Origin of the sequence: Winogradskyella litoriviva (assembly GCF_013249065.1) — a bacterium.
Classification (GTDB): domain Bacteria; phylum Bacteroidota; class Bacteroidia; order Flavobacteriales; family Flavobacteriaceae; genus Winogradskyella; species Winogradskyella litoriviva.
In genome coordinates, this window is record NZ_JABRWQ010000002.1 from 1 (window position 1) to 57671 (window position 57671).

The 57671-nt window shown below is 31.3% G+C and carries 50 protein-coding genes and 2 tRNA genes (1 of these 52 running past the window's edge); 27 read left to right on the forward strand and 25 right to left on the reverse strand.

Translation table 11 applies throughout. From position 1 onward, the window contains the following. Nucleotides 1–414 precede the first annotated feature (414 nt). The 5 genes from thrS to HNV10_RS03980 all read left to right on the forward strand — a co-directional run bounded on the left by thrS (nt 415) and on the right by HNV10_RS03980 (nt 4554). Nucleotides 415–2355, forward strand: coding sequence for a threonine--tRNA ligase (gene thrS / locus HNV10_RS03960; RefSeq protein ID WP_173300064.1), 1941 nt, complete (start codon nt 415–417; stop codon nt 2353–2355). 34 nt (nt 2356–2389) lie between these two features. Next, nucleotides 2390–2938 (forward strand): translation initiation factor IF-3, encoded by a 549-nt coding sequence (gene infC, locus HNV10_RS03965; RefSeq protein WP_173300545.1) that lies wholly within the window; start codon nt 2390–2392, stop codon nt 2936–2938. 61 nt (nt 2939–2999) lie between these two features. After that, nucleotides 3000–3197 (forward strand): 50S ribosomal protein L35, encoded by a 198-nt coding sequence (rpmI, locus tag HNV10_RS03970; protein WP_157364806.1) that lies wholly within the window; start codon nt 3000–3002, stop codon nt 3195–3197. 105 nt (nt 3198–3302) lie between these two features. After that, nucleotides 3303–3647 (forward strand): 50S ribosomal protein L20, encoded by a 345-nt coding sequence (gene rplT, locus HNV10_RS03975; RefSeq protein ID WP_114309713.1) that lies wholly within the window; start codon nt 3303–3305, stop codon nt 3645–3647. A 103-nt stretch (nt 3648–3750) separates the two neighbouring features. After that, nucleotides 3751–4554 carry an HAD family hydrolase gene (locus HNV10_RS03980; RefSeq protein ID WP_173300065.1) on the forward strand — a complete coding sequence of 268 codons (804 nt, stop codon included), beginning with the start codon at nt 3751–3753 and terminating at the stop codon, nt 4552–4554. Here HNV10_RS03980 and HNV10_RS03985 read toward each other — a convergent pair. Then, nucleotides 4528–4950: a secondary thiamine-phosphate synthase enzyme YjbQ gene (locus HNV10_RS03985; RefSeq protein ID WP_173300066.1), complete on the reverse strand. Its 423-nt coding sequence runs from the start codon at nt 4948–4950 to the stop codon at nt 4528–4530. The genes HNV10_RS03980 and HNV10_RS03985 overlap by 27 nt on opposite strands. 300 nt (nt 4951–5250) lie before the next feature. Here HNV10_RS03985 and HNV10_RS03990 point away from each other — a divergent pair, with 300 nt between their 5' ends. Continuing rightward, nucleotides 5251–6378, forward strand: coding sequence for a hypothetical protein (locus HNV10_RS03990; RefSeq protein ID WP_173300067.1), 1128 nt, complete (start codon nt 5251–5253; stop codon nt 6376–6378). Nucleotides 6379–6463: 85 nt separating this feature from the next. Here the strand turns inward: HNV10_RS03990 and HNV10_RS03995 are convergent, their stop codons facing one another. The 7 genes from HNV10_RS03995 to tgt all read right to left on the reverse strand — a co-directional run bounded on the left by HNV10_RS03995 (nt 6464) and on the right by tgt (nt 15229). After that, nucleotides 6464–7648: an asparagine synthetase B gene (locus HNV10_RS03995; RefSeq protein ID WP_173300546.1), complete on the reverse strand. Its 1185-nt coding sequence runs from the start codon at nt 7646–7648 to the stop codon at nt 6464–6466. Nucleotides 7649–7838: 190 nt separating this feature from the next. Then, the gene (locus HNV10_RS04000; RefSeq protein ID WP_173300068.1) at nt 7839–8873 is read right to left on the reverse strand and encodes an AI-2E family transporter; all 1035 of its coding nucleotides are present in this window, start codon (nt 8871–8873) and stop codon (nt 7839–7841) included. Nucleotides 8874–9206: 333 nt separating this feature from the next. Then, a complete protein-coding gene (gene dnaB / locus HNV10_RS04005) occupies nt 9207–10742 on the reverse strand; it encodes a replicative DNA helicase (RefSeq protein ID WP_173300069.1) in 1536 nt (511 codons plus the stop codon). A gap of 168 nt (nt 10743–10910) precedes the next feature. After that, complete coding sequence (locus HNV10_RS04010; protein WP_173300070.1) at nt 10911–11864, reverse strand: acetyl-CoA carboxylase carboxyltransferase subunit alpha; 954 nt, start codon at nt 11862–11864, stop codon at nt 10911–10913. Nucleotides 11865–12025: 161 nt separating this feature from the next. Then, nucleotides 12026–12913, reverse strand: coding sequence for a DMT family transporter (locus tag HNV10_RS04015; protein WP_173300071.1), 888 nt, complete (start codon nt 12911–12913; stop codon nt 12026–12028). Beyond that, on the reverse strand, nt 12900–13976 hold the full coding sequence (locus HNV10_RS04020) for an LptF/LptG family permease (RefSeq protein ID WP_173300072.1): 1077 nt from the start codon (nt 13974–13976) through the stop codon (nt 12900–12902). The genes HNV10_RS04015 and HNV10_RS04020 overlap by 14 nt, the downstream gene beginning before the upstream one ends. A gap of 122 nt (nt 13977–14098) precedes the next feature. Then, nucleotides 14099–15229: a tRNA guanosine(34) transglycosylase Tgt gene (gene tgt / locus HNV10_RS04025; RefSeq protein WP_173300073.1), complete on the reverse strand. Its 1131-nt coding sequence runs from the start codon at nt 15227–15229 to the stop codon at nt 14099–14101. A 303-nt stretch (nt 15230–15532) separates the two neighbouring features. On the opposite strand from tgt, the gene HNV10_RS04030 reads away from it, so the two are divergent. Genes HNV10_RS04030 through HNV10_RS04040 form a run of 3 tightly spaced genes read left to right on the forward strand, consistent with a single transcriptional unit; the run spans nt 15533 to nt 18013 of the window. Further along, complete coding sequence (locus tag HNV10_RS04030; protein ID WP_173300074.1) at nt 15533–16378, forward strand: transketolase; 846 nt, start codon at nt 15533–15535, stop codon at nt 16376–16378. Nucleotides 16379–16397: 19 nt separating this feature from the next. Then, a complete protein-coding gene (locus HNV10_RS04035) occupies nt 16398–17351 on the forward strand; it encodes a transketolase family protein (RefSeq protein ID WP_173300075.1) in 954 nt (317 codons plus the stop codon). A 56-nt stretch (nt 17352–17407) separates the two neighbouring features. Beyond that, nucleotides 17408–18013: an outer membrane beta-barrel protein gene (locus tag HNV10_RS04040; protein ID WP_173300076.1), complete on the forward strand. Its 606-nt coding sequence runs from the start codon at nt 17408–17410 to the stop codon at nt 18011–18013. 78 nt (nt 18014–18091) lie between these two features. Here HNV10_RS04040 and HNV10_RS04045 read toward each other — a convergent pair whose 3' ends face one another. Then, on the reverse strand, nt 18092–19165 hold the full coding sequence (locus HNV10_RS04045; protein WP_173300077.1) for an FKBP-type peptidyl-prolyl cis-trans isomerase: 1074 nt from the start codon (nt 19163–19165) through the stop codon (nt 18092–18094). A gap of 135 nt (nt 19166–19300) precedes the next feature. On the opposite strand from HNV10_RS04045, the gene HNV10_RS04050 reads away from it, so the two are divergent. Genes HNV10_RS04050 through HNV10_RS04060 form a run of 3 tightly spaced genes read left to right on the forward strand, consistent with a single transcriptional unit; the run spans nt 19301 to nt 20755 of the window. After that, nucleotides 19301–19672, forward strand: coding sequence for an RNA-binding S4 domain-containing protein (locus HNV10_RS04050; RefSeq protein WP_173300078.1), 372 nt, complete (start codon nt 19301–19303; stop codon nt 19670–19672). Further along, nucleotides 19662–20252, forward strand: a complete 591-nt coding sequence (locus HNV10_RS04055) for a methyltransferase domain-containing protein (protein WP_241695454.1) — start codon at nt 19662–19664, stop codon at nt 20250–20252. The genes HNV10_RS04050 and HNV10_RS04055 overlap by 11 nt, the downstream gene beginning before the upstream one ends. Beyond that, nucleotides 20252–20755, forward strand: coding sequence for a phosphoribosyltransferase family protein (locus HNV10_RS04060; RefSeq protein WP_173300079.1), 504 nt, complete (start codon nt 20252–20254; stop codon nt 20753–20755). Before HNV10_RS04055 ends, HNV10_RS04060 begins: the two co-directional genes overlap by 1 nt. Here the strand turns inward: HNV10_RS04060 and HNV10_RS04065 are convergent. Next, nucleotides 20747–21268 carry a shikimate kinase gene (locus tag HNV10_RS04065; protein ID WP_173300080.1) on the reverse strand — a complete coding sequence of 174 codons (522 nt, stop codon included), beginning with the start codon at nt 21266–21268 and terminating at the stop codon, nt 20747–20749. The two genes, HNV10_RS04060 and HNV10_RS04065, sit on opposite strands and share 9 nt — an antisense overlap. Nucleotides 21269–21398: 130 nt before the next feature. Between HNV10_RS04065 and HNV10_RS04070 the strand changes: the two genes are divergently transcribed. The 6 genes from HNV10_RS04070 to HNV10_RS04095 all read left to right on the forward strand — a co-directional run bounded on the left by HNV10_RS04070 (nt 21399) and on the right by HNV10_RS04095 (nt 25542). Continuing rightward, nucleotides 21399–21471 (forward strand) — tRNA-Lys (locus HNV10_RS04070). A gap of 55 nt (nt 21472–21526) precedes the next feature. Further along, nucleotides 21527–21610: transfer RNA gene (locus tag HNV10_RS04075), tRNA-Leu, on the forward strand. Nucleotides 21611–21846: 236 nt separating this feature from the next. After that, nucleotides 21847–22746 carry a MerR family transcriptional regulator gene (locus HNV10_RS04080; RefSeq protein ID WP_173300081.1) on the forward strand — a complete coding sequence of 300 codons (900 nt, stop codon included), beginning with the start codon at nt 21847–21849 and terminating at the stop codon, nt 22744–22746. 5 nt (nt 22747–22751) lie between these two features. After that, on the forward strand, nt 22752–24212 hold the full coding sequence (locus HNV10_RS04085; RefSeq protein ID WP_173300082.1) for a phytoene desaturase family protein: 1461 nt from the start codon (nt 22752–22754) through the stop codon (nt 24210–24212). Between the two features lie 26 nt (nt 24213–24238). Next, a complete protein-coding gene (locus tag HNV10_RS04090; protein ID WP_173300083.1) occupies nt 24239–25078 on the forward strand; it encodes a phytoene/squalene synthase family protein in 840 nt (279 codons plus the stop codon). 17 nt (nt 25079–25095) lie between these two features. Further along, on the forward strand, nt 25096–25542 hold the full coding sequence (locus tag HNV10_RS04095) for a sterol desaturase family protein (protein ID WP_173300084.1): 447 nt from the start codon (nt 25096–25098) through the stop codon (nt 25540–25542). Here the strand turns inward: HNV10_RS04095 and HNV10_RS04100 are convergent, their stop codons facing one another. The 9 genes from HNV10_RS04100 to HNV10_RS04140 form a co-directional block, all read right to left on the reverse strand. Further along, nucleotides 25543–26112, reverse strand: coding sequence for a TlpA family protein disulfide reductase (locus HNV10_RS04100; RefSeq protein WP_173300085.1), 570 nt, complete (start codon nt 26110–26112; stop codon nt 25543–25545). Nucleotides 26113–26190: 78 nt separating this feature from the next. Continuing rightward, nucleotides 26191–27069 (reverse strand): anti-sigma factor, encoded by an 879-nt coding sequence (locus HNV10_RS04105; RefSeq protein WP_173300086.1) that lies wholly within the window; start codon nt 27067–27069, stop codon nt 26191–26193. A 70-nt stretch (nt 27070–27139) separates the two neighbouring features. After that, nucleotides 27140–27811, reverse strand: a complete 672-nt coding sequence (locus HNV10_RS04110; protein WP_173300087.1) for a Crp/Fnr family transcriptional regulator — start codon at nt 27809–27811, stop codon at nt 27140–27142. A gap of 114 nt (nt 27812–27925) precedes the next feature. Further along, nucleotides 27926–30193: an aconitate hydratase gene (locus HNV10_RS04115; protein WP_173300088.1), complete on the reverse strand. Its 2268-nt coding sequence runs from the start codon at nt 30191–30193 to the stop codon at nt 27926–27928. A gap of 208 nt (nt 30194–30401) precedes the next feature. Beyond that, complete coding sequence (locus tag HNV10_RS04120) at nt 30402–33176, reverse strand: bifunctional aconitate hydratase 2/2-methylisocitrate dehydratase (protein ID WP_173300089.1); 2775 nt, start codon at nt 33174–33176, stop codon at nt 30402–30404. Between the two features lie 497 nt (nt 33177–33673). Further along, a complete protein-coding gene (locus tag HNV10_RS04125; protein ID WP_173300090.1) occupies nt 33674–34627 on the reverse strand; it encodes an AAA family ATPase in 954 nt (317 codons plus the stop codon). Between the two features lie 6 nt (nt 34628–34633). Next, entirely contained in the window at nt 34634–36088 is a 1455-nt protein-coding gene (locus HNV10_RS04130) for a peptidylprolyl isomerase (RefSeq protein ID WP_173300091.1), read from the reverse strand. Continuing rightward, nucleotides 36036–36887, reverse strand: a complete 852-nt coding sequence (locus HNV10_RS04135) for a peptidyl-prolyl cis-trans isomerase (protein WP_194241019.1) — start codon at nt 36885–36887, stop codon at nt 36036–36038. The genes HNV10_RS04130 and HNV10_RS04135 overlap by 53 nt, the downstream gene beginning before the upstream one ends. Nucleotides 36888–36894: 7 nt before the next feature. Continuing rightward, nucleotides 36895–38844 (reverse strand): peptidylprolyl isomerase, encoded by a 1950-nt coding sequence (locus HNV10_RS04140; protein ID WP_173300092.1) that lies wholly within the window; start codon nt 38842–38844, stop codon nt 36895–36897. 256 nt (nt 38845–39100) lie between these two features. Between HNV10_RS04140 and HNV10_RS04145 the strand changes: the two genes are divergently transcribed. Further along, nucleotides 39101–39559 carry an SRPBCC family protein gene (locus HNV10_RS04145; RefSeq protein ID WP_173300093.1) on the forward strand — a complete coding sequence of 153 codons (459 nt, stop codon included), beginning with the start codon at nt 39101–39103 and terminating at the stop codon, nt 39557–39559. Between the two features lie 8 nt (nt 39560–39567). Continuing rightward, nucleotides 39568–39807: a hypothetical protein gene (locus HNV10_RS04150; RefSeq protein ID WP_173300094.1), complete on the forward strand. Its 240-nt coding sequence runs from the start codon at nt 39568–39570 to the stop codon at nt 39805–39807. Between the two features lie 35 nt (nt 39808–39842). Here the strand turns inward: HNV10_RS04150 and HNV10_RS04155 are convergent, their stop codons facing one another. Beyond that, nucleotides 39843–40982, reverse strand: a complete 1140-nt coding sequence (locus tag HNV10_RS04155; RefSeq protein ID WP_173300095.1) for a lycopene cyclase family protein — start codon at nt 40980–40982, stop codon at nt 39843–39845. A gap of 69 nt (nt 40983–41051) precedes the next feature. On the opposite strand from HNV10_RS04155, the gene HNV10_RS04160 reads away from it, so the two are divergent. Then, nucleotides 41052–41816 (forward strand): SOS response-associated peptidase, encoded by a 765-nt coding sequence (locus tag HNV10_RS04160; RefSeq protein ID WP_173300096.1) that lies wholly within the window; start codon nt 41052–41054, stop codon nt 41814–41816. 27 nt (nt 41817–41843) lie between these two features. On the opposite strand, the gene hutH is transcribed toward HNV10_RS04160, so the two are convergent. Beyond that, nucleotides 41844–43373 (reverse strand): histidine ammonia-lyase, encoded by a 1530-nt coding sequence (hutH, locus tag HNV10_RS04165; protein ID WP_173300097.1) that lies wholly within the window; start codon nt 43371–43373, stop codon nt 41844–41846. Nucleotides 43374–43497: 124 nt separating this feature from the next. Between hutH and HNV10_RS04170 the strand changes: the two genes are divergently transcribed. Further along, nucleotides 43498–44532, forward strand: a complete 1035-nt coding sequence (locus HNV10_RS04170) for a TlpA family protein disulfide reductase (protein ID WP_173300098.1) — start codon at nt 43498–43500, stop codon at nt 44530–44532. A gap of 78 nt (nt 44533–44610) precedes the next feature. Here HNV10_RS04170 and HNV10_RS04175 read toward each other — a convergent pair whose 3' ends face one another. After that, on the reverse strand, nt 44611–46173 hold the full coding sequence (locus tag HNV10_RS04175; protein WP_173300099.1) for an NAD(P)H-hydrate dehydratase: 1563 nt from the start codon (nt 46171–46173) through the stop codon (nt 44611–44613). Between the two features lie 397 nt (nt 46174–46570). On the opposite strand from HNV10_RS04175, the gene thrA reads away from it, so the two are divergent. From thrA to HNV10_RS04200, 5 genes are all read left to right on the forward strand, one after another. Next, nucleotides 46571–49045, forward strand: a complete 2475-nt coding sequence (gene thrA, locus HNV10_RS04180) for a bifunctional aspartate kinase/homoserine dehydrogenase I (RefSeq protein WP_173300100.1) — start codon at nt 46571–46573, stop codon at nt 49043–49045. Between the two features lie 2 nt (nt 49046–49047). Continuing rightward, nucleotides 49048–49971: a homoserine kinase gene (locus tag HNV10_RS04185; RefSeq protein ID WP_173300101.1), complete on the forward strand. Its 924-nt coding sequence runs from the start codon at nt 49048–49050 to the stop codon at nt 49969–49971. Further along, on the forward strand, nt 49971–51263 hold the full coding sequence (gene thrC / locus HNV10_RS04190) for a threonine synthase (protein WP_173300102.1): 1293 nt from the start codon (nt 49971–49973) through the stop codon (nt 51261–51263). Before HNV10_RS04185 ends, thrC begins: the two co-directional genes overlap by 1 nt. A gap of 133 nt (nt 51264–51396) precedes the next feature. Continuing rightward, nucleotides 51397–51729, forward strand: coding sequence for a hypothetical protein (locus HNV10_RS04195; protein WP_173300103.1), 333 nt, complete (start codon nt 51397–51399; stop codon nt 51727–51729). A 57-nt stretch (nt 51730–51786) separates the two neighbouring features. Next, a complete protein-coding gene (locus tag HNV10_RS04200) occupies nt 51787–52137 on the forward strand; it encodes a ribose-5-phosphate isomerase (protein WP_173300104.1) in 351 nt (116 codons plus the stop codon). On the opposite strand, the gene bshA is transcribed toward HNV10_RS04200, so the two are convergent. The 3 genes from bshA to HNV10_RS04215 form a co-directional block, all read right to left on the reverse strand. Continuing rightward, complete coding sequence (gene bshA / locus HNV10_RS04205) at nt 52134–53270, reverse strand: N-acetyl-alpha-D-glucosaminyl L-malate synthase BshA (RefSeq protein ID WP_173300105.1); 1137 nt, start codon at nt 53268–53270, stop codon at nt 52134–52136. The two genes, HNV10_RS04200 and bshA, sit on opposite strands and share 4 nt — an antisense overlap. A gap of 156 nt (nt 53271–53426) precedes the next feature. After that, on the reverse strand, nt 53427–56384 hold the full coding sequence (locus HNV10_RS04210; RefSeq protein WP_173300106.1) for a glycoside hydrolase family 3 N-terminal domain-containing protein: 2958 nt from the start codon (nt 56382–56384) through the stop codon (nt 53427–53429). A gap of 109 nt (nt 56385–56493) precedes the next feature. After that, a protein-coding gene (locus tag HNV10_RS04215) for a DUF3570 domain-containing protein (protein WP_173300107.1) crosses the window boundary here: on the reverse strand, nt 56494–57671 show its 3' portion. The gene runs 208 nt beyond the window's last position; only the last 1178 of its 1386 coding nucleotides appear in the window; its start codon lies off the right edge, out of view; it ends in the stop codon at nt 56494–56496.

The window sequence follows — 57671 nt, forward strand, 5'->3', positions numbered from 1 at the left end:
GACTCGTTGTCTTTGTTTCGGGGTGCAAATATAAAACCCTTTTTTAATCCCACAACTACTTTTTTAATTTTATTTCTGCCTTTTTTTTAATACCCTTGAAACCACATACATATGAATGCGTTTTTTTTAAAAAGAAACAACTACCCTTTGTGTAATTTACAGAAAATTACAGAAAACAACTTAATAACGCTCTAAATCCAACCGATTATCTTTCTAAATATAATTTTCTACTATAAAGGTAAAATCTATAATTTTAATTCTTCGTATTAATATTCCTTATATAAAGGCAATAAACTCATCGGATTTTTAAGACTTTTTTGTTCAAATTATAAATCAATAATTATTTTATAGAAACATCACTTTGTCTATTATATATATAGAACTATCTTTGTAAGCTAATATTTATACTATATAATGATTAAAATTACTCTACCTGATGGTTCGATTAGGTCTTTTGAGAAAGATGTGACACCGTTTGAAGTGGCTAAAGATATAAGCGAAGGATTTGCTCGTAACGTAATCTCTGCAAAATTCAATGATAAAATTATTGAAATTACTACTCCAATAACTACTAATGGTAGCCTAACTTTATATACATTTAAAGACGATGCTGGTAAAAAAGCATTTTGGCACTCATCTGCGCATGTATTAGCCCAAGCTTTAGAAGAATTATATCCGAATATAAAATTATGGGTTGGTCCAGCCATTGAGAATGGTTTTTATTATGATGTAGATTTAGCCGAAGGCTCAATCTCCGAAAAAGACTTTAAGACTATTGAAAATAAAATAATTGAAATAGCTAGAGGTAAACACGATTTCAAAATGCGTAATGTTTCTAAGTCAGAGGCATTATCTTATTATAAAGATAAAAACGATTATAAAGTTGAACTAATTGAAAACCTCGAAGACGGTACAATTAGTTTCTGTGATCATTCAACGTTCACAGATTTGTGTCGTGGTGGTCATATTCCAAATACCGGAATTATAAAGGCTGTAAAAATATTGAGTGTTGCTGGAGCTTATTATAAAGGAGATGAAAAAAACAAACAACTCACTAGAGTATATGGTATTTCATTCCCAAAACAAAAAGAGTTAACTGAATATCTTAATTTATTAGAAGAAGCAAAAAAAAGAGATCACAGAAAACTTGGCAAAGAATTAGAGCTATTCACATTTTCCCAAAAAGTAGGTCAAGGATTACCTTTATGGTTACCTAAAGGAGCTGCGCTTCGCGAACGTCTAGAAAACTTCTTAAAAGCAGCGCAAAAGAAAGCAGGCTATGAAATGGTCGTTACACCTCATATTGGCCAAAAGGAATTATATGTTACTTCTGGACATTATGCTAAATATGGAGAAGACAGTTTTCAACCTATTACAACACCAGCTGAAGGAGAAGAGTTTTTATTAAAACCAATGAACTGCCCTCATCACTGCGAAATTTATAATAGCAAGCCGTTTTCATATAAAGAATTGCCAAAACGTTTTGCAGAATTTGGTACAGTATACAGATACGAACAAAGTGGTGAATTACATGGATTAACTAGAGTAAGGGGCTTTACTCAAGACGATGCTCACATTTTCTGTACACCTGATCAATTAGACAAAGAATTCAAGGATGTAATAGACTTAGTTCTTTATGTTTTTGGTTCTTTAGGTTTTGAAAACTTTACTGCACAAGTATCCTTAAGAGACCCAGAAAATCCGGATAAGTATATAGGTAGTGATGAAAACTGGGAGAAAGCTGAAAAAGCAATTTTAAATGCAGCTATAGATAAAGGTTTAAATTATGTTGTAGAAACTGGCGAAGCTGCTTTTTATGGTCCTAAATTAGACTTTATGGTTAAAGATGCATTAGGAAGACAATGGCAATTAGGAACTATACAGGTAGATTATAACCTGCCTGAGCGTTTTGATCTTACTTACAAAGGAAGTGATAACGAAATGCACAGACCTGTTATGATTCATCGAGCACCATTCGGTAGTATGGAACGCTTTGTGGCTATTTTATTAGAACATACAGGTGGCAATTTCCCTTTATGGTTAATGCCAGAGCAAGTAATTATTCTCTCAATAAGTGAGAAATATGAAAAATACGCCGAAAAAGTTTTAAATGTGCTAGAAAATGACGAAATTCGCGCCCTCACAGACAACAGGAATGAAACTGTAGGTAAGAAAATTCGCGAAGCTGAAATGCAAAAGTTTCCGTATATGATTATTGTCGGTGAACAAGAAGAAAAAGACAATACAATAACTGTGCGTCAACATGGTGGTGAAGACCTTGGCACAATTACTGTAGAAGACTTTGTGAAAATAGTAAATGATAGAGTTAATAAAAGTTTAAAGACTTTTAAATAATATAAGTTTAATTTAAATTACAGAAGCCATAGCAATACGTAGAAACAGAAAGAATTATACAAGACGTGTATCTCAAGAAGATAAACACCGTATAAATTCTAAAATCAGATCTGAAGAAGTAAGACTAGTCGGAGATAATGTCGAAATAGGTGTATACCCTGTTAAAAAGGCTTTATTAATTGCCGATGAACAAGGGTTAGATCTTGTTGAGATATCGCCAAATGCGACGCCTCCTGTTTGTAAAGTTATGGATTATAAAAAATTCCTTTACGAACAGAAGAAAAGAGAAAAAGCGCTAAAATCTAAAGCAACCAAAGTTGTTGTGAAAGAAATTCGTTTTGGTCCTCAAACTGACGACCATGATTATGAATTTAAAAGAAAACATGCTGAAAAATTCTTAAAGGATGGCGCAAAGTTAAAAGCCTTTGTGTTTTTTAAAGGACGATCCATTGTATTTAAAGAGCAAGGGCAAATTTTATTATTAAAATTAGCTCAAGATCTTGAAGAATTTGGTAAGGTAGAACAAATGCCTAAATTAGAAGGAAAGCGAATGATTATGTTCATTTCGCCAAAGAAAAAGTAAAAAATGCTGAGTTACTCAGCAATATGATAATAAGCGAAACGTAAATTTAAAAGAGGACAAAATGCCTAAAATGAAAACAAAATCGAGTGCTAAGAAACGTTTTAAACTAACTGGCACTGGTAAAATCAAAAGAAAGCACGCTTTTAAGAGTCACATATTGACAAAAAAATCTAAAAAGCGTAAGCTAGCGTTAACTCATGATGCTTTAGTAGATAAAGCAGATGAGAACAATATTAAAACAATGTTACGTTTAAAGTAATATCGTTTTAATCGGTTAAAACAATTTATAAACCCTGGAGTTAGGCAAAAATATTTAGCAAGTGTCATTTAAATTGACCGCCTACTACAAAAAACAATTAAAGAAATGCCAAGATCAGTAAATTCAGTAGCGAAAAGAGCCAGAAGAAAAAAGGTTCTTAAGCAAGCAAAAGGTTACTTTGGAAGACGTAAAAACGTTTGGACAGTAGCAAAAAATGCGGTTGATAAAGCGATGCAATATTCGTACAGAGACCGTAGAAACAAAAAAAGAACATTCCGTTCGTTATGGATTATGCGTATAAACGCAGGTGCAAGACAACATGGAATGAGCTATTCAAAATTTATGGGAGGATTAAAAGCTAATAATATTGACTTGAACCGTAAGGTACTTGCTGATTTAGCAATGAATCACCCAGAAGCTTTTGAAGCAATTATAAACAAAGTTAAGTAAGGCTTTTAGCCAAATTAATAACAACATTTCGCTTATAAAAATCCGGTTCATTCGTTTGAATCGGATTTTTTATTTCTCAAATTCGAAAAACTAAACAAAGCATATGAATACAATTAAAATGGTTGTCACTGACATGGATGGTACATTACTTAATTCAAACCATAATGTTAGTAATAGATTCTTTAATGTATTTAAGGAATTGAAACAAAATAATATTTTATTTGTTGCTGCAAGTGGAAGACCTTATTATAGCATCGTTGAAAAACTTCATACTATAAAAGATGACATAATTATAGTTGCTGAAAATGGAGGGCTAATTATTCAGAATGAAGCTGTACTACTATCCAACTCATTAGATTCAGAAAAACTAGATGAATTATATAATTTAGTTACACCTATAGAAAACACCTACCCTATCTTCTGTACTAGACATAAAGCATATATAAAAAGAGCACCAAATAAAATAGTAACAATTCTAGCTGAATATTATTCTAATTATAGCCTCATAGATTCTATAAATGAAATAGAAGATGATGTTATTAAGATTGCATTATATCATAGTATCAATTCTGAAGAACATATTTATCCACATCTAAAACATTTAAAGCCTAAACTTAGTGTTGTAGTTTCTGGAAATCATTGGGTAGATATTTCTGAGGCCATTAATAATAAGGGAAATGCAATTACAATTCTTCAAAAACACCACAATATTTTACCTTCCGAAACTATGGCCTTTGGAGACTATAATAATGATATAGAATTATTAAAATGTGCCAAATATAGTTACGCTATGGCTAATGCACATTCAAATGTAAAAGCAATTGCTAAATTTGAAACAAAATCTAACGATAATTTTGGTGTAGAACTCATTTTAGAAAAATTAATTGCCGAAAAGCGTAAGTACTAAATTTCTTCCTTCTCCTCTATTTCTATGTTCGCAGAGATAAATACCTTGCCATATTCCAAGATTTAACTTACCATTAGTAACGGGAATTTGTACAGAAGCTCCCAATAAAGATGCTTTAATATGAGCAGGCATATCGTCTGCTCCTTCATAAATGTGCCTATAATAATTCTGATTTTCTGGCACCATTTCATTAATATGGCTTTCAAAATCTATTCTTACTGTTGGGTCTGCATTTTCATTTATAGTTAAGCTTGCGGAAGTATGTTTAATAAACACTTGTAATTGGCCGATTTTTATTTGACTTATTTCTGGAACAGCATTTATTATTTCCGATGTTATAAGGTGAAAGCCTCTAGAAAATTGTCTTAGTTTAATTTCTCGCTGAAAAAATTGCATTTATATTTTGAATTATAAGAATACCGAATTATTTAAAACTTGAGTATGCTCTTATTGTTAACATATTAATTACTAATATATAATACTAAAACTTCCCCTTTAATAATAAATAAAATTATTCTAATGTGCTAATTCTCATAATTTTAAAATCAATTTAACGGATATTTAAGTAAATCATCACAGATAATAAATAAATGAAAATTTATTTACTAAATTATAAAACTATTCTTTATTTAACTAAAATAAAGATTCGACGATTAATAGTATCAATGTTAAAATTAATCTAATTATTGTAAAATTATGAAACAAATAAAAATTAAAAAATTCACTCTTATACTTCTAGGGATGTTATTAATTGGAGCATATAGTTGTGACTATGAATCTATCGATTCCTCTGACATAACTGCCGATAAAAAAGGAAATAAAGGCAATAAAGGAAATTCAAATAGAACTAATCTTAATTTATTACAAGCATGTAGTATCATCTCCTCTACAAACTTATATGCAGGTCAAAATATTTTAGTAGGAGAAGTTACTGTAGACATTGAGGGAGATAACTATATTATTACTTATAATATAACAAATAATGAATATTGTCTATCTGAATCTCATTTATCTGTGGTTAACACTCCGGAAGATTTTCCAATGTCAGGAGGTGGAAATCCAAAAAATGGACATTTTGAATTTAGCGAATCTCACGGATGTGTTTCTTCTTTTTCATATGAAGTTCCTATATCGAAAGGCACATATATAGCAGCTCACGGTGTTGTTAATTGTGTAGATTCTTATGATGATATACAATTTGATACTTCTTTGCCAGAAACTCTTGATTTTTGTTTAAGAACTGGTCGTGAAGTAGAAAATGCAAAAGGATATTTTAAGTTAGTTGTTGAAGAGGGAGATTTGGCAGGAACATATTGGGCTTGGTGTGCAGACGTAAGCTTAGCAATCAATGCTTCTGGCCAAGATATTTGTTATGAAGATTTTGATGTGCTTTCGTTAAGTGACGATTTATCTTCAATCATTTCGGAATCCGATAATATAGATAATGCCCTTTGGTTGATTAATAATGTTGATACTCTTTTAGAAAGCAATGAATATTTATATGGACATGTTCAATGGGCTTTTTGGAAATTATTAAACAATCAAGATTGTGTTGGGTGTAATTCTAACCTAAATTTACCTATTGGTGATTATACGGTTAAAGGAATGGAAATTGTTGATTTAGCTTTAACAAATGGAGATAATTATATACCTGAGTGTTCTGAAAATAGAATAATTGTTCTTAATGATGGTGTTAATCAACCTCTTATTGTTCCTGTAACAATAAATTGCGAAAGTTCAGGTGATTGTGAGGAAACAGCTTGGGCTGATGGTTGTGACTTTCCAGGTAACAATTGGGCAACCTATTTTCACTATTCTAATTGAGACAAAACAAATTTTATAATTTCTTAACTCGGTTTCTGTTGGAACCGAGTTTTTTATTTAGATACAATCACTCAAAAAAATCGTTTTAAGTCTTCTGTTTCTTCTTTTTAGCTGCAGGAAACAAAACATTATTTAAAATTAATCGATAACCTGGTGAGGTTGGATGTAAATCTAATTCAGTTTTTGGATCGCCTACCCTATGTGTATAATCTTCTGGATCGTGACCTCCATAGAACGTAAAAAATCCTTTTCCTTTTATTCCATGAATGTATTTTGCTTCACCATTGGTTCTATTTTCTCCCATCACCAAAACATTAGATTTTATTTGTTCTCTTGTAAATGAAGTGGTTTGTCCCATAAATCCTTTTACTAATGCTGTATGATTTTGGGTTAACATTGTAGGTATTGGATCCCATTTAGCAGAATATTCCATTAATGAAAAATAATCTGTGGTTTTAGGGATTTTACGTTTTTGAGTCATGTCTATACTAGAAAACTCATATACATTTGGACTTCGTTCTAGGATGAAATCTTTAAACGCAAAAGTAGCTTTATAATCAATTTTACTTTGATAACTTGGATCACTAGCATCACCATCGAACATTGGTTCGCAAATGTCAACACCTTCTGCAGATAATGCAATATCAAAACTATCTGTTGCAGAACACATAGCAAACATAAATCCACCACCTACAACGTAATCTCTTATTTTTAGTGCAACAGCTAACTTCTCTTCAGAAACTTTAGAATAACCTAATTTTTCAGCTAATGCCTCTGCATTTTTCTTTTCTTCAATATACCAAGAAGCAGATCTATAAGTTCTATAAAACTTTCCATATTGACCTGTAAAATCTTCATGATGTAAGTGTAACCAATCATAAAGTAATAATTCATCATTTAAGACTTCCTCATCATATATAGTTTCATATGGGATTTCAGCATAAGTCAATACCATCGTTACTGCATCATCCCATGGTTGTTTACCATAAGGTGTATATACCGCAATTTTTGGTGCTTTTTCTAATATTACTGCTTCTTGATTTACAGCAGGACTCGCAATATCTTCTAAAATTTTAGCTGCTTTAGTATTAGAAATAACTTCAAATGAAACCCCTCTAATTTGACATTCGCGCTGAATAATTTCTGCATCAGGTAATAAGAACGATCCACCTCTATAATTTAACAACCACTTTACTTTTAGTTCTCTTTCTAGCGTCCAATAGGTAACACCATAGGCTTTAAGGTGGTTTTGCTGTGTTTCTGCATCCATAGGAATTAAAATATAAGATGCATAAGCCTTTACACTTAAAAATAGTACTAAACAGAATATAAAATATTTTTTCAAGTCCATTAATATTTTAACGAAATATAAGGATATTTTAGTCTATTAAGACTGGTTTTATCATTCTTTTAAGACCTTAAAAGGCAATAACTAATTATATCAATTAAGCTATAGAATTCTAACCTAAGTCAGATTCATTACCAGATAACATACTTGCAATTAGTTTTGTACTTTCAAATTGCTCTAAAATAATTTTAATAAATACAGTAATCGGGATTGCCATAATTAAACCAGGTATTCCCCAAAGAAAACCCCAAAACATTAGCATCACTAATACTGCAATTACATTTATAGAAAAAGATTTCCCCATAAAGATAGGTTCTAAAATAGCTCCAAAAGTTACCTGAACCATAGTTATTGAAAATATAAAGAAAAATAGTGTGCTCGTAGGATCTAATTCTACAAAAGCAAAAATTGACAATAATATAACCGAAACAAACGAGCCTACCATCTGAACAAAGTTGATGGCAAAAGCAAATAATCCCCAAAATATTGGAAAACTTACATCAAAAAACACACACATTAATCCGGTAAACAAACCAGTTAAAGCACTGACCAAAAACTTAACTTTAATAAATTTAATTAAATCATTTTCAATCTTCATAAAGGTTTTAATCGAGGTATGTTTTCGTTTTAAAATTGTATTATTTAATAATTTATGAACGTTGATAGATTCTGCTAACCACAGAACTACAAAAAAAACAGTCATTAATAAACCTGTTAAAAATGAATTTAAAAATCCTAATGTTGAACCTAAGTTTTCTTTCTGAAAAAATTGACCAATAAAACTATGTTCTTGTTCAAAGGCAATTCCGAAATTATCAAACAAATAAACTTTAAGATCCGCTAGCTTTAACTCAGCTTTAGATAAAAATTCTGTGTTATTTGCTAAAATTTGTCTGCTCGATAATTGAATTAACTCAATTCCTATTTTAAGTCCTATAGTTACTAATAATAATATAATAACAATACTAACAATTTTAGGTATTTTACGTCTACCCATCCACCTCATTATTGGTAAAAACAATAAGGCAATAAACATTGAAAAGATTAAAGGAATAAATATAAATGAGAGTATCTTTAATAAGTAAAATACTAATGGTACTACTATAATTAACAACAAAATGTTAGTTGTACGTCTTTGCTCTAACATGGGGCAGATTTGGATTTATTTAAATGACTACAAATGTAAATGAAAAATAATTTTTTGTTTGATTAAAGTATTGTTAAAAAACAACTTTTGAAACCGTTCTTAAACTTAAACAACACGATAAAACGTCAAAAATATCGCTAAAACGTTTGTTAAGCAAACTTATCATCATAAATAATTACCAATATTATTTTAAATTTAATATTAATAAATATTTGCTTTTCATAAGCGTACATCTTAACAAAAAAACCAGAAAAGTTTAATTTTCTGGCTTGCTTATTTATTAATACTAAAATACATCAATATTTTAGAGTTACTCTTTCATTTTTAAACTAATTAGAATGGCACTCCATCATCCTCTGGATCTCCAAAGGCATCAGAAGGTGAAGGGAAACTATCTGGTGTAAATGTATTATCATTAGCTGCTGCATTCATTTTAGAATGAAATTCACCTCCAAAAGGCGTATCAAAATCATCTAGGTTATCAAATTTACCTAAGTGACCAATAAACTTTAATCTAATATTTTCTAATCCACCATTTCTATGTTTAGCAACAATAAATTCACCTTGTCCTGCAGTTGGCGAGCGTTCTTCATCATCCCATTCGTCAATTTTATAGTATTCAGGTCTATAGATAAATGATACAATATCTGCATCTTGTTCAATTGCTCCAGATTCACGTAAATCTGATAATAACGGGCGCTTACTTCCTCCACGAGTTTCAACAGCACGAGATAATTGAGATAATGCAATAACAGGTATACTTAATTCCTTAGCTAATGCCTTAAGGTTTCTAGAAATCATAGAAATTTCTTGTTCTCTATTTCCACCTTTTTGGCTTCCTCCTGCTGTCATTAATTGCAAATAATCGATCATAATCATCTTAATACCATATTGAGATGCCAAACGACGTGCTTTTGCTCTTAAATCGAAAATTGAAAGTGATGGTGTATCATCAATAAATAAGGGTGCTTTTTCTAATGTTTTTACTTTAACGTTAAGCTGTTCCCACTCGTGTTTTTCAAGCTTTCCGGTTCTAAGTTTTTCTGAAGACAGACCTGTTTCACTAGAAATTAAACGTGTTATTAATTGTACAGAGGACATTTCTAAAGAAAAGAAAGCCACAGGAACATTACTATTTACTGCAACATTACGAGCCATAGTTAATGTAAATGCTGTTTTACCCATACCAGGACGAGCCGCTACAATAACTAAATCTGAAGGTTGCCAACCAGAGGTTAATTTATCTAATTTATCAAAACCAGAAGGAATTCCACTCATACCTTCTTTATTAGAAATCTCTTCAATCTTCTTTTTTGCCTGAATTACTAAACTCTGCGCAGATTCTGTAGATTTCTTAACATTACCTTGGGTAACTTCATACAATTTGGCTTCTGCTGTATCTAATAAATCAAAAACATCTTTAGTTTCGTCATAAGCCTCTTCAATTATTTCGTTTGAAATTTTAATTAAACTTCTCTGAATATACTTTTGAAGAATAATACGAGCATGAAACTCAATATGTGCCGAAGATGATACACGTTGAGTTAAAGAAATGAGGTAAAAATCACCTCCAACTAAATCTAATTTTTCATCTTTCTTTAATTGACTAGAAACGGTTAATAAGTCAACAGGCTCACTATTTTCAAACAACTTAAAAATAGATTCAAATATGTATTTGTGTGCTTCTTTATAAAAAGCATCAGGACTTAAAATATCAATAACTTCATCAACACCTTTTTTATCAATCATCATAGCACCAAGAACAACCTCTTCTAAATCAGGTGCTTGAGGCGGTATTTTACCTTTTTCTAAGCTAATGATAGTGCTTTTATCTACTTTATAACCAGTTACTGGATTGGGTTGTTTCATAAGTAACAAAAATAATGAAATAGTGAAGACAAAATGCTAAAGCTGAATTTACAATCTTAACATGTCATCAACAATCTAACTGTTAATAACTCAAATATATTGTTAATAGCGCCAAAAAAAACCGAAGCCTAAACTTCAGTTTTTTATAGTTGCCTATGTTTAGTACAATTAGTCTTTATAGACTCCCATTGCATCGTATTTTTCCATACGTTGTTTCACTAAATCTTTTGGTGATAAGTTTTTAAGTTCTTCATAAGACTTAACAATTGCATCACTTACAGACTTAAATGTTGCAGCTCTATCAGTATGAGCTCCACCAAGTGGCTCCTTTATAATTTGATCCACAAGTTTCATTCGCTTCATATCCTTTGCCGTAAGTTTTAGAGCTTCTGCAGCTTGTTCCTTAAACTCCCAACTTCTCCATAAAATTGAAGAACAAGATTCTGGAGATATTACAGAATACCAGGTATTCTCTAACATCATTACACGATCACCTACACCTATCCCTAAAGCTCCTCCTGAAGCACCTTCACCAATAATTATGGTAATAATTGGTACTTTAAGCCTTGACATTTCTAGTATGTTTCTTGCAATTGCTTCTCCTTGTCCACGCTCTTCTGCTTCTAAACCAGGATATGCGCCAGGAGTATCAATTAAAGTCACCACCGGAATTCCAAATTTCTCTGCAGATTTCATTAATCGTAATGCTTTACGATAACCTTCAGGATTAGACATTCCAAAATTACGATATTGTCTTGTTTTAGTGTTAAATCCTTTTTGTTGACCAATAAACATATAAGATTGATCACCTATTTTACCCAAACCACCAATCATAGCTTTATCATCCTTTACATTTCTGTCGCCATGTAATTCTAAAAACGTATCTCCACACAGTGCTTTAATATGATCTAATGTATAAGGTCTGTTTGGGTGTCTAGACAGCTGAACACGTTGCCAAGCAGTTAGATTTTTATAGATATTTTTTTTAGTCTCAGCCAGTTTTTTTTCTATTTGCTTACAGGTTTCAGTAACATCTACTTCACTTTCTTTTCCTATAATCTCACATTTATCTAGCTGTTCTTCTAGTTCTTTTATTGGTAATTCAAACTCTAAGTATTCCATACAATTTGAAGTTAGTTATTTTTTAGTTAGTTGGATACAAACCTACGTATTCTAATTCACTTTATAGAAATAATAATCTAAAAGTAGGTTCATTTTGTCTTAATATCAAAAGTAGTATAATCACAGAAACTATAAAAACTTTAATAGCCAATTTCTTTAGTTTAAGTTTTGCGTTGTTTATAATTTTTAAAAACGGCATCAAATAATACAGTTATTAAAATCAAAATTGCCCCAAGATAAAATTGAGGTGACATAGTTTCTGTTTCGGGATATAGCAATAAAGCGATTGCTATACCATAAATGGGTTCTAAATTATAACTTAAAATTACAGTAAACGGACTTATATAACGCATAACATCTACCGACCCGATAAAGGCATAAGCTGTACAAACCGATGCTAGAATAAATAAATATATCCAATCCTCATTAGAGAGTGAAAAGAATTCTGCATTAAAAGTTTTACCTGTGCATAGAATAAAAATAGTTAAAAAAACAACGCCACTACTAAACTCATAAAATGAAATTACTGTTGCCCTGTGTTGTTGAATAAACATTCCATTAATTACAGCAAATAGAGTAGAAAACAAAGCTGAAAACAAACCAAGAATTATACCGTTTATATAACCCATTTCACTACTAGTTATTAACAGAACGCCAAGAATTACAATAATACCAAAGATAATCTCGTAAGTAAGAATACGTCTTTTAAAAAAAAGAGGTTCAATAAAAGAGGCAAAAAATGCTCCTGAAGAAAACATCGCTAATGCAATTGAAACATTGGCTTGATTAATTGCTTCAAAAAAAGTAATCCAATGTAATGCAATTATAACACCTGCAATAGAAAATTGTAGAAGTGTTCTATTAGAAATTTTAATGTTTAGTTTTATAATTTTAATATAAATGAACATTAAGACGCCAGCAATTGCCATTCTATACCAAACGAGCTCTAATGCACCTATAGTAATTTCCTTGCCCAAAATAGCTGTAAAACCAGCAATTATAACCAGAAAGTGAAGGTGTAAATAATGCCTTAATTTAACGTTTCGCATTTTGTAGAAGGTATATTGCTAAAATACCAAATATTACATTAGGAAACCACACAGCAATAATTGCAGGAAAATTAGATTGTTCTGCCATAACACCAAATACCTTATCAAAAAAGACATAAATCATTGCAATAGCAATACCAAAGGCAAGATTTACTCCCATTCCTCCTCTTCGCTTTACGGAAGAGACAGCCACAGCTATAATGGTAAGAATATATATTGAAACAGGTAAACTCCATTTTTTTAACTTAACAACTTCATAACGACCAATATTAGGAGAGCCACGTCGTTTTTCTGCGGCAATAAAGTCTAATAGCTCACCGTATGATTTTGTTTCTGCTGCATATTCAACTGGTGTTAAATCCTCTAATTCAAAAGGGAAACTCATATCTTTTCTATGTTCTTTCTCTATAGTTTCAATTCCATTTTCAAATGTACGCTTAACATATTTACTCAGTCTATATGTACTATCTTTTACATTATAGCGAATATTATCAGCAAATATTTTGTATTTAAGTTCATTCCCTTCAAAATGCTCGTAAGTAAAATTCATTCCGGTTTTATTACTCACTACAAAATTACTTACATAGATATAATCATTATCATTTATCTGTTGATAGACGTCATGCGTCTGTTGCGCTTTTTTATGTTTTTTTAGGTATTTAAATTTAAATTCGTTAAAACCTTTACTGGCAATTGGTGCTAAATACATACCAAGAAATAAGCCTACTGTGGCAACTATTGTTGCACCTATCATATATGGTCTTAAAAATCTAGAAAACGAAACACCCGAACTTAAAAATGCAACAATCTCTGTGTTATTTGCTAACTTGGAGGTAAACCAAATAACTGATAAGAATAGAAATAAAGGAAACAAAAGATTAGCAAAATAAACCGTGAAATTTAGATAATAAAAAGCAACTTCACCAAAAGGTGCATTGTTTTCTAACATCTTCCCAACTTTTTCTGCTAAATCTACAGTAATTCCTATGGGTACAAACAATAGTAACATCATAAGAAATGTAAACAAATAGCGTTTTAGTATGTACCAGTCTAGGATTTTCAAGTTTGTTGTTTGTTGTTAGTTGTTAGTTGTTAGTTGTTAGTTGTTAGTTGTTAGTTGTTAGTTGTTAGTTGTTAGTTTAAAATATTATACTTCAAATTAAATATCTAAATCAATGTTAATGCCTATAATCGGTTATCCATTTGTTTAACCATTTTTTCTTTCCATGCTCTAAAATCTCCCGCTATAATATGTTTTCTAGCTTCTCTTGTTAACCATAAATAAAATCCAAGATTATGAATGGTAGCAATTTGCTTTCCTAATAATTCATTAACGGTAAACAAATGTCTTAAATAGGCTTTGCTATATTCGGTATCAACAAACGTAATTCCCATTTCATCAATAGGAGAAAAATCATTAGCCCATTTTAAATTCTTAATATTAATTGATCCATGAGCCGTAAACAACATTCCGTTTCTAGCATTTCTAGTTGGCATAACACAATCAAACATATCTACTCCTAACGCAATATTTTCTAATATATTGATAGGTGTACCAACTCCCATTAAATAACGTGGTTTATCTTCTGGCAAAATACTACATACTACATCTGTCATAGCATACATTTCTTCTGCTGGTTCACCTACTGAAAGACCACCAATAGCATTACCTTCAGCACCTGCATTAGCAATATATTCTGCAGATTGCTGTCTTAAATCTTTATATGTGCTTCCTTGAACGATAGGAAAAAAAGTTTGGTCGTAATTGTAAGTTAAAGGTGTTTTTTTTAAATGCGTTAAACAACGTTCTAACCAACGATGGGTCATATGCATAGAGCGTTTAGCATAATTATAATCGCAAGGATAAGGTGTACACTCATCAAAAGCCATTATAATATCTGCTCCTATTTTGCGCTGAACTTCCATTACGTTTTCTGGTGTAAACACATGGTAGCTACCATCTATATGAGATTTAAACTTTACACCTTCTTCTTTAATCTTTCTATTAGATGACAATGAGTATACTTGGTAACCTCCAGAATCGGTAAGTATATTTCTATCCCAATTCATAAATTTATGTAAACCACCTGCTTGTTCTAAAATAGGCGTTTGTGGCCTTAAATACAAATGGTATGTATTACCGAGAATAATATCTGGATTAATATCGTCCTTTAACTCTCTCTGATGCACCCCTTTAACAGAAGCTACAGTACCAACTGGCATAAAAATAGGAGTTTCTATGGTGCCGTGATCAGTAGTGATAGATCCTGCTCTGGCTTTTGTTTCTTTATCTTTTGCTACTCTTTGAAATATCATGTATTTATACCTATTGTTTTAAACTGACATATGTTGTTTGCACTAATAATTCCTTTAAGGGTAACTAATTTCAGCATGCTCTTTTCGTTACATATAAGTCAGACGGCAAATATAAATAACTCTTTAAGAATCCCTCTTAAATTAAATTTAAAATAATAGGCTTAAATTAAATTTGCAATAAGAAATCCTTAATTAATCATATTGTTAGCAAATTGCGTTTTTAGTTAATAAGTGCACCTTAACTACTTTTGAAAAACTTCTGTAAAAAGTTACATTTGTAGCATAAATCTTAAGCAACATAACATGCCAAACATTAAAGAATTAAACGATTTTACAACTCAGGTTCGTAGAGATATTATACGAATGGTACACAAAGTAAATTCTGGTCATCCTGGTGGATCACTAGGCTGTGCAGAATTTTTTGTTTCCCTTTATCAAGACATATTAGAAACCAAAGACGATTTTGATATGGACGGAATAGGAGAAGATTTATTCTTTTTATCAAACGGACATATTTCACCAGTATATTATAGTGTTTTAGCTAGATCTGGTTATTTCCCAGTAGAAGAATTAAACACTTTTAGATTATTAAACTCTAGATTACAAGGACACCCAACAACACATGAAGGTTTACCAGGAATTAGAATTGCATCTGGATCCTTAGGGCAAGGTATGTCTGTAGCCATTGGTGCTGCACAAGGAAAAAAGCTTAATAATGATAAGCACTTAGTGTATAGTCTTCATGGTGATGGCGAGTTACAAGAAGGACAGAATTGGGAAGCTATTATGTATGCTTCTGCTAAAAAAGTAGATAATCTTATTTCTACCATAGACTTAAACAAACAACAAATTGATGGTTCTACTGATGATGTTTTACCAATGGGAAGTTTAAGAGCTAAGTTTGAAGCTTTTGGTTGGACTGTAATCGATATTGAAAAAGGTAATGATATTGAAGCTATTTTAAAAGGAATGGCTGAAGCAAAATCTTTAACAGGTAAAGGAAAACCTGTTTGTGTTTTATTACATACTGTTATGGGAAATGGTATAGATTTTATGATGCACACACATGCTTGGCATGGAAAAGCACCAAACGACGAGCAACTGGCTAACGGTTTAGCTCAAAATCCTGAAACTTTAGGAGATTACTAATCATCAAATCAAAAATAATATGAAAACATATACATATACAGAAAAAAAAGATACAAGAAGTGGATTTGGTGCTGGTTTAGCCGAATTAGGTAGAACAAACCCTAATGTGGTAGCTTTATGTGCTGACCTTATTGGCTCTTTAAAAATGAACGAATTCATTAAAGAAAATCCAGAACGATTTTTTCAAATAGGAATTGCAGAAGCTAATATGATGGGAATTGCTGCTGGTTTAACCATTGGTGGAAAAATTCCGTTTACAGGTACATTTGCTAATTTCTCAACAGGAAGAGTTTATGATCAAATACGTCAATCTATTGCATATTCTGGTAAAAATGTAAAGATATGTGCATCTCATGCAGGATTAACTTTAGGTGAAGATGGTGCAACGCATCAAATTTTAGAAGATATTGGATTAATGAAAATGTTACCAGGTATGGTAGTTATTAATCCTTGTGATTATAATCAAACAAAAGCAGCAACTATCGCAATTGCAGATTACGAAGGCCCTGTTTATTTAAGATTTGGTAGACCTTCAATTCCGATTTTTACACCTGCTGATCAAAAATTTGAAATAGGAAAAGCGGTTCAATTAACCGAAGGTACAGATGTAACTATTGTAGCAACTGGTCATTTAGTATGGGAAGCATTAGAGGCTTCTAAAGTTTTAAACGATGCTGGTATTTCTGCTGAAGTTATTAATATCCATACCATTAAACCTTTAGATGAAGAAGCTATTTTAGCTTCAGTTGCTAAAACTGGTTGTATTGTTACCGCAGAAGAGCATAACCACCTTGGTGGTCTTGGAGAAAGTGTTGCTAGAGTATTAGCACTTCACCATCCAACACCTCAAGAATTTGTGGCAACCAATGATACATTTGGTGAATCTGGTACGCCTGCACAACTAATGGAAAAGTATGGACTAAACAGTAACGCTGTAGTTAAGGCTGTAAAAACAGTTATTAAAAGAAAATAATTTTGCTTTGGCATCGTTTTTGAAAGTACATGCTTAAATCTAAAAAAACGAACATTATGAGAAATTTAAAAAAATCAGTTATTTCAACTGCGCTTTTATTATTTATTGGGTTTAGTTTATCTGCTCAAAACAAAAGTTCATTTGGTTTTAAAGGTGGTTTAAACTATGGTGCCAATGGTGATTATTTTGATTCGGCTAGTACAAATGCCGAACACCCAGACCGAAACATTGGTTATCACCTAGGACTTTTCGGGAAAATAGGTAATAAACTTTATTTTAGACCCGAATTAGTTTACACAGCCACAAAGAGTGATTACAATAACGATGTATTTAGTATTAAGAAAATTGATGCACCTTTGTTAGTAGGTGTTAAAGTTCTTGGACCTATAAGTGTTTTTGGTGGTCCTTCTTTACAATATTTATTAGACACAGATTTTGATGGAACTAATATTGATATAGACAATGTAGAAGACGAATTCTCCGTAGGTCTTAATTTTGGTATTGGAATCAATTTTAATAAAATTGGTATTGATTTAAGATATGAGCGAGGTTTTAATGATAATGAAACTTCTTTTATAAGTGACAATATAACGTCTTCCATAAGTAATAGAATTGATACAAGACCAGATCAATTAATACTCAGTTTATCTATTGGATTGTAATTTTATAAAGCTCAAAAAAAAGCCACTCAATTTGAGTGGCTTTCTTATTATATATAATAAAAGCGTTAGAGTTAACTACTACTCTTCGTCTGCATTGTGATCAACTGAAATGTTTGCATCTAAATAGTCTGGTGTACCAGCATTAGTAAATACTACGGTAACCGTTGTAATTGTAATTACACCAGCTGTTTCTGATCTTGCATACTCATATTCGTTTGCTGCAAGAATTGGTTCATCTTCATCTAAATTAGTATCAACTGTATATTCTGTAGAAATCAATTCATTGAAAGTAGAAACACCATCACCATCATCATCAAAATCAATAAAATTAGCAAATTCATCTTCATCCGTGTCATCATCAAACGCATCAGTATTATCATCTAAATCTTCAAGATAAGAAGGAATACCATCGCTATCATGATCCATTTCTTCATATTGTAATAATTCAAATTTGAACATTAAATTATCATATGAAGAACCAGTACTAGTGCCTGAAAAATAAGCCAATCCAGAAGGCACAAACATAATTCCAAATCCATAATTATCATAATCTACTACACCATTTACTATGTTATAACCTCCAGAAGGTTTAATAGCAGTACTAAACATTGGCATCACTAATTGCCATGCTCTAATACTACCTAAAGTAGTAAATCCGTCTCCATAAAGTAATAATTCTTCTGGAGTACTAACCGCATCAAAAACCTCTCCATCATCATTAATTGAAGTTCCTTCATATCTAACTCTTACTTGATCCGTAAAATTAGGAGATTCTCCACCACCTTGATTTAAGTGTAATACATAATACTTATAGCTAGCTTCTAAATATTCTGTTTCATAGGTGACTACAGCATCTATTAATAACGTATTATTTACTGCATCTTGTAAAGGTAGGTAATTACCATCTTCATCTTGTTCTAACTCCGAGATAATGATGTCGGTATACTGAGGGTCTTCAAGAGACGCAATTTCATTTGAATTGTAATAATGTGTCGTTAGATACTTTAAAATAGAATCGTTATCTTTTGCTTGTTGCTCTGTTCTATCTTCGGCTACAAATGTTGTAGTAACATCATCATCATCCTTACAAGAGATAAAAATTGAAAATACAATAAGTAAAAGCATACTTATTCTTAGTGTTTTTGTTTTCATAGCATCTTAAAATTTTTCGTTTCAAACTACCACAGTTCTAAAACGTTGTTCATTATTGCCTATTTTTGGTTCGCAAGATACAATAATATAATATTTTTGCACTAATCTATTAACGTAGTTTTTTATTAAAAGCATATGCGAATTGACAAATATTTATGGTGTGTACGTTATTACAAAACACGCAGTATCGCCACTAAAGCTTGTAAAAAAGGACAGGTAAAAGTAAATGGTGTAGCTGTTAAACCGTCTAGAGAAGTTTATCCAACAGATAAGATTGAACTTAGAAAGGATCAAATATTATATCAACTCACAGTAAATGACTTACCGCCTAACCGTGTTGGTGCAAAACTTGTTGACATTTACAGAGTTGACACTACACCTAAATCTGCTTTTGAAGCTCAAGAACTTTTAAAATATAGCAAAGACTATTATAGAAAAAAAGGCACTGGGAGGCCAACAAAAAAAGATAGACGAGATATTGATGATTTTTATGATGATGAAGAATGATCACAACATAACATATTGGGAAAATCGATATCTAGATAATAAAGTTGGTTGGAATATTGGTTATATTTCTACACCTCTAAAGACCTATTTTGATCAATTAGAAGATAAATCAATAAAAATTTTAATTCCAGGCGCTGGTAATAGTTATGAAGCAGAATATTTATGGAACCAAGGTTTTAAAAATATTTATATTCTAGATTTTGTGCAGCAACCTTTAGATAATTTAAAAAATAGAGTTCCTGATTTTCCTGAAGAACAATTATTAAAAATAGATTTTTTTAAGTTAGAAAACACATTTGATTTAATAGTTGAACAGACTTTTTTCTGTGCCTTAAATCCAATTTTAAGAGCAGAATACAATACTAAAATGCATCAATTGCTTAAGCCTAAAGGTAAATTAGTTGGCTTACTTTTTAACTTTAAATTAACCGAAATGGGTCCACCTTATGGAGGTAGCCAAACTGAATACAAAAATCTATTTAAAAAAACATTTAAGATAAAAACTTTAGAACCATCAATTAATTCTATAAAAGAAAGACAAGGTAAAGAACTGTTTTTTATCTTTGAAAAAAAGACCTAATGGCACTAACTAAGAATACAATTTTAAGTCATAAAGAAATTGAGCATAAAATAAAGCGCATCGCTTACCAAATTTATGAAAGTAACGTTAACGAAACAGAACTTATAATTGCTGGTATTGAAAGCAATGGTTACATACTCGCTAAAAAAATTAAGGCTAACTTAGATAAAATTTCTAATATAGAATCTACCCTTTGCAAAGTAACCATTAACAAAACTGCACCCACAAACCCAATAAAAACATCTATTAAAGCAGAAGATTACGCTAATAAATCGATAGTACTAATTGATGATGTTTTAAATTCTGGAAGTACGTTAATATATGGAATTAAGCATTTTTTAGATGTACCATTAAAACAATTTAAAACAGCCGTTTTAGTAAATAGAAATCATAAAAAATTCCCTGTAAAAGCTGATTTTAAAGGAATTTCATTATCTACATCTTTATTTGAGCATGTCCACGTTAACCTTTCTAAACAACCCTACGAAGCTTATTTAGATTAAATGCGTAAGAATAGATTCTAGCACTTCTTTTAAAGATTTATTATCTGTATTTATTGTATATTTTGCTTTACTGTAATACGGAATACGCTCAAACAAGTGCTTTCCTATAAATTCTATCATATCTTCTTTAGAAGTAATATGGCTAATTAAAGGTCTTTGTTCTTTTGCCGTAAATAACCGTTCTGATAAAAGCGGAATTGCGAGTTTTAAATAGAAAGAAACAACATTAGCACTGTTATTAATAAGCGCCATATTTTCGCTATAACATGGTGTTCCTCCTCCTAATGAAAGCACGTAATTATTAGAATTATCTATAATTTGCTTTAAATATTCAGTTTCCTTTTTTCTAAAATAGATTTCTCCTTTGGTTTTAAACAAATTAGAAATTGAAGAATTCTCCTTTTCAGAAATATAATCATCTAAATCTAAAAAATTATAATTCAATACTGTAGCTAATTCCTTACCAAGAGTAGATTTTCCTGATCCCATGTAACCTAATAAAATAATTATCATATTGCTTATAAATTGATTTTTAAATGGATAGATAATGTGACTGCAAAAAAACAAAAAAATAAATAAAAAAAGTGTTGTTATATTAATTAAACATTTTATATTTGCACCCTCGTTAAGAGAAACACAAAAGGACTAGTTAGCTCAGTTGGCAGAGCATCTCCCTTTTAAGGAGAGGGTCCTGGGTTCGAGCCCCAGACTGGTCACTAAAAAAGTTAAGCATTTTGCTTAACTTTTTTTTTACCTTATCTTCATTTATTTGCGCACGTGGCGGAATTGGTAGACGCGCCAGCTTGAGGGGTTGGTGGACATTAGTCCGTGGAAGTTCGAGTCTTCTCGTGCGCACTTTATTTCTCTTATACCTGCAGTGATAATTATTCTAATTAAGCTAATTTTAAAGCTTTCTATTCTATTTTTTATAAGATACTATTAGTACGTTAAATAAGTTCTTATATCATTTATAGCGATAATTAATTCTTCATTAAATTGAAATAATTTTCAAAAAAAATTATTAAATTTTGTTAAAACTAACATTTGTCTAAAATTAAATCCTATTTTTGTTTAATCATTTTAAGGAAATAATGAACAATATTAAAAATAGGTTTAGTATTAAAGATCTCGAAAACCTTACAGGTATAAAAGCACATACCATAAGAATTTGGGAAAAAAGATATAATTTATTAGAACCGCAACGTACGGAAACCAATATTCGTTATTACGATTTGGCTAATTTTCAGAAATTATTAAATATCAGTTATCTAAATGAGAACGGTTATAAAATTTCTAAAATAGCTACGACTAAAGCAGATGAAATTCCGAAGTTAGTTAAAGAAATTGCTACAGGAAATAACGTAAATAGTCAAGCCATAAATGATTTTAAATTATCCATGCTTAATTTTGATCAGGCCTTATTTTACAAGACTTATGAAAATTTAAATAAAGAAAAAGTTTTCGAAGACATATTCTTCGATGTCTTTATGCCATTTCTGAATGATATTGGTTTTCTTTGGCAAACAGATACTATTTCGCCTGCTCACGAGCATTTTATCTCTGCATTAATTCGTCAAAAATTATTAATAAATATTGAGAAGATTCAATCTCAACAAACTAGCACGTCTAATAAAACTTATGTACTTTATTTACCAGAAAATGAAATCCACGAGCTAGGTTTAATGTTTATTAACTACAAATTAATAAGTCTAGGACATCACTCTATTTTTTTAGGTCCTAGTATTCCTATTGCCAATCTTGTTGATTTTCAAGATAATTACGAAAAAGTAAATTATATTTCATATTTTTCAATAAAACCAGAAAGAGAAAACTTAAATACATATTTAGAGGAATTCGATAAGATTATTTTAAAAAATTCAAATTCCAAATTATGGGTTACTGGTCATATCGTAAATAATATGGAAACAGAAACTATACCAGAAAATATAAGAACCTTTAAGGATTTAAAAACCATTATAGAAGCGCTATAAATAATATGAAGAAAACAGTTTCTATAATAGGCTCAGGTTTTTCGGCATTATCAGCATCTTGCTATTTAGCAAAGGCTGGTTATAAAGTATCTCTATTAGAAAAAAACAATACTGTTGGTGGTAGAGCACGGCAATTTCATAAAGATGGTTTTACTTTTGATATGGGTCCAAGTTGGTATTGGATGCCAGATATTTTTGAAAAATTTTTTAATGATTTTGGTAAAAGCACTAAAGATTATTACCAACTAGATAAGTTGAGTCCTGCTTACAAAATTTTCTTTTCAAATGACATTATCACAATAGGTGATCATTTGGATCAAATTTGCGAAGAATTTGAGCGCATTGAAACCGGAAGTTCAAAACCATTACGTAAGTTTATTTCTAGAGCACAAAAGCACTATGATATTGCTATAAATAAAGTTGTACTAAAACCTGGACTTTCTCCTTTTGAATTGGTAACTAAAGAAACAGTAACGCGATTAGATCAATTTTTTAAAACCATTAGCTCAGAGGTCCGTAAAAACTTTAAAAACCCTAAGTTAATTTCAACATTAGAATTTCCTGTTTTGTTCTTAGGAGCAAAACCTAATAAAACGCCTTCGTTTTATAGTTTTATGAACTTTGCAGATTTTGGTTTAGGAACATGGCACCCTAAAGGTGGTATGTATCAAGTTGTAAAAGCTATGGAAAGCTTGGCCAAAAGTTTAGGCGTTGAAATTTTAACCAACAGCAATGTTGAGAAAATTAATGTAGAAAATAAAAAAGCCAACAGCATTATTGTTAACGGAAAAACAATTAAGGCTGACATTATATTAAGTGGTGCAGATTATCATCATTCTGAAACATTGTTAGACCAAAAATATAGACAATATAGTGAAGCCTATTGGGAAAGTAGAACTTTTGCTCCTTCTTCCCTACTCTTTTATATTGGTTTTAATAAGAAATTAAAGAATGTAGGCCATCATAATTTATTCTTTGATACCGATTTTGAAGCACATGCCGAAGAAATATACGACAAGCCACAATGGCCTTCAGACCCATTGTTTTATGTCAATTTTCCTTCAGTAACGGATTTAACAATGGCACCAGAAGGATGTGAAACTGGTTTCTTTTTAATTCCTATTGCGCCAGGTTTAGAAGATACAACTGAATTACGAAATCAATATTTTGATTTAATTTTAAATCGTTTCGAAAAAAGAACACAACAACGTGTTAAGGACAACATTCTATTTAATGAATCTTATTGCGTTAATGATTTTACTGAAGACTATAACTCTTATAAAGGCAATGCATACGGAATGGCTAATACGCTAATGCAAACTGCATTTTTAAGACCCAAACTAAAAAGTAAAAAAGTCGAAGGACTATATTTTACTGGTCAGTTAACCGTTCCTGGACCAGGCGTTCCACCAGCTTTGATTTCGGGAAAATTAGTAGCAGAGCTCATTGAAAAAAATGAACAATAATTAGCACCAACTAAACAAATTAAAATATGAAATCAATTTTTGACAAAGTATCTAAAGAATGTAGTAAAGCAGTAACCAATGCTTATAGTACATCCTTTTCCTTGGCTACAAAAATGCTATCCAACAGCATTAGGCAAGACATCTATAACATTTATGGTTTTGTAAGATTTGCTGATGAAATTGTAGATTCGTTTCATGATTTTAATAAAGAACAGCTTTTTAATAACTTTGAAAGAGATTTAGAAGATGCTTTAGAAAACAAAATAAGCTTAAACCCTATTTTAAATGCATTTCAAGAAACGTATCATAAATACGCAATTGATAAGCATATGGTAGATTCTTTTATGGACAGTATGCGTTTAGATCTTTATAAGAATGATTATTTAACACAACAAGAATTTAAAGACTATATTTATGGATCGGCTGATGTTGTCGGTTTAATGTGTCTTAAAGTTTTTGTTAATGGTGATAACGAAAAATTTAATAGTCTTAAAGATTCTGCAATGAGTTTAGGTTCTGCATTTCAAAAAGTGAATTTTTTACGTGATTTAAAAGCTGATTTTGAAGACTTAAATCGTTCTTATTTCCCTAACACAGATTTAACACAATTAGACGAAGATTCTAAAACTAAAATAATCACAGAAATTGAGTCTGATTTTGAACAAGGCTTAGAGGGTATAAAACGTTTACCACTAGAAGCAAGATTTGGTGTTTTTATGGCGTATAGATACTACAGTAAGTTATTAGAAAAACTTAAAAAGACGCCAGCGTTAAAAATAAAATCGACAAGAATTAGAGTGCCTAATTATAGAAAAATTGAGCTACTTACTAGAAGTTATGTTAAATATCAATTAAATTTACTATAATAAAAAACAGTAGTATTATGCAAATCGTTTTTTGGATATTAATTTTTTTAGGAACCTTCTTTATTATGGAATTTAATGCATGGTTTACCCACAAATATATAATGCATGGTTTCTTATGGAGTTTACATAAAGATCATCATCATAAAGACCACGATAGCTGGTTTGAACGCAATGATGCTTTTTTTATTTTCTATGCCATTGTGAGTATAACGTGTTTTTACTTATGGAGTTATGAAGATGTATGGTTTACACTTCCTATTGGACTAGGCATCTTGGCTTATGGTATAGCATATTTTGTAGTGCACGATATATTTATTCATCAACGATTTAAAATGTTTCGAAATATCGACAACAAATATGCGAGAGGTTTAAGACGTGCTCATAAAATTCATCATAAACACTTAGGAAAACATAAAGGAGAAAACTTTGGGATGCTCATTGTACCTTTTAAATACTTTAAATAATTACTCTGACAGCAAATTATTAAGTTGCTGCCGTACTTTGTCGCTATTCCAATTCACTGCACCAGATTCATCAACTACAATCTTACCTTTTTTATTAATTATAAATGTTCTTGGTATTGAACTTGTCTTAAGTTCTGCAGGTGTAGCTGTCGTAGAATTAAAAACTTCAAAATTAAAACCTCTTTTCATTTTAAATTTTTCTACAATTTCAAAACTATCATTAGTCACAAAAAGAAATACAACTTTCTCATTATAATCATTATATAGTGCTTGTAAACTTGGCATTTCTGCAATACAAGGCGGACACCAAGTTGCCCAGAAATTTATAAATATTACTTGCCCTTCTAAATCTTCAAAATTTAAAGTTAGATTTTTATCAGATTTTAAATTCCATGTTGAATTATTTATAGTTAATCTATCTTCTTTATCAATAACCGATGATTGATTAATGTAACTAAGGCCTTTGTGTAACCAAATTTGAATAAACTGCCTAGATTGAGGTATAATCAATAAAACTATAGCTAATAGGAATATAAAATTTAATATTCTACTTTTTAAAGATTTTGACATTTCTAAATATTTTAAAACAAAGAAGCGTAATGCAAATAAATGCAATTACGCTTCAAATCTAACAAATTAAAACTTAATTTAATTTCTCGTAACAAAACCTGATATGGCTGAAACTGGTCCAGTTCCCATAGAAATGGCTGTATGCACTAATGCATCAGTTGGTACCATATGTGCCAAAGGTTTTAATGTAAATGGTAAAGTACTATTATCTGGACTTGGTTCTACCGAAATTACAATAGTTGCGCCTCTTAAATCTGTAGGAAATGTAAATCCTGTAGGTGCATTTTGTAAATAATCTTCGCCAGGATAAGCAGGTCCATTACCTGTATCTCCTTTATAAATTGAAGACGCGGCATTATCATCTGCTGCTGCAGGATCTGTAAATGTACCTGTACTTATTGGTGTACCATCTATTACTGCCCAGCCTTCGTATTGCCAACCATCAGTTAAAGTTGGTAAATTTAAACCTGTAACTGCTGTTCCACTAGAATTATCCAAAAACCAAACACCACTTTCTTCATTTGAATCATCTGCATCTGTTGGTGTTGCTAAAATATAAGTTCCTGTAGAGGTGCTAAAATCTCCTACTATTCCATTTGAATCCACGTTGGCAACAGTACCAGAAAAATCACCTGCCAAAATCTTTGTATCTGCTGGTGCTGGATTGGTATCAATTGCTGGTTCAATAGAAAGTACAAATGTAGATGCACTATCTAATTGATCTGTGTCTACTGAAAATGTTTGTGGAAAATCTACACTACTAAACGTACCTGTTGATACAGGTGAACCATCTACAATAATCCAACCTTCATAAACAAAATCATCACCTAATGCCTCTAAACCATCAAGACTAAGGGTTAAATCTGAATTTGAAGTACTTACGTTGTCATCGTCGTCACTACATGAGCTGGCAAAAAACCCTAATGCCAAAGCTGCTAAAATCATTTTTTTCTTCATTGCTTTTTATTTTTAAATTATAATTCAAAAATAAATCTTCAATTTCCAATAAAATGTTAGTCAGCTAACACTAAGCCGTTTTTTTTAAGATTCTGATTTCATTTCTGTTAAAATCTAAGTAATTCTCTTCTTTAAGTTCATTTAGAAGAATATTTATTGTTGGTCTAGAAGTACCAATTAATGAAGCAATATCTTTTTGAGTATAAGGATGTTTAATAATATGATCACCTGTTTTATCACAGTTGTAGCCAAAATCTAAACATAGTTCATCTAAAAACTCAACTAATCTTGTTTTTGTATCCTTAAATAATAACAATTGCAATCTGCGCTCAAGCTTTTTAAATTTAAACCCAATAAACTTATAGACTTTAAAACTAAATGTTTGGTTATTACGCATCATATCTTGCATAGTATCTACACCTATAGAACAAACTGAAGTGTTATTGTCAATAGATTGTGCAAATTCATCCCTTGTGTCCTCACCTAATATGGCTTTTTCCCCAAACAATTCTCCTTTAGTAAGAATTGCCTTTACTATTTCATTACCATCTTCTGTATAATACCCAATTTTTACTTTTCCGTTTTCTATTAAGTATAATTTATTGGCTGAATCGGATTCAAAATAGATATATTCTTTCTTGTTATAAGCACAAAAACTATGCTCATTTTTATATTCGCTAAATTTATGAGGACAGAGTACCTTAAATAGGTTAACATCGTCAAAGAACCACAGTGACTGCATTATTATAAGAGAATTTGTTAGATTTTGTTTAGGTCGTAAAAAATATGCAGAACTTACATAAATATAAAAAAGCCCAAGAATTCTCAAGGGCTTTTCTTTACAATCTATTTATTTTTATGCGTTCTCCTTTTTAATTAAGTTAAGAGCAGAACCCTCATTATACCATTCAATTTGTGCTTGATTATATGTGTGGTTTAATGCAATAACATCTTTGCTTCCGTCTGCATGTACTACTTCTACATTTAATTGTTTGTCTGGTGCAAACTCATTTAAATCTAAAAAATTAAAGGTATCATCTTCTTGTATTAAATCATAATCGGACTCATTTACAAATGTTAAACCGAGCATTCCTTGCTTTTTAAGGTTAGTCTCATGTATACGAGCAAAAGACTTTACAATTACCGCTACTACACCAAGATGTCTTGGTTCCATTGCAGCATGTTCTCTAGAAGATCCTTCTCCATAATTATGATCACCTACTACGATAGATTTTACACCAGCAGCTTTATAAGCCCTTGCAGTATCTGGCACACCTCCAAAATCACCAGTTAATTGATTTTTAACAAAGTTAGTTTTCTTACCAAAAGCATTTACAGCTCCTATTAGACAGTTATTAGAAATATTATCTAAATGCCCTCTAAAACGTAACCAAGGTCCTGCCATTGAGATATGATCAGTGGTACACTTTCCATATGCTTTAATTAGTAATTTGGCTCCTTTAATCTCATTACCAATAGGCTCAAAAGGTGTTAATAGTTGTAATCGTTCTGATGTTGGACTCACTGTAACTACTACATTGCTACCATCCGCAACTGGAGCTAAATAACCGTTTTCTTTTACCTCAAAACCTTTTGGTGGTAATTCCCAACCTGTTGGCTCATCAAACATTACTTCTTCTCCGTTTTCGTTGATTAACTTGTCCTTTATTGGGTTAAAATCTAATCGGCCAGCAATAGCAATAGCTGCTGTTAATTCTGGAGAAGCCACAAATGCATGTGTATTAGGATTTCCATCTGCACGTTTAGCAAAGTTTCTATTAAATGAATGTACAATACTATTTTTAGGTGCATTTTTTGGATCACTATATCTAGCCCATTGACCTATACATGGACCACAAGCATTTGTAAAAATCTTAGCATCTAATTTCTCAAATATTCCTATAATACCATCTCTATCTGCCGTGTATCGTACTTGCTCAGAACCAGGATTTATACCAAGTTCAGCCTTCATCTTTAACCCTTTATCTAATGCTTGCTGTGCAATTGAAGATGCTCTAGATAAATCTTCGTATGATGAATTGGTACAAGAACCTATTAAACCCCATTCTACTTGAATTGGCCAATTATTTGCTTTCGCTTTTTCTGTCATTGCGCTACCTACTTCTGTAGATAAATCTGGTGTAAAAGGGCCATTTAATAATGGTCCTAATTTTGATAAATCAATATCAATTACTTGATCAAAATATTGCTCTGGATTTGCATATACTTCATCATCGCCAGTTAAATATTCCCTAATTTCATTTGCTTCATCTGCAATATCTGCTCTATCAGTTGAACGTAAGTAACGCTCCATAGAATCATCATAACCAAAAGTAGAAGTGGTTGCTCCTATTTCGGCTCCCATATTACAAATAGTTCCTTTTCCTGTACAAGACATAGATGTAGCTCCAGGACCAAAATATTCTACAATAGCACCTGTTCCTCCTTTTACAGTAAGAATTTCTGCTACTTTTAATATCACATCTTTTGGTGCTGTCCAACCCGAAAGTTTCCCTGTTAACCTTACTCCTATTAATTTTGGGAATTTAAGTTCCCAAGCCATACCTGCCATGACATCAACAGCATCTGCACCACCAACTCCAATAGCTACCATCCCTAATCCACCAGCATTTACAGTATGCGAATCCGTACCAATCATCATTCCTCCAGGAAATGCATAATTTTCTAAAACAACCTGATGTATTATACCTGCTCCTGGTTTCCAGAAACCAATACCGTATTTGTTTGATACAGACTCTAAGAAATTAAATACTTCGCTACTTGTATTATTGGCATGTTTTAAATCTGCTGCTGCACCATCTTTTGCCTGTATGAGGTGATCACAATGTACTGTAGTTGGTACTGCTACCTTTGATTTACCAGCTTGCATAAATTGCAATAATGCCATTTGCGCTGTTGCATCTTGACAAGCTACTCGGTCTGGAGCAAAATCTACATAATCTTTACCTCTAATAAAAGCTTTACTTGGTTTTCCATCCCATAAATGCGAGTATAATATCTTTTCTGAAAGTGTTAATGGTTTACCAACAATTTTTCTGGCAGCATCTACTCGCTCTGTCATGTTAGTATAAACCTTTTTAATCATATCAATATCAAAAGCCATAGTATTTTTATTTTGTTTTTAATTTTACTAATATACAAAATGCTATATGACTTTAAAAGAGTATCTACCTTATATATAATGATAGCGGAATAACTTTTTTCTATTATAAACAAAAAAAAGTGGTTATCAATATTAAAAATTTAACTTTATTATACAAAAAAGCCTGAATCTAAGATTCAGGCTTTTTTGTATATAATTGAATTTCTAATTATCTAACTAATTGTTTTTGAGACGGTTTAAATTTAGTTAAAACAATACCATCAACGGCAGCTTCATATTCTGCTAATGTTGGCGTTCTTCCTAAAATTGTAGACAAAACAACTACTGGTGTTGAAGACAATAATGATTCTCCTTTTTTCTCTCCAGAATCTTTAACCACTCTTCCTTGGAATAATCGTGTTGATGTTGCCATTACTGTATCTCCTGGTTCTGCTTTTTCTTGATTACCCATACATAGATTACAACCTGGACGCTCTAAGTATAGCATGTTTTCGTATTTTGTACGTGCTAAACCTTTTGGTGCGTTATCATCAAACTCAAATCCTGAATATTTTTGTAACACTTCCCAATCACCTTCATCTTTAAGTTCGTCAACAATATTATATGTTGGTGGTGCCACTACTAAAGGTGCTTTAAATTCTACTTTACCTTCTTGAGCTTCTATGTTTTTTAACATCTGTGCTAAGATTTTCATATCACCTTTATGAACCATACAAGAACCCACAAAACCTAAATCTACTTTTTTAGTTCCTCCATAGAAAGATAATGGTCTAATATTATCATGCGTATATCGTTTTGAAACGTCTTCATTATTTACATCTGGATCTGCAATCATTGGTTCAGCAATTTCATCTAAATCAATAATAACTTCTGCATGATATTTAGCATTGGCATCTGGTCTTAAAGATGGCTTGATACCTGTTTTAAGTTCTGTTATTCTTGTTTCTGCTTTTTCAACAAGACCCTTAAGTACTTGTTTTGCGTTATCCATTCCTTTTTCAATCATGATTTGGATACGACCTTTTGCAATTTCTAAAGATTCTATTAAAGTTTCATCTTCAGAAATACAGATTGATGCTTTCGCTTTCATCTCTGCAGTCCAATCTGTAAATGTAAAGGCTTCATCAGCGGTTAATGTACCAATATGTACTTCGATTACACGACCTTGAAATACATTTTCTCCTCCAAATTGCTTTAACATTTGTTGCTGCGTTGCATGCACTACATCACGGAAATCCATGTAAGATTTCATTTGGCCTTTAAAGGTTACTTTCACCGATTCTGGAATTGGCATACTGGCTTCTCCTGTTGCTAAAGCTAAAGCTACTGTACCAGAATCTGCTCCAAACGCCACACCTTTAGACATACGTGTATGTGAGTCTCCACCAATAATGATATCCCAATCTCCTACTGTAATGTCGTTAAGTACTTTATGTATAACGTCTGTCATTGGAAAATACTTCCCTTTTGGATCACGACCAGTAATTAGACCAAAGTCGTTCATAAAGCTCATTAATCTTGGGATATTGGCTTTAGATTTGTCATCCCAAACTGATGCTGTATGACAACCAGATTGGTATGCTCCATCTACAATTGGAGAAATAACTGTGGCAGCCATCATCTCTAATTCTTGAGAGGTCATTAATCCTGTTGTATCTTGAGAACCTACAATATTAACTTCTGCACGTACATATGAACCTGCATGAAGTGTTGCTCCTGAAGTTCCTACTGCATTTTTATTAAATATTTTCTCAACTGCGGTTAGACCTTGTCCTTCTATTGAAACTTCTTTTGAAGGCGCATATACTTGAGGTACATTAATACCTAATACTTTACATGCAAAAGTTTGCAATTTTTTTCCAAAAACAACAGCGTAAGACCCTCCAGCTTTCATAAACTCCATTTTTTGAGGAGTAAATGCAGCAGATACATCTTTTAATTCAACATCACCGTGATATAATTTTTTCTCTTTTGTATTTATAGTTAAAACTGTACCTGTTGCTACAGAATACATTTGTTTTAAAATTGGCTCGCCATCCTCATCTACAATTGTATTTCCATCGGCATCCTTTTGTTGCACCCAGTTTTTAAGGTCTAGACCTATACCTCCTGTTACACCAACTGTTGTTAAAAATATTGGTGCAATACCATTTGTACCAGCAATTACTGGAGCAATATTAATAAATGGTACGTATGGACTTGATGGAATACCAGTCCATAAGGCTACGTTATTTACACCAGACATTCTTGAAGATCCAACTCCCATGGTCCCTTTTTCTGCAATTAGCATGACACGTTTGTCTGGATGTGCTTCTTTTAAAGCTAATAATTCGTTTTGCATGTCTTTGTTATGCTCAAACATACATTGACCGTGTAACTCTCGGTCTGATCTTGAGTGCGCATCACCACCTGGAGATAATAAGTCCGTTGAAATATCACCAACACCTGCAATGTAAGTTACGACATCTATTTTTTCTTCAACATCTGGAAGTTTTGTAAAAAATTCTGCTTGCGCATAACTTTCAATAATGTCTTTTGCAATTTTACTTCCATTGTTTAATGCATCCTCTAAACGATCTGTATCTGCTTCGTATAAAAATACTTGAGTTTTTAAAACTTTAGCAGCTTGATTAGCAATGGCTTCATCGTTACCTAAAGCTAAGTCTAATAATACTTTAACTGAAGGTCCTCCCTTCATATGCGATAATTGCTCAAAAGCAAATTCGGTTGAAATTTCTGGTACATCCGACTCTCCTAAAATAATTTCTTTTAGAAACTTCGCTTTTACAGAAGCAGCGCTTGTTGTTCCTGGTAAAACATTATATATAAAGAACTTTAGAGACTGCTCTCTGTATTCGTTGTTGGTGTCTTTAATTTGCTCAATAATTGCGCTTAATAAATCTGCACCATCTATTGGCTTTGGATGTAGACCTAAGACTTTTCTGTCTTCAATCTCTGTAAGGTAATCTTTATAAATGTTCATATAGTAGAGTTATTTATTTTTAAAAAGGACACAAATCTACAAATTTTAAAGAGTATTTGAAAAATATGCAATAAAATAGGATAACCTATAAAAACAATACATAATTATATAATTTTTACTATCATTAATTAAGTATTTAACAAAAAACTTCGTCAATAATTAATAATTTAACAATTATACATTATTAGAGTCATTATGAGTTTTGATTATTGTAGTATTTCTATTGCTAATAGAAGAGAAATCAATCTAAAATTGAGATTTAAAAATATCAACTTACAACAATATTTATGCTGCACTTATCGAAATAAACAACCGAGTTAGTGTTTTCTATAATAATAAACCTTAAAAACAGCAATGACAGCTACGAATGTTTCAATAGAGCTTCCCTCAATTAAAAAAATTGCTCCAACTCTTGTACGTTCTGAGTCTGCTGACGAAGCGATTTAAAGTTTAGAAAAAAGAATTATAATAATATCTGTAAAGTTCCTTTATATCATTTAAAACAAACTCTGAATAATCTTTTCGTCAGTAACACCTTCTGCTTCTGCTTTATAATTTTTAATGATTCGGTGTCTTAGTATACCGATTGCTACGGCTTGAACATCTTCTATATCTGGAGAAAATTTTCCGATTGTTGCTGCATGAGTTTTTGCTGCTAAAATAAGATTTTGAGAGGCTCTTGGTCCTGCTCCCCAATCTACAAATTCAGTTACGATAGCTGCAGCAGTATCTTCTTTTGGTCTTGTTTTACCTACTAAAGAAACAGCATATTCTATAACATTGTCTGCAACAGGAATACGACGAATTACATTTTGAAAATCAATAATTTCTTGAGCTGTAAATAAGGAGTTAACCGTTAATTTAACTTCTGTTGTGGTTGCTTTTACAACATCTACCTCTTCTTGAAATGAAGGGTATTCTAAATTTATAGCAAACATAAAACGGTCTAATTGCGCCTCTGGCAAAGGATAAGTACCTTCTTGCTCAATTGGGTTTTGTGTAGCCAAAACAAAGTAAGGCAAACTTAATTTATATTGGTGTCCTGCTACAGTTACTGAACGCTCTTGCATAGCTTCTAATAACGCAGCTTGCGTTTTTGGAGGAGTTCTATTTATTTCATCTGCCAAAATAATATTAGCAAAAATGGGTCCTTTAATAAATTTGAAATGCCTGTTTTCATCTAAAATCTCACTTCCTAAAATATCACTTGGCATTAAATCTGGCGTAAACTGAATACGTTTAAAGTCTAAACCTAAAGCCTGCGCAATAGTATTAACCATCAACGTTTTTGCTAAACCAGGAACACCAATTAAAAGTGAATGACCACCAGAAAATATTGAAATCAAAATTTGATTAACAACTTCGTCTTGACCGATAATAACCTTTGCCACTTCCTCTTTAAGTGCTGCAAATTTCTTTACAAAATTTTCGATTTTAGCTACATCAGACATAAACGCTTATTTTTTTAACCAGTTACTTTGAAAATCACAATCTCTATACTCTCCATTAATTTTAATGTAAGTTTCTGAAATGGTTTCTTTCTGCCATTTTTCAACGGCTTTTATTTGTTTGTCTTGCAATGCTAAGTTTTTAATCTTTAAATAATCTTTTGCAAAGTCTGCTTCGTGATCATCAATACGATCTGTAACTGTTAAAATCTTAAATTTAATTCTATTAACACGATCTTCATCTTGTAAAACTTCACTTATCTCACCATCCTTTAGATCTTGTATTTGAGAATAAAGTTCTGGTTCTATTCTTGTTAATTCAAAATTAAAATCTTGAGTTAACGGATTAGTTAGCTGACCACCTTCATATTTTGTTTCTTCTTCATCGCTAAACTCCCTTGCAGCTTCTGCAAAAGTTAAAGTACCATCAACTATTTTTTCTCTTACTTTTTTAATTTTATCATTTGCCTCTTTTATAGCTTCTTGCGTCAATTCTGGACGTAATAATATGTGTCTTACTTCATATTCTTGACCTCTAATTTTTTCTAGTAATATGATATGATATCCAAATTCAGTAGCAAAAGGTTCTGATATTTCACCTTCTTGCATTGCAAATGCAACTTCTCTAAATTCTTTTACCATTCTTGGCTGCTTTCTGTTTAGAGTATATTTTCCACCATCTCTTTTAGATGCAGTATCTTCTGTGTAAAATAACACTTTAGTGGTAAAACTAGAACCGTTTTCTTCTACATCTTTTTTAAATCCTTTTAGCTTATCTATAACGGCTTGTTTTGCTTCTTCTGTTACTTCAGGTATTACAACAATTTGTGCTAATTTTAATTCTGTACCAAAAGTTGGTCGTTCGTCTTTAGGGATATCATTAAAAAATGTACGCACTTCTTCTGGAGTAACTTCAATATCACCAGTTACTTTTGATTGCATTTCTTGAGCGAGATAGTTGTTTTTATTTATCTCGTACATTTCATCTTTTAAAGCTTGTTCAGAATCCTTTTTATAATATTCTAGCATTTTCTCAACATCGCCATTTAACTGAGCTAAAATGCCTTGAAATTGCTGATCGACACGAGAACGAATCTGTAATTCATTAACAATAACACTATCTTGAATAGCTTGGTGTGCATATAACTTGCTTTCTAATAAGCTTCCAAAAAGCTCGCATCTGGTTAAATCGCCTAAATCTGCTCCTTGTGCTTTTATCTGCTCTATTTCTCTGTCTAAATCAGATTCTAACAAAATAAAATCACCAACAACTGCAGCAACACCATCTGCTTTTATACGTGTTTTGTTAGTAACACTATCTTTTACTTTTTCTTCGACTGGCTTTTCGTCTTCAATAATTTCTTGAGCATTAATAAAGCTAAAGGACATAAAGCAAACCAACAAGGTTGCTTTAATTGTAAATTTGGAATTGATTGTTTTTAATAGCATCTTTTGTAATATCATTTTCTAGTTGCTTGATGAGCTCTAATTTTCTCTTGTTTATAACAATTTTTTTAATCGATGAATTCACATAATTCAAAGGTGCATAATCGTTTTGAAGTCGCACGTCATTAACTTGCATCAAATATAGGTTTAATGAATCTTTGAGTTGTAAGAAATTAGTTTTTTTTAACAGTTGATTTTTATTCGCTTCTGTTATTATAGGAATTTTATCTGCTACATGATTCTGTTTTACCCAAAGCGAATCATTTAAAGAATACGATACAAATTGTACAGAAATAGAATCTAAATAACTCTTATCATTAGTTTTAAAGCGTTTAAACCTTTTTTTAATTGTATCTAAATTAACAGGATTTAATGGCAGACTAATGTACCTTAATTGTATTAAGTTATCATTTAGCTTAAAAGACTCTTTATTAGCTTCATAAAATAATTGCGCTTCTTCTGGCTTTACAAGCGTGTCAATATTCTTTTTTACTAAACCTTCTAAATACGCTTTAGTATATAAATCAATCTTATACTGTTCTACTAGTTTAGAAAAATCATTTTGCTTTGTTTGCGATAAATTAATCAACGCGCCATCCATTAGAAGTAATTGTCTTGCCCAACGGTTTACATAAGCATTAACCATTAAAATACTATCTTCTTTGGAAGCTCCTTGAGGCACAATATCTTTTAGGTCTTCCTTATAAAGATAAGATTCATTTACTCTTGCAATTGGCTCGCGATCGTCCGATTTTTTAAAAAAGTTACAACTTGTTAGAAGTATACTTATTAATATTATGTATAAGGTGTTTTTCAAAAAAAAATTATTTATCAATCTTAGATTTAATAGAATTTAAAGCTTCTGTATTAATTTCAACTTTATAACGATTATACAAACTCTTAACCCAATTTTCTTCTAAAATCGTTTGGTAATCATTTGTAACTTTACCTTTAGCTTCGTCAAAAGTTTTTACTCTCGCTGGTATTACTTCTTTTACATCTATAATATGAAATGCTTCGTTATGATTATTGTATACCTCCGAAAGTCCTTTTTTAGCCTCAAATCCTGGTGGCAAAATAGGATTAGTAATACTATAAAGTCCTTTAGTAAAAATTACGTTTTGCTCATCACCTTTATTTAAAGTTTTCTTTATATCCTCTTGCGACTTTCCTTTCTTCATCAGCTTTCTTAATTTCTTTAAATTAGATTTATCTGATGATGTTGCTATAACTACATCTACTCTATCTTCCCATTGATAGTTTGATTTATTGTTGTTATAATAATTCTCTAAACCAACCGTATCTTTAGATGCTTTGTTCCATATTTCCTTCTCCATTAAATCAAATAGCAGTAATCCGTCTCTATATTCTTTTAAAATATTTGCATAATCTTCATTTTCAAATTCTAGATTTTCTTCTCTGTATTTAAAAATTGAAGTTTCAAAAAAGTTATTATATTCTTTCTCTACTATACTTGAAAACGGAAGTTTATTTCCGGCATATAAACGCTGAGAATTAAACAACTGTTTGGCGAAAGCCTCGTATGTAAAAGGTTTATTATTAATAGTAAAAATAGCTTCATTTCCTTTTAAATCTTCTGGTAATTCCCATGCTCGGTTATAAAACTTATCATTTAATAATCTTGTGAAATAAGATTTTGCTTCAGGATTATATGTAATTTCATATTTTTTCTTCAGCTTAGAAACCATAGCTTCATTAATTAACTTAGATCTAGAATCTCTTTGAACTTTTGTTATAAAAGCGGCTTTTACATCTTCATACGGTGCCAATGGCTCTAAATCTATACGCTTTACAATATGCCAACCAAAAGCTGTTTTGAAAGGCTCACTAATATCTCCATTATTCTTTAGAGCAAATGCTTGGTCTTCAAATTCTAAAGAACTCAATTGCCCGCTTTTAAAAGGTGTTAATTTACCTCCATTATTTGCAGAGCTCTTATCGTCAGAAAATTGCTTGGCTAATGCCTCAAAACTTTCTCCTTGTTCAATTTTTTTATAAATTGAATTAATACGTTCTTCTGGGTTTAATAACGAATCTTTTTGGGTTAAATTCACCATAATATGTGACGCAGTAATTGTACCTCTAGAGAGACGTTTGTCATTTACTTTAACCACATGATAACCAAATTGGGTTCTAAAAGGCATGGAAATTTCACCAACAGGTGTATTGTAAGCGGCAGTTTCAAAATCATACACCATTTTAAAAGCTGAGAAATAACCCAAATCTTCTAAGAAAATAGTTTGTCCGTTATGTTTTTTGGCTTTAACAGTATCATAACCCTCTCGTAAAACCTGTTCTTTTAGAGCCAATACTTCATTATAAGCGGCAATAGTATCTTTTGCTGAAGCATCTAAACGCACTAAAATATGAGATGCATTAACATCTAAATTACTTCGCTCATATGCTTCTTTAACCAACTCTTCCGTAACTTTATTTTCAGAAATATAATTTTTAATTAATTGTTTCTTATATCTTGAAAATTCACGTTGATATTTCTTGTCTTCATTTAACTTTAGACGTTTAGCTTCTTGTAATTTTAACTGATATTCTGTAAATAATTTTAAGTAACCGTCTATATCCTTTTGACTTTCATCCCTTACTAAATCTATATTTTTATTGTAAACTCTTAAAAACTCTGATACCTTTACAGACTCATCGCCTACTGTTAGAAGAACTTCATCTTTATCTTGAGAAAACGAAAAGTTGAGTGCAATAAGCACCACTAATAAACACTTAAATTTTAATGACTTCATTTAATCTGTTTTTAATATGAAATTTTTATGTGAATGATAATTTTTTCAAACTGAGCAAAAATAACATAAATAGCTTATTTAACAAGCTGATTGAATTGCAATATTTTTAAAGCAGTGGCTAGTTACGTAGTAAAAATCATACTAGTTTAACATCTCTTAAAGTTTAGCATTGATTTTAACAAATAAAACTATAAAAACGTCGATTAGTTAAAATAATTGCAAACTCATTATCTATATTTGTTTAAAATCCCTCAGAATGCAATACACCACTGAAATACTTATTAAAAAGCCCATTTCAGAAGTTATAGAAAAACTAGACTCTTCGGAAAATTTAAAGCACTGGCAAAATGGCTTAGTGAGCACCGAACATATTTCTGGCCAACCAAGTGAACTTGGTGCAACAATGAAATTAAGTTATAGCTTTGGTAAACGTAAAATGGAAATCATTGAAACGGTTACAAAACAAAACTTTCCATATGAGTATCATGCATCTTACACTACTAAAGGTGTTAGAAATATCCAAGAAAACTATTTTAAAGTTACGGAAGAAAATTATACTTATTGGATTTCTAAAAACGAATTTCAGCCTACTAGTTTTAAAATGAGTGCTATGCTGTTTTTTATGCCAAGAGCCTTTAAAAAACAGACAAAAACGTATTTAACTAATTTCAAAAATTTTGTTGAAAATGGTATCTCAGTCCTTTCTACTAATTAAAAATAAAAATGCGACAATTAAAACTAATTTGGGACTTTAGAGGTATGGTTGCTGAGAAAACAGCAGAACATCATGTTATTCATTTAAAAGAATATATTACCAACAACCAACTCAACATTACTACAGTTGGCACAGAAACTATAAGTGATATGCATACTTTAGCATATTTAGTAGTTGCCGAATCTGAAATGAAACCCATTAGAGATGCTTTAAAACCGCATCGTGGACAAGTTTATTTAGGAAAATAGATTGTTAATATATCTTGTTATCACAAAATTTTTTTCTAAAAAAGTCGTTTAAAAAACGCTTGTATAAATCGTTTTGAAGGTACTGATAATATAATTTTTAAGTCTTCAATTAAAGAAGATTCTTCATCTAAAAATTTAAAGATAGTTTTAATTTTAGCTTTCTTAAACATTGAAGAAAACAGAGCAGAACCTTCTGCATTATAATTAGCTAAAACATCTAAAAAGATTAAATCATAAAACCAAAATTTAGATGCTTTATAAAACTTAGAAAAATCATCCTTTTGTTTTAAAAATGCAACGACATCCTTCGTTTTTTTTGTAGTATTTTTAAACGTATATCCTGTGCTAGCTTTTGTCCAGCCACCAGCTGTACCAATGTTTAAAATATGTTTAGAATTTAATTCTGAAAATTTAAAAGATGTCATTGGTATATTCCCTTTTTCAACTTCTAAAACTTTGTATTCTTTAATATTGTTATTATTTAAATAATCTACTATAGCATGCTCGTATTCAGAGATTTCTAGTAAATTTTTAGAAAATAAAGTATATTCAAATAACGCATTGTTTTTATCTAACGGTAAAACATACATAAACCTTGTATTTCCATTTTGTGGCACAGAAAAATCCATAAACGTGGCTTTAGAATCATCAAATAATTCATCTTCAACCGCAATAAACCAACCCACAAAATGCTGATGAATTAAAGGATACTTTTTTTGAGATTGATAAGTTTTAGGATTAGGAATACTATTAAAAAGTTTTAATCCAATATAGTTTTCTTTTGATGTGGTAACTTGAACTTTACCTTCAACTTCCTTAAAACTAACGATTAACTCTTCTTTAAAAGTAATATTTGGTTTAGTCTTTAAAACTCCCCATAATTTGTTGTAATAATTTTCACTCCTAATCATTTTATAACGATATGGTGTAATTGGTATAGATTTAGTAAAATCAGTACTACCGAAAAAAATTTTATCCCAAGATTTGGTTACAATTTCGTCCCATTCACCATCCTTTGTTTCCCAAAAACACCAAGTTCTATCATTCCCCTTATCTTTAGATTTATCAATTATTAAAATTGATTTGTCTTTAAAAAAAGTATCATTAGCCATCCTGTAGGCTAACATTAAACCAGATGCTCCTGCACCTAAAATGATATAATCGTATGTTTTCAAGTTTAAAATATAGAATTTGAAATGTAAAATTAGTTGATTTTATTATTAAATTTATATAAAACAAACCAAATGTGTTACGATATTAAAGCAAGCACAGAAGCACAACTGAAACGCGCACAACGTAAAGGTGATTTGTCTGCAGTAAGTGAGATTTTAGAAAGACTAATACCCTTAACTGACTTGCCTCTTTTTCATGTATCAGGATTTTCTCATCCAGAACTATTAATTTATACTAATGAATCTCCAGATTTTCCAATGGTAGCAACTTGGGGATTAGTCCCTAATTGGGTAAAAGACAATTTACAATTACAAAAAATATGGAATAGTACACTTAATGCTAGAAGTGAAACCATTTTTGAAAAACCATCCTTTAAACCATCTGCTAACAATAGTCGTTGTATTATTTATATTGATGGCTTTTACGAACATCACCATTATAATAAAAACATTTATCCCTTTTTTGTTCAAAGAATAGACAACAAACCTATTGCTTTAGCCGGTTTATGGAGTGAATGGATACATCCTGAGCATGGTGGCACACTAAACACATTTACTATTGTTACGACCCAAGGTAATGCTTTAATGACTAAAATTCATAATAACCCTAAACTCAAGGAACCACGAATGCCTTTAATTTTACCAACAAAATTTGAAGATTTTTGGCTAAACTCAATTGGTAGTGCGTCTGATGTTAAAAAACTACAAATTCTAATAAAAAATGAACCTGAAGTTGAATTAAAAGCACATACAGTAAATAAATTAAGGGGCAAAACATATCTCGGCAACACAGAAACTGTATCTGAAGCGTTTTTATATAAAGACTTAATATTTTAAAACTTTTTAACTACAAATGATTAAAAATTACTTTAAATCATAGTGATTTAGAAACAACTCATCTATTTCTATATCAACATCTTTTAAGAACTGAATTGAAGCTTGAATATCATCGTGCAACACTTCATCTACTTTTATAAAAGGAACTACTTTTCGGTATTGTTCTAAAAACGATTCTAATAAAGGTGATGTTTTTAATGGTCTTCTAAATTCTATCGCTTGTGAAGCATTCATCAATTCTATGGCAATTACGCGCTCAACATTTTTTACTAAAGTATAAGCTTGTGTTGCTGCATTTGCTCCCATACTTACATGATCTTCTTGTCCATTACTAGACACAATGCTGTCTACACTTGCAGGTGTTGCAAGTTGTTTGTTTGCACTAACAATGCTTGCTGCGGTATATTGCGGAATCATAAAACCAGAATTAAGCCCAGGATTATCTACTAAAAATGCTGGCAATCCTCTTAAACCAGAAACTAATTGAAAAACTCGTCGCTCAGAAATGTTTCCGATTTCTGCCATTGCTATTTTTAAATAATCTAAGGCTAATGCTAAAGGTTGACCATGAAAATTTCCACCAGAAATAATTAAATCTTCATCCGGAAAAATATTTGGATTATCGGTAACAGAATTAATCTCTGTTAGTATTACTTTTTCTACAAAATCAAGTGTGTCTTTTGTTGCACCATGAACTTGCGGAATACAACGGAAAGAATATGGATCTTGTACATGCTCTTTTTCGCGAGAAATCAGCTCACTTCCCTTTAAAAACTCATTAAAACGTCTTGCCACCTTACGCTGACCTGGATGAGGTCTTACAGCATGGACTAAATCATGAAAAGGATCTAAACGTCCATCAAAAGCATCTAATGAAATACTAGCTATAATATCTGCTAGATAAGATGTTTTATGAGACATTAATAACAAATAAACACCATAAGCACTCATAAACTGAGTTCCATTTAATAAGGCTAAACCTTCTTTTGCTTCAAGTGAAATTGGTTGCCAATTAAATTTTTCTAAAAGTGTTGATGCCTCATATTCATTATTATTATGTACTACCTTTCCTTTTCCTAATAACGGCAATGCCAAATGAGCTAAGGGCGCTAAATCACCAGATGCTCCAAGTGAACCTTGCGTAAAAACAAAAGGAAAAATATCATTATTAAAAAAATCTATCAGTCTATTAACCGTTGCCAATTGCACACCACTATGACCATAACTCAGGGATTGAATTTTTAACAATAACATTACTTTAACTACAGATTCTGGCACACGCTCTCCAGTTCCACAAGCATGAGACATTACCAAGTTTTTTTGTAATTGACTTAAATCTGAATCAGAAATCTTTACGTTATACAATGAACCAAAACCAGTATTTATGCCATACATTGGTTTTTTATTGTTCGCTAATTTATTATCTAAATAGACTTTACACTTTTTTATACTATTTATAGCATCTTCGGAAAGTTTAAGCTTTTTATTTTCATAAAAGATATTATAAATTGTTACTATATCTAGCGAATCAGTAGAGATGATATGATAATTATCCATTAATTGAAATATTTAGTATTCAAAATTGAGAATAATTTTGCAGTTTACAAGGTTTTGTTAATAATTCATTCTGTCTTTGTTTTTGGCTTTTAATGTTTATTTTTGCATTCGAAAAATACCTATTATGAAAAAACTATTAATATTTTGTATTGCAGCTGCTTTATTTGCCTGTAAGGGAGAACCAAAGGACTATGTAACACTTTCTGGTAAAATTGCAAATCCGGATGAAAGTAAAACGCTTAAAATATTTCAAGGAAGGAATTACGAAAAAATTATTAACTTAAATGATGACGGGTCTTTTGAAGACACCCTTAAAGTAGTCGCTGGTGACTATAATTTTCAACATGGAAAAGAATTTGGCCCAATTTATCTAAAAAATAATAATGTTACTTCTTTTGAAACAGATTACAACTCTTTTGTAGATTCAATGGAATTTAAAGGTGATGCCTCTGATATTAATAATTTTTCATTAAAATCATTTTTACTTGCTAAAAAGCATTTTAACGAAGTGCTTATTGCTAATGGTAGTAAGGAAGATTTTGATAATGCTACTAAAGCCTACAAAGCAGATTACGAAGGATTAAAAACAAAATATTCTGAAGTAGATTCTACACACATCGCTATGATGGACAAGAATGTAAATACAACATTAAGCCAGGTCACTCGATTTATGACTGGTAAGTTAGCAGCACGTTCTGCTATGCCTAAAGGCTCTCCTTCGCCTGATTTTAAAAACTATGAAAACAATGCTGGAGGAAATACATCGCTTTCTGATTTTAAAGGAAAATATGTATATATAGATGTTTGGGCAACATGGTGTGGTCCTTGTATTAAAGAAATTCCTTCGCTTAAAAAAGTTGAAGAACAGTTTCATGATAAAAACATTGAATTTGTCAGTATATCTGTAGATAATGGACGTGGTTACAAAAATGATGCTGCAGCTGCTTATAAAGGTTGGAAAAAAATGATTGTAGATAAAGAATTAGGTGGTGTTCAACTAATAGCAGATAAAGCTTTTTCTTCTGATTTTATGACAAGTTATCAGGTAACTTCTATCCCAAGATTTATATTAATTGACCCTAATGGAAATATTGTAAGTGCGGATGCTCCTAGACCATCTAATCCTGCATTAGTAAAATTACTAAACGAATTGTTGTAAACTTTAACAACTATTCAATTATAAAAAAGCCTGTCTATATAATTATAGACAGGCTTTTTTACTTTAATTTTTCAATCTTTATTGCGGTGTTTCTTCTTTTTGTTCTACCTCTTTAGGTTGCTCTGGTTGCTTAAACAAATCCATATATGCTTTACCTACACCATCGATTATATGACTTGCTATAAGACTTTGATAACCATAATCCTCTAATACAATATCCGCAGATTTTCCATGAAGATATACCGCAAATATTGTTGCTGATAAATGTTCATAACCTTGAGCTATGAGACCAGAAATAATTCCTGTTAAAACATCTCCAGATCCTGCTGTAGCCATACCAGGATTTCCTGTAGTATTTATATAAAATTTATCTTGATATACCGTAATTGAATTTGCACCTTTTATAAGCACAATAACATTATATTTCTTTGAAAAATCTTTTACCTTCTCAAGCTTTTCAAAATCATTAGACCATTTTCCAATTAAGCGTTCTAACTCTTTAGGATGTGGTGTAATAATAGTCTGCTCTGGCAGCAATTTTAATAAAGCTTTCTTTTTAGATAACAAGTTTATTCCATCTGCATCAATAACTAACGGTGCTTTATTGGACTTTAAAAAAGTTTCAAAGGTTTTTGCCGTTCTAGCAGACGTGCCCAATCCTACTCCAACTCCAATTACGGTTGGCTCTATATCAAAACTGATATTTGCTATATGAGTTTCATCACCATCCGTAACTACCATAACTTCAGGAATTGAAGTTTGCAAGCTATGATAACCGCATTTTGGAATGTAAGCAGTAACCAAACCTGCACCAGAACTTAATGCCGATCTACTAGCTAAATTAACAGCTCCAATTTTACCATAACTGCCTCCCAATATTAATACATGGCCAAAATCGCCTTTATGAGAAAATTTTTGTCTAGGTTTATACAATGGCAATACTTCATTTTTAGAAATAAGCTCTACCTCTGTATCCGTATTTATTAAATATTCGCGATCAATACCAATATCCAGTACTTCCCATTGTACAGTATATTTAGCAGTTTCTGGTAAAAAGAATACTAGTTTTGGAGATTGAAAACTTAAAGTGTAATTAGCATTTACAACATCTTTTTCATCTGCAACAGATTTATCTGTATATAAACCTGATGGAATATCTATAGATAGTGTAAATGCTTTTGAAATTCTAAATTGCTCAAACAAAGCTTTAACCCAATCATTTGGAGGACGATTTAATCCAATACCAAAAACAGCATCAACAATAATATCTTCTTCTTTTATGATGACTTCTGAAAAATCATTTTTACAACTAAGCATTTTTGGCCATTCCTTTGAGACGTTTTTTATGCGGTCATAATTAATAAGAAAATCCTTAGAACGTTTATCACTACAATTTACAATATAGGTTACTACATTATAGCCATGCGTTACCAAATGTCTAGCCAACACCAAACCATCACCTCCATTATTTCCTATACCACAAAACACATGAATTGGCACTTGCGCTCCTTGCATACGTGTGTGTATCCAATTAAAAATTTGAATTCCGGCACGCTCCATTAAATCTGTAGAAGTAATTTTTTGACGTTCTGTGGTTAATTTATCTCCTTGATAAATTTGTTCTTTAGAAAATAATTTCATTTGTTTTTAATATTTTTTTTAAAATGTATCCAAATAGGTTATCCAACAATTAGGAAATAAGAATTTAACTAAGACATATACAAGTTTCATATGAATAATTTAATACTCATTGCAAATTGCTGCAAATAATTCAATAAAAATGCAAAGACCAGGCCTTTTTTACAAATTCCCTAAAAAGGATATATAAGTTTTTTTATTGTGGTAAAAATAATACTTTTGACATGTAGTAATGAATAAAAAAACAAACATATCAGCAAACACAATGGTAGGTACAATAAGTACATCTATTTCTATGTTTTTTATTTCAACTATTATTACCCTTTGGGGTAATTTATAATATGCACTTCGTCCCTTTTTGTCTATACAGACATTTTATTCTCTTAAATTACATAAAAATATGAAAGTTCTAAAATTTGGTGGAACATCAGTTGGTTCAGCCGAAAACATAAATAAAGTTATAAATATATTAGACCAACAATCTAAAAACACTAACATTGCCGTTGTAGTCTCTGCCGTTGGAGGCATTACAGATAAATTATTAGAGGCTGCAAATTTAGCATGTGCAAAAAAAGAAGACTATAAACAGAAATACGATGTTATCTGGTCTATACACAATAAAGTTATTGAAGGCTTATTTGAAAATACTGAAAACAACCAAGTATTACAAAGACATCAAGATGAATTACGCGACATAATTTCTGAAAAATTAAACGACCTAAAAAGTCTTCTTAACGGTATTTACCTTATTAATGAATTATCACCAAAAACAAAAGATAAATTATTAAGTTTTGGTGAAGCTTTATCGTCTACTATAATTTTTCACACTTTAAAATCTAGAAATTTAGATGCTGCACTAAAAAACTCACAAGAGGTTATTGTTACAGATTCTAACTTTAATAATGCCATTGTTAATTTTGATGTTACCAATACTAATATCCAAGATTTCTTTAGCACTAATTCTAATTCAATTGTTTTATTCCCTGGTTTTGTTTCAAAGTCAGCACATGGAGAAATTACAACATTAGGTCGTGGTGGATCAGATTATACAGCTGCAATTATTGCCGCTGCTATGGATGCCGAAGAATTACAAATCTGGACAGACGTTAGTGGTATGTACACAACTAATCCTAAATTGGTAAAACAAGCATCTCCTATTGTTGAGTTATCATATCAAGAAGCTGTAGAGTTATCTCATTTTGGTGCAAAAGTTCTGTATCCTCCTACTGTGATGCCTGTGCTTAAAAAACAAATACCTATTGTTATTAAAAATACTATGGAACCAGATGCCATAGGTACTACAATTACTAAAAACATTGCCAATAATGATATTTCACCCGTAAAAGGGATTAGTAATATAGAAAATATTGCTTTATTAACATTACAAGGTAACGGAATGGTTGGTGTTCCAGGCTTTAGCAAACGACTTTTTGAAACACTTGCTCAAGAGAAGATTAATATCATATTAATAACTCAATCGTCTTCGGAACATTCTATATGTTTTGGTATTTCTGCAAATGATGCACAACGTGCTAAAGAAGTTATTGATACGGTTTTTGAATACGAAATAGCATTGCAAAAAATAGACCCAATTGTTGTTGAAACAGACTTATCTATCATCGCAGTAATTGGTGATAAAATGAAAAGTCATCAAGGTATTAGCGGCAAAATGTTTAGTACGCTTGGCAAGAACAACGTTAATATTAGAGCGATTGCACAAGGTGCGTCTGAGCGTAATATTTCTGCTATTATTCATAAAAACGATGTAAAAAAAGCTTTAAATAGTTTACACGAACAGTTTTTTGAGATAAAAACGAAACAAATTAATCTGTTTATTACAGGTGTAGGTAATGTTGGCGAACGACTTATAGAACAAATAAAACAACAAAAAGCATACGTTAAAGAGAACTTTAAAATCAACCTAAGAGTTGCAGGTTTATCAAACTCAAGAAAAATGGTTGTAAATGATGAAGGGATTAATCTTAAAAACTGGAAAGAACAATTAGAAGCTGGCGAAACAGCAAGTTTAGATGGTTTCTTTCAGCATGCAAAATCCTTAAATTTAAGAAACTCTGTTTTTGTAGATATTACTGCAAACGAAGCGGTTTCTAATATTTATGGTGAATATTTAAAACAAAGTATTTCTGTTGTCGCATGCAACAAAATTGCATGTTCTGGAAATATTGAATACTATAATGAGTTAAAAGCTTTATCGCGTAAATACAATGCTTCATTCTTATTTGAAACCAATGTAGGTGCTGGCTTACCAGTTATTGACACATTAAGTCATTTAATAACTTCTGGAGATAAAATAAATACCATACAAGCTGTTTTATCTGGTAGCCTAAATTTTATATTCAATAACTTTAATGCTGAAACTACATTTTATGATGTGGTAAAACAAGCACAAGAAGAAGGTTACACAGAACCTGACCCAAGAATTGATTTAAGTGGAATTGATGTAGCACGTAAGGTCTTAATTTTAGCTAGAGAAAGTGGACACGCTATTGAGCTTGCCGATTTAGAAAGTGATAATTTCTTAACTGATGCAGCAATGAATGCGTCTTCTGTTGATGATTTCTTTGAAACTTTAAAAACAGACGAAGCTTATTACCAAAGCTTATTTAAATCTGCTGAAGATAAAAATTGTCAACTAAAATTTGTTGCCGAGTTTAACGACGGAAAAGCTAAAGTAGGATTAAAAGAAATACCAGAAGGTCATCCATTTTATAACCTAAAAGGAAAAGATAATATCGTTATGTTTTACACACAACGTTATCCAGAACAACCTATGATTATTAAAGGTGCTGGTGCTGGTGCAGATGTTACGGCTTCTGGTTTGTTTGCAGACATTATAAGAATCGCTAATAATTAAGCATGAAAAACGAAATCAAAATATTTTCGCCTGCAACAGTTGCCAATGTCGCTTGTGGATTTGATGTCCTTGGCTTTTGTTTAGATACCATTGGAGATGAAATGGTGATAAGAAAAACAGAAGCAAAAGGAATTAAAATTACAAAGATTGAAGGTTACGACCTTCCTTTTGAAGCAGAAAAAAACGTTGCTGGTGTTTCGGCATTAGCCATGTACAATGCTTTACAACCAGACTGTGGATTCGAAATTGAAATTTACAAAAAAATAAAACCAGGCAGTGGTATTGGTAGTAGTTCAGCAAGTGCAGCAGGAAGTGTTTTTGGAATGAACGCCTTATTAGGCAATCCATTAAACAATACTGAATTGACTAACTATGCTATGAAAGGCGAAGCCTTAGCTAGTAAATGCGAACATGCAGATAATTTAGCGCCAGCTATTTTTGGTGGTTTTACATTAGTAAAAAGTGCGTGTCCTTTAAAAGTGTTGGAATTACCAACACCTTCCGATTTATTTGCGACATTAATCCATCCACAAATAGAAATTAAAACATCGGAATCTAGAGCAATTCTTCCAAAAGAAATTCCATTAAGTAATGCCATTACACAATGGGCAAATGTTGGAAGCCTGGTTCATGCTTTGCACACATCGGATTACGATTTAATAAAAGAATCTTTAAACGATGTGGTTATAGAGCCTTACAGAAAACAACTCATTCCACATTTTGATGACGTAAAATCAGCAGTTTTAGAATCTGGAGCTTTAGGTTGCGCTATTTCTGGTTCTGGTCCTTCAATTTTTGCATTGAGTAAAAGTGAAGCTACTGCCAAAGCTGTTCAGTTAGCCATGCAGAATGTATACTCAAAATCTAACATACAATTTGAAACTTACGTTTCTAAAATTAATACCCAAGGTATAAAAATATTATAATGAATTATTACTCACTAAATAGAAAAGCACCAAATACAACCTTCGCAGATGCCGTAGTCCGAGGACTTGCACCAGATAAAGGTTTATATTTCCCTGAATCGATTACACCTTTAGAGGCTTCATTTTTTGAAACCATTGAGGATAAATCAAACACAGAAATTGCTTTCGAAGCGATTAAGCAGTTCATAGTACCTGAGATTCCTGAGGACGTTTTAAAAACAATTGTTGAAGAGACGTTGAATTTCGATTTTCCAGTAGTTGAAATAAATGAAAATATTTCTACACTTGAGTTGTTTCATGGACCAACCATGGCTTTCAAAGATGTTGGTGCTCGTTTTATGGCAAGATGTTTAGGCTATTTTAATAAAACTAATACTAATGATGTCACTGTTTTAGTAGCAACGTCTGGAGATACAGGAGGCGCTGTTGCCAATGGTTTTTTAGGTGTTAAAGGTGTTAACGTTGTGATTCTTTACCCAAGTGGTAAAGTAAGCGACATACAAGAAAAGCAATTAACAACTTTAGGTCAAAATATTACAGCCTTAGAAGTTGATGGCGTTTTTGATGATTGCCAAGACATGGTAAAACGTGCCTTTATGGATGAGGAATTGACTAGCAAAATGCAATTAACATCTGCAAATTCAATAAATATTGCACGTTGGTTGCCACAACTCTTCTACTTTTTATTTACATACAAACAATTAAAATCTAAGCATAAAGACATTGCGTTCTCTGTACCAAGTGGAAACTTTGGAAATATTTGTGCTGGTATTGTGGCTCAAAAATTAGGATTACCTGTAAAGCATTTTATAGCTTCAAATAACGCTAATGATACCGTTGTAAATTATATGGCCACACAGTCTTACGACCCAAAACCATCGGTACAAACTATTAGTAACGCTATGGATGTTGGTAACCCAAGTAACTTTATACGCATCCAAGAATTACATAATAATGACTTTGATACATTAAAAGCCAATTTATCATCCTATAGTTTTACAGACCAAGCAACCAAAGAAGCGTTATTAGAAATCTATAAAGACTATAATTATATTGCTGATCCACATGGCGCTGTTGGTTATTTAGGTGCAAAAAAATACCTAGAAAATAATGATGCACATGTTGTATTTTTAGAAACAGCACATCCAACAAAATTCTTAGATGTAGTTGAAGAAGTTATTGAAAAATCAGTGCCTTTGCCTCCACAAATTGAAGCTGTAATGGATAAAGAAAAAGTAGCAATTAAAGCGAGTTCTTATGAAGATTTAAAAGCGTTTTTGTTGAAAAGGTGATAACTTGACGCAACCAAATCAACCTTTCGGCATCTAATGAATAGTTATCATTTAAAAAATCACAACTATGAATTTAAAAAAGAGATTTGTTTATATATTATTAATGTTTATATTTTTTTCAAGTTGTACTAATTTGGATGATAACACAATCGATGATATAGTTATATATCAAGACCAAAATACGACTATAACCTTATTAGGTGTTGAAGATAATAGATGTCCAACAGACGTTCTTTGCTTTTGGCAAGGTAATGCTGTAGTTGTTATGCAGGTTGAGAAGGATAATGAAACTTTAAATTTCACGTTAAATACGGCTGGATATATTAATGGTACTTCAAACTATCCCGATACCATATCGATTTTAGACCTTAACATTGAATTAATCGACTTACTACCTTACCCACAAACTGATACATCTTACTCTCTTTATGAATATAATGTTGATTTAGAAGTTATATATGAATAGGATTAAATGTGTAAATTTAGTTTTTACTAAAAAAGTAAGAGTTAAAGTATACTAGTAATGCCAAAAACCCTCTACACCATTTACGTTATAGAACTTTCTAAACGTGTATTTACTGAAAATACGAAGTTTAGAAAAGCCAACCCACAGTTTAATGGTGTTTTAGAATGTTTGTATGTTGGCATGACGAGTAAAACGCCTAAGGAACGGTTTCTTCAACATAAATCAGGACATAGAAATAAGAAAGGTTACAAAATCTCATCAAACATTGTAGAAAAATATGGTACGTATTTACGACCCAGCTTATACAATCATATTGATCCTTTTTTCACAAGAGCAGAAGCTTTAAAAGCCGAAGAACAAATAACATTAGAATTAAGACGCGAAGGCTATGCGGTTTGGTCTAATTAAATAACCATAAATCTCTTTAAGGTTTCTTCATAGATTTTCTCGTACATTGGTACAATATTGTGCAAATCAAATTTTTGAGATTGAGTTTTTGCGTTTGCCTTAAATTTATTTAACGTATTGGTATCTGATAAGATTTTTACGGCATTTGCAGACATATCTTTTATTGCACCAACATCACTTAAATAACCAGAAAAACCATCTTCATTTACTTCGGGTAATCCACCAGTATTAGTAGAAATAACTGGAACACCACTAGCCATAGCTTCTAATGCTGCTAAACCAAAACTTTCGGTATTTGATGGTAATAAAAACAAATCACTAAAGCATAATATTCTATCTATTTCATTACTATTACCTAAAAATATTACACGGTCTGTAATACCCAATTCTTCAACTAATAATTCAGCACCTTCCTTTTCTGGACCTTCACCTACCAACATTAATTTTGCAGGTAATTCTTTTTGAATATTATAGAAAATCTTAATAACATCCGGAATTCGTTTCACTTCTCTAAAATTACTAATATGCGTAATTATGCGCTCATTATCATCTGCCATCATTAGACGTTGACAATCCGTAAATTTAGGTTCATGTTTATCTAAATCTATAAAATTTGGAACAACATGAATATCTTTTTTAATATCAAATAAACGTAATGTATCTTTCTTTAAACTTTCTGAAACAGAAGTTACAGCATCAGATTTATTAATACTAAAAGTAACAGCTGGTTTATAGAATGGATGACTACCAACAAGTGTAATATCTGTACCATGTAAGGTGGTTACAATAGGAACAATAATACCTTCATCTTCTAACATTTGTTGTGCCATATACGCTGCATAAGCATGAGGAATGGCATAATGCACATGAAATAATTCTATACCATGCAACTTTACCATATCTACTAATTTACTAGATAATGCTAGTTCATAAGGCTGATAATGAAAAAGAGGATATTCTGGTACATGTACTTCATGAAAATGAACATTACTACTCAACAATTCTAGTCGTACTGGCTGACTATAAGTAATAAAATGAATTTCGTGACCACGTTTTGAAAGCTCTAAGCCTAATTCTGTTGCAACTACGCCACTTCCACCAAATGTTGGGTAACAAACTATTCCTATTTTCATATATTCTTAATTCAAAAAGTATTTAAAGTTAAATGTCAGTTTGTAGTCGTAATTTATTCTGAATGCTTTCTAACTTCTATAACAATTTTTAAAGTTATAGGTTTTGAGTAATCCATGTCTGAACTTTAATACCTTTTTAACTTTCAATTTTAATTATTATTCTATAATTGCCTCATAAATAAGACGTTGAATTTCGGTTCTAATATTTTCTCGTAGTAACAAATTTTTACCTGCTTTAGGATACGTTCTGTTAGCTAAAAATATATAAACGATTTCTTCTTCTGGATCAGCCCAAGCATAAGTACCTGTAAAACCTGAATGCCCAAAACTAGTCATAGAAATACATCCGCAAGTTGGACCTGTATCACCTAACTGAGGTTTATCAAAGCCTATACCTCTTCTATTATCACTATCACAATAATAACAATGATTAAACTTATCTATAGTTTCACTTTTTAGATAGCGTTTTCCTCCATAAAACCCTTTTTGCAAATACATTTGCATAATTTTAGCTACGTCATTGGCATTACTAAAAACACCTGCATGTCCTCCTACTCCATTTTGCATTGCTGCTCCCATATCGTGCACATAACCATGTACTTTTTTATAACGATAATAATCGTCTATTTCAGTTGGCACAATGTCTTTTAAACTAAACTTCTTCCTAGGATTATAAGTGGTGTAATTTGCTCCAAGTGATTTATAAAAGCGATCTTGAGTAATTTCACTTAGTGGTTTATCATAAAAACCTACAAGATAATTTTTAAGAATATAATAAGGCAAATCACTATAGCGATAGCGTAATGTAGAAAGCAAATCACTTTCTCTTATAATTTTTTGAATTGAATCTTGATAATCATTTCGCATAAATAGCGTATTGGTTACTTCAACTTCAAAACCTTTTGTCCGCGTTTTTCTGTAATATTTAGGATTTGGCTTTTTTGTAACTGAATCTAATGTAGCATAATAAAAAGGGATCCAAGGCTTAAGTTGAGCATAATGCGACAACATTTTCTTTAATGTAACATTCTTCTTATTTGTTGTTTTAAATTCTGGCATTAATTTGCTTAGCTTATCATCTAATGATAAAGAACCTCTTTCTTCTAACTCCATTAATACTGGTAATGTTGCTAATATTTTAGTTAAAGACGCAACATCGTAAATATCATCAAAATCAACCTTATTCTTCTTAGAATAGGTATGATAACCAAAGTTTTTATTATAAATAACTTTTCCTTTTCTAGCTACTAATAATTGAATACCTGGAGTCATTTTACCATTTACAGCATGGTTGGCGACTGAATCTATTCTAATTAATAATTTAGAATCCATACCAACACGCTCTGGCAAACCGTAACTTAAATTCATTAAAGAGTTATAAGTTTCACCTGTACCGACCGGAAAAAACTGACCTGTACTCACAGGCAATTTTCCTTGTGCTGCAATTGCACCAAAAATAAGTTGAGCTGATTTTTCTTGAGCAATCTTACTATTTTGATAACTCATTACAATACCTTCAATATTTTCTACAGAAAGCAAATCGTTTAAAGCGTATGGCCTTGCAAATACATCTAAAATTATGGTATTGGTTCTCGCAATTTCATACAGCCATGCCATTTCTTTTTGGGAAAATTTAAATCCCTTCCATGGATTAGCGTTAGATTTATGAAAACCTACAACAACGGTATTATAATTTTGAAGTTTTGTGATTAAACCATCAAGCTTATCTGCTTTTATTTGGTGAACTTTTGTGTATTTTTTTAATTCTTCTAAAAAGGCTGAACCAGAATCGTCACCAAGTGAAACATAAGCAACTTTCTTAGTTTCTAAATCCCTAAGTGGTAATAATGAATTTGAATTTTTTACTACTGTAATGGCATTTTCCATGAGTTCTTCATAGAGTGCATCATCATTAAGTCTGTTTAAATCTTTTTCTAAATTATAGATTCCAATTGGCGAATAGTTGTTTAAGCCTACTTTATATTTCGCCATTAATATTTTTTTTACTGAATGTGCTAAACGCTCTTCAGTAATAGTTCCATTATTAAAAGCTTCAACAAATTTAGCAATACCTTTTTCTGGGTTTTCAGACATTAGCATCACATCATTTCCTGCTAAAAAAGCCATTAAATCAATTTCGCCTCCTTTAATTAGACTTTTCTTATTAGTTCCATCTACGCCTTTTTCTACATAATCTGCAGCACCTTTCATTGTTAAGGCATCTGTAAATATTAAACCATTAAAGCCTAATTGTTCTTTTAAAATATCTGTAACAATATGCTTAGATAAAGAAGAAGGAAAACCTCTTCTCTTTTCTAAACTAGGGACATTTAAATGCGCAACCATAACGCTAGCTAAACCTTGCTTAATCAGTTTTCTATAAGGATATAACTCAATAGAATCTATTCGTTGTGCACTAAAATTAATAGTTGGCAATTTTAAATGCGAATCTTCTTCAGTATCTCCATGACCAGGAAAGTGTTTTGCATTTGCTAATGTACCAGCACTTTGCATCCCTTTCATAAAAGCCAAACCTTTATCCGTAACATTATCTCTATCTTCTCCAAAAGAGCGATTTCCAATAATTGGATTATTAGGATTGGTATTAATATCTACTGCTGGTGCAAAATTAAAATGTACACCAAGGCGTTTGCAATGTTCTCCAATCTGTCTTCCTGTTTGCTCTACTAATTTATCATCTGAAATTGCACCAAGTGTCATATTCCAAGGAAAAGCGTACGTAGAATCTAAACGCATGCTCAAACCCCATTCTGCATCCATACCAATTAATAAAGGAATTTTTGAAGCAGCTTGTAACTCGTTATTTAATTTTGCTTGGCGAACTGGTCCACCATTAGAATATATTAAACCACCAATATGCTGGTTTTTAATAAGACTGGCTATGCCGTTTTCGTGAGTTTTTCCTTTATTTGAAAATACCTGTACCATGAATAGTTGCCCGATTTTTTCATTAATAGACATGGAATTATACAGACTATCTACCCATTTTTGTTGTTGAATAGAATCTTTAGTTTGAAGAGGATTTTTAGAATAATCTTGTGCAAAATTAAACTGAAAACTAAAACAAATAAGAATAAGGGCAAGGTAACGCATTGGCAATCTTTTATCGTTTAATTAATGATAACGAATATTATGCCAAATTAGCATTTTTAACAGGAAGTAAAAAGACTTTATGATAGAATTATAAAGAAGTTTTATACAATTAATCTTTAATAAACTTAAAGCCAATTCCGACATAATTTGCACTTAAGCCAGAGTTACGTTGGTAATAATTGTATTTAAAATCTATACTCTTTAATCCAAATTTAAAAATATGAGCTTTTGTAAAAATATCTGTGTAACTCAAACCAAACCCATATTGACTTGCATTAAATTTAGACAAATCATAATCTGAAGTATAATACTTATCTGTTGACAAATGCGAATCATAAGGCGCAAAATAATCAGATTCCGTTTGGTTATAATATCTATAAGAAGGGTATAAAGTGAATTTTGTTGAAAGCTTTATCGGAACTTCTAGATTGAATGTATGAGACTGAATTCCCCAATCATCTGAATAAAATCTATAGTAAGTTCTAACTACAAACATCTCGTTTAAATAATAATTTAATCTAAAACCAAAAGGTACTTTTAATCTGCTTGAAGGTAATCTTTCTATATCATCTGCTAAATGAAAAACATCAGTATTACTTTTAGAAGTATAATTTGGAATACTTGCAGCATTACCAATATAATAATTATCTACATCTGAGAAATAAACACGTTGCAACGGATTCCCTAGCCAACCTTGCTGTTTCACAATATCTAAAAAGATAGAAAACTGAGCATTTTTACTTAATATTTGAGATAAACTTAAAGATAGTGAGTAAGAGTTTCTTGCTTTGTCTTTTATTACTTCAAATCCATTAATAGGACTCCAGTCTGTAGATATATCACCAAATTCATCTAAAATTGAAACTCCATAAAAATATCCTTGGCTTAAATCACCATTGACATCGTCATAAGCATTTAACTCTGTTGGGTAAATAGGATTCCAAGTATCTAAATAGACTTTTCCACTGATACCTAACGTGGTATTCTTTTCATTAAATAACTTAGTTAACCCACCTCCAAAACCAATTGATGTATAATCATATTCTGCTGCAAAAGAAACATCTGCATTCCAAATGGTATTTCTATCATCTGAGCTATGTGAAAAATCGGCATTTAAACTAGTCCAAACATCAGAAGCAGAAGCTCCAGAAGACGTTACCCAAGGGCTACCTTGATAAGAAGCACCTGAAAGGTCAAAAGGATTTCCATTACTAGACGATGCAGAGGTATAAGCTGAAAAACCAACATCTACCGTAAGTACATCATCTGCGTTTAATGGCATACTCA

Bases quoted from the DNA above. Each gene is read 5' to 3' on its own strand.
- thrS (WP_173300064.1), top strand. From the start codon at position 415: ATGATTAAAATTACTCTACCTGATGGTTCGATTAGGTCTTTTGAGAAA.
- rpmI (WP_157364806.1), top strand. From the start codon at position 3,000: ATGCCTAAAATGAAAACAAAATCGAGTGCTAAGAAACGTTTTAAACTA.
- rplT (WP_114309713.1), top strand. From the start codon at position 3,303: ATGCCAAGATCAGTAAATTCAGTAGCGAAAAGAGCCAGAAGAAAAAAG.
- HNV10_RS03980 (WP_173300065.1), top strand. From the start codon at position 3,751: ATGAATACAATTAAAATGGTTGTCACTGACATGGATGGTACATTACTT.
- HNV10_RS03985 (WP_173300066.1), bottom strand. From the start codon at position 4,950: ATGCAATTTTTTCAGCGAGAAATTAAACTAAGACAATTTTCTAGAGGC.
- HNV10_RS03990 (WP_173300067.1), top strand. From the start codon at position 5,251: ATGAAACAAATAAAAATTAAAAAATTCACTCTTATACTTCTAGGGATG.
- HNV10_RS03995 (WP_173300546.1), bottom strand. From the start codon at position 7,648: ATGGATGCAGAAACACAGCAAAACCACCTTAAAGCCTATGGTGTTACC.
- HNV10_RS04000 (WP_173300068.1), bottom strand. From the start codon at position 8,873: ATGTTAGAGCAAAGACGTACAACTAACATTTTGTTGTTAATTATAGTA.
- dnaB (WP_173300069.1), bottom strand. From the start codon at position 10,742: ATGAAACAACCCAATCCAGTAACTGGTTATAAAGTAGATAAAAGCACT.
- HNV10_RS04010 (WP_173300070.1), bottom strand. From the start codon at position 11,864: ATGGAATACTTAGAGTTTGAATTACCAATAAAAGAACTAGAAGAACAG.
- HNV10_RS04015 (WP_173300071.1), bottom strand. From the start codon at position 12,913: ATGCGAAACGTTAAATTAAGGCATTATTTACACCTTCACTTTCTGGTT.
- tgt (WP_173300073.1), bottom strand. From the start codon at position 15,229: ATGATATTTCAAAGAGTAGCAAAAGATAAAGAAACAAAAGCCAGAGCA.
- HNV10_RS04030 (WP_173300074.1), top strand. From the start codon at position 15,533: ATGCCAAACATTAAAGAATTAAACGATTTTACAACTCAGGTTCGTAGA.
- HNV10_RS04035 (WP_173300075.1), top strand. From the start codon at position 16,398: ATGAAAACATATACATATACAGAAAAAAAAGATACAAGAAGTGGATTT.
- HNV10_RS04040 (WP_173300076.1), top strand. From the start codon at position 17,408: ATGAGAAATTTAAAAAAATCAGTTATTTCAACTGCGCTTTTATTATTT.
- HNV10_RS04045 (WP_173300077.1), bottom strand. From the start codon at position 19,165: ATGAAAACAAAAACACTAAGAATAAGTATGCTTTTACTTATTGTATTT.
- HNV10_RS04050 (WP_173300078.1), top strand. From the start codon at position 19,301: ATGCGAATTGACAAATATTTATGGTGTGTACGTTATTACAAAACACGC.
- HNV10_RS04055 (WP_241695454.1), top strand. From the start codon at position 19,662: ATGAAGAATGATCACAACATAACATATTGGGAAAATCGATATCTAGAT.
- HNV10_RS04060 (WP_173300079.1), top strand. From the start codon at position 20,252: ATGGCACTAACTAAGAATACAATTTTAAGTCATAAAGAAATTGAGCAT.
- HNV10_RS04065 (WP_173300080.1), bottom strand. From the start codon at position 21,268: ATGATAATTATTTTATTAGGTTACATGGGATCAGGAAAATCTACTCTT.
- HNV10_RS04080 (WP_173300081.1), top strand. From the start codon at position 21,847: ATGAACAATATTAAAAATAGGTTTAGTATTAAAGATCTCGAAAACCTT.
- HNV10_RS04085 (WP_173300082.1), top strand. From the start codon at position 22,752: ATGAAGAAAACAGTTTCTATAATAGGCTCAGGTTTTTCGGCATTATCA.
- HNV10_RS04090 (WP_173300083.1), top strand. From the start codon at position 24,239: ATGAAATCAATTTTTGACAAAGTATCTAAAGAATGTAGTAAAGCAGTA.
- HNV10_RS04095 (WP_173300084.1), top strand. From the start codon at position 25,096: ATGCAAATCGTTTTTTGGATATTAATTTTTTTAGGAACCTTCTTTATT.
- HNV10_RS04100 (WP_173300085.1), bottom strand. From the start codon at position 26,112: ATGTCAAAATCTTTAAAAAGTAGAATATTAAATTTTATATTCCTATTA.
- HNV10_RS04105 (WP_173300086.1), bottom strand. From the start codon at position 27,069: ATGAAGAAAAAAATGATTTTAGCAGCTTTGGCATTAGGGTTTTTTGCC.
- HNV10_RS04110 (WP_173300087.1), bottom strand. From the start codon at position 27,811: ATGCAGTCACTGTGGTTCTTTGACGATGTTAACCTATTTAAGGTACTC.
- HNV10_RS04115 (WP_173300088.1), bottom strand. From the start codon at position 30,193: ATGGCTTTTGATATTGATATGATTAAAAAGGTTTATACTAACATGACA.
- HNV10_RS04120 (WP_173300089.1), bottom strand. From the start codon at position 33,176: ATGAACATTTATAAAGATTACCTTACAGAGATTGAAGACAGAAAAGTC.
- HNV10_RS04125 (WP_173300090.1), bottom strand. From the start codon at position 34,627: ATGTCTGATGTAGCTAAAATCGAAAATTTTGTAAAGAAATTTGCAGCA.
- HNV10_RS04130 (WP_173300091.1), bottom strand. From the start codon at position 36,088: ATGATATTACAAAAGATGCTATTAAAAACAATCAATTCCAAATTTACA.
- HNV10_RS04140 (WP_173300092.1), bottom strand. From the start codon at position 38,844: ATGAAGTCATTAAAATTTAAGTGTTTATTAGTGGTGCTTATTGCACTC.
- HNV10_RS04145 (WP_173300093.1), top strand. From the start codon at position 39,101: ATGCAATACACCACTGAAATACTTATTAAAAAGCCCATTTCAGAAGTT.
- HNV10_RS04150 (WP_173300094.1), top strand. From the start codon at position 39,568: ATGCGACAATTAAAACTAATTTGGGACTTTAGAGGTATGGTTGCTGAG.
- HNV10_RS04160 (WP_173300096.1), top strand. From the start codon at position 41,052: ATGTGTTACGATATTAAAGCAAGCACAGAAGCACAACTGAAACGCGCA.
- hutH (WP_173300097.1), bottom strand. From the start codon at position 43,373: ATGGATAATTATCATATCATCTCTACTGATTCGCTAGATATAGTAACA.
- HNV10_RS04170 (WP_173300098.1), top strand. From the start codon at position 43,498: ATGAAAAAACTATTAATATTTTGTATTGCAGCTGCTTTATTTGCCTGT.
- HNV10_RS04175 (WP_173300099.1), bottom strand. From the start codon at position 46,173: ATGAAATTATTTTCTAAAGAACAAATTTATCAAGGAGATAAATTAACC.
- thrA (WP_173300100.1), top strand. From the start codon at position 46,571: ATGAAAGTTCTAAAATTTGGTGGAACATCAGTTGGTTCAGCCGAAAAC.
- HNV10_RS04185 (WP_173300101.1), top strand. From the start codon at position 49,048: ATGAAAAACGAAATCAAAATATTTTCGCCTGCAACAGTTGCCAATGTC.
- thrC (WP_173300102.1), top strand. From the start codon at position 49,971: ATGAATTATTACTCACTAAATAGAAAAGCACCAAATACAACCTTCGCA.
- HNV10_RS04200 (WP_173300104.1), top strand. From the start codon at position 51,787: ATGCCAAAAACCCTCTACACCATTTACGTTATAGAACTTTCTAAACGT.
- bshA (WP_173300105.1), bottom strand. From the start codon at position 53,270: ATGAAAATAGGAATAGTTTGTTACCCAACATTTGGTGGAAGTGGCGTA.
- HNV10_RS04210 (WP_173300106.1), bottom strand. From the start codon at position 56,384: ATGCGTTACCTTGCCCTTATTCTTATTTGTTTTAGTTTTCAGTTTAAT.